Origin of the sequence: Brevibacterium limosum, assembly GCF_011617705.1 — a bacterium.
Lineage (GTDB): Bacteria > Actinomycetota > Actinomycetes > Actinomycetales > Brevibacteriaceae > Brevibacterium > Brevibacterium limosum.
Window position 1 is genome coordinate 2,072,839 of sequence record NZ_CP050154.1, and the last position, 57,671, is coordinate 2,130,509.

Consider the following 57,671-nt stretch of genomic DNA (forward strand, 5'->3'; position numbering starts at 1 on the left):
AGGTGGAGGCCAAGGGTGCCGATATCGTGCAGGAACCGATGGACCAGCCCTATGGTCTGCGCGACTGTGCCCTGCGGGATCCCGCCGGAAACATGATCCGCATCCAGCAGAGAGGCTGAGACCTGTGCACACCGCAGACAGCCATGACCTCATCCGCGTCAGCGGAGCCCGGGAGAACAATCTCAAGAACTTAAGCGTCGAGATCCCCAAACGTCGCCTGACGGTCTTCACCGGCGTTTCCGGTTCCGGCAAGAGTTCGCTGGTCTTCCACACCATCGCCGCCGAGTCCCAGCGGATGATCAATGAGACCTATTCCGCGTTCGTCCAAGGCTTCATGCCTGCGATGGCCCGACCCGAAGTCGATGTCCTCGAAGGACTGACGACGGCCATCCTCGTCGATCAGGAGCGGATCGGAGCGAACCCGCGATCCACCGTGGGTACGGTCTCGGACATCAATGCGAAGCTGCGCACCCTCTTCGCTCGTCTGGCAGAACCGAACCTCGGGTCGACCAACGCCTACTCCTTCAACGTGGCCACGCTGAGCGGGAAAGGCGCGGTGAGTATCGACAAGGGCGAGGGCAAGCAGGTCGAACGCAGGTCCTTCTCCGTCAACGGCGGAATGTGCCCGCAATGCGAGGGAATGGGCACCGCGACGGACATCTCCATCGCCGAGGTGGTCGATGAGTCGAAATCCTTGGCCGAGGGAGCCATCACGGTCCCCGGGTACAAACCCGGCGGTTGGTCCGTGCGCATGTTCTCCGAATCCGGCTACTTCGACCCGGACAAGCCCGTCGCCGACTTCGATGAGAAGGAGCGGCACTACCTGCTCTACGCCGAAGGTGAGAAGGTCAGGATCAACGGCACGAACATCACCTTCGACGGGCTGATTCCTCGTATCCGCCGGTCGTTCCTGTCCAAGGATCGTGACTCGATGCAGAAGCACATCCGCGAGTTCGTCGACCGAGCCGTCGTGTTCACCACCTGTCCCGACTGCGAGGGAACTCGTCTCAATGCGGCCGCGCGGTCCTCCCTGATCGCCGGTCGGTCCATCGCCGATGTGTGTGCCCTGCAGATCTCGGACATCACGAAATGGCTCGATCAGATCACGCCGGGGGCCGCCTCGGCGCTGCTGAAGTCACTGCGTGCGGACGTGCGCGCCTTCAACGACATCGGCCTCGGGTATCTGTCCCTGGACCGATCGGCGGGATCGTTGTCCGGGGGAGAGGCGCAGCGGATCAAACTGGTCCGCCACCTGGGCTCGTCGCTTACGGACGTCACCTATGTCTTCGACGAACCGACGATCGGTCTGCATCCGCACGACATCCGAGCGATGAACGACCTGCTGCTGGCGCTGCGGGACAAGGGCAACACGGTCCTCGTCGTCGAACACAAGCCCGAGACGATACTCATCGCCGACCACATCGTCGACCTCGGTCCCGGCGCGGGCAGCACCGGGGGAGAGGTCACCTTCACCGGCACCGTCGACGGTCTCCGGGAATCGGATACTCTCACCGGTCGCCACCTCGGATACACCGCCGCACTCAAGGACACGGTGCGGGAGTCGGCGGGTGCACTGGAGATCCGGGGTGCCGGATCGCACAATCTGCGCGACGTCGATGTCGATGTGCCCCTCGGCGTGCTCACCGTCGTCACCGGGGTCGCCGGTTCGGGCAAGAGCAGCCTCATCGAGGGGTCCCTGCGGGGTCGCGATGGAGTTGTGATGATCGATCAGGCTCCGATCAAGGGGTCCCGGCGCAGCAACCCTGCCACGTATACGGGGATGCTCGAGCCCATCCGGAAGGCGTTCGCGAAGGCCAACGGGGTCAAACCCGCCCTGTTCAGCGCGAATTCCGAAGGCGCGTGCCCGGTGTGCAACGGCGCCGGGATCATCTATTCGGATATGGCGCTCATGGGCGGCGTGTCGGCACCGTGCGACGAGTGTGAGGGCAAGGGGTTCCAAGCCGAGGTGCTCGAATTCACCTTGGGCGGACTGAATATCCGTGAGGTCCTGGATCTGCCTGTGGTTTCGGCGGTCGACCATTTCGGTGCGGGGGAGTCGCGCATTCCGACGGTCGTGAAGATTCTGAAGATCCTCGCCGAGGTGGGACTCGGCTATGTCAGTCTCGGCCAGCCGCTGACGACGCTGTCCGGGGGAGAGCGTCAGAGACTGAAACTCGCGGTGCACTTGTCGGCGAAGGCCGCCGAGGCGGCGCAGGTGATCATCCTCGATGAACCGACGACCGGACTGCACCTGGCCGATGTCGAGAACCTGCTGGGGCTGCTAGATGGACTCGTCGACTCCGGACGCACCGTCATCGTCATCGAACACCATCAGGCCGTGATGGCTCATGCCGATCACATCATCGACCTCGGACCCGGTGCCGGACACGACGGAGGTTCCATCGTGTTCGAAGGCAGCCCAGCCGACCTGGTCGCAGGAGAGAAGACGAACGGTTCGCTGACTGCCGAGCATCTGGCCACATATGTGAATGCCTGACCGGCCTGACCGGGGGAGCCGCTGCTTTTCACACTTCGCTCAGAGAGCGCGGAGGCGATTCGGATGCTGAATTCACGGTCTCGGGTTCAAATGCGGCAGTTGATTCGTTACGGTGTATAACGGCTTGGTAACGACCGGGTTACAGAGCCGAAATGCAGTCGTACTTTGGAGAAGACACAGTGAACCTCTACAGCACAAGCCTCCGCAAGGCCGCTCTGCTCGTCGGCGCCGGCGCTGTCGCAGCCGCCGGGCTGACCGGAATGAGCGCAGCGCAGCCGGCACAGGCATCTGAGAAGGGCGTCTGGGACAAGGTCGCCGAATGCGAATCCGGCGGTGACTGGCACATCAACACCGGAAACGGATACTACGGCGGACTGCAGTTCTCCAAGCAGACCTGGAATGCCTTCGGCGGTTCGGGCACTGCGGACGAGCACAGCAAGGAGTGGCAGATCCACATCGCTCAGAAGGTGCTCGAGGAACAGGGTCCGGGCGCATGGCCGGTCTGCGGCGAGAAGGCCGGACTGACGAAGTCCAACGGTGCCGCCGATGACGGCGACGGGTCCGGCGACGACGGCGGTTCGAGCGACAGCGGCAAGGTCGGACTCGGCGGAAATGTCATCGTCGGCAGCTGATCCCGCGCAATGATCTGATGATCAACGATCTGCAGGCGCGAACACGTGCGCTGTGATCGTGATCAGAAAATGCCCGTGAGTGACCCACGCGTCGCTCACGGGCATTTTCTGTCGGTGATCCGGCTCTGGGTATAACGCCGATAATATACATTATGTTAAGTACAGACATGGACCCGCTCCCCGGGGTGCCCGGATACAGTTGAATTCGACGGTTCGCGTTGGGATCCGTCAGTCCGACATGAGGAGACGGAATGGCGACGAGGCAGCCGGCGATGCGACCGACGGGTGAAGGCGTTGGCGAGGTTCTCGACCGTGCCCGCGGTCCCAGGCGCGCCGAGGCAGATCGCCTGTGCGAGATCTTCGCAGAGATCTCCGGCGAAGTGCCTGTGGTGTGGGCTTCGGGCATCATCGGGCTCGGTGAGGTCGAGTATCGCTATGAGTCCGGACATGGCGGCACAGTGCCGGTGCTCGCCTACTCCCCTGCTGCGCGCCAGCACACGATCTATCTCACCGCGACTATGAAGAGCGCGGGCCGAATGGGGCGAATGCTAGTCTGTACTGAACAGTAACTCAGCTCACAGCAGAGGTGCACCCATGAACGCAGACACCACAGCCGCGCAGAACACCGACTCGGCACCCACCTTCAAGCTCTGGAAGAAGATGCAGGAGATGCCGCTGGGCGGTCGCGTGGGCTCCTGGCTGTTCTCTCAGGCCATCTCCTTCAAGGCACCCTATTTCCGCACCGTGCGACCGCAGATCAGAGAGCTGCGCCGGGGGCTGTGCCGCGTCACTGCACCGAACCGTCGCGGAATGCACAACCACATCGGCACCTATCACGCGATCGCATCGTGCAATATGGCCGAGGTCGCCGCCGGTGTCATGACCGAAGCGACCGTGCCGCCCACACACCGCTGGATCCCTGCGGGAATGACCGTGGAGTACAACGCCAAGGCCAGCAAGGGAGAGATTACGGCCGTCACCCGCCTTGAGGCGATCCCTGAATTCGGCGACGAGAAGTTCGACCTGGTCGTCCCCGTCGACGTCATCGACGCTGAGGGCACCGCATTCGTCACGGCACGCATCACCATGTACATCTCACCGAAGAAGCGCTGAGCCATCCCGTCTCCATCCGGTGACGGGTTTGAACCGGTCACCAACCCGACAGCAGCAGCACCCGCTGAGCGGCCGAGGCGCCCTTGTCGAGCGGGCGCGGCGGCCTGTATCCGCCCTCGGCACCGAGGGCGATGATGAGATCGCCGAGTTCCTCCGCGATGAACGCGGCCAGGCTCTCGTCGACCGGCCAATCGTGACCGGTGCCGCGTGAGAGATCCGCGGCATGGAGGGCTAGCTCGAGGATGCGCATCTGCACCAGCTGCGCGCCGGGAATGCTCCCGATCCGATGTGCGACCGGCATCTGCAGATCGCACTCCTCAGCGAGCGTTCTGAATGCTGTCTCGTTAGCCCAGAATGATTCGAGCCTGTCATTGCCGCGGTGATCGACTCCCCTGGTGGCTTCGACCTACGCAGTGCTCGCCTGCCCCAGCAGCAGCGTGTAGCGGACTCCCCCGCCGATCAGGTGATTGATGAGCTCGGCATTCGTCCACTCTCCGGCACCGGTCGATCGATTCAGATCGGAAGCACGGACTCGCCGCAGCGTCTCGGACAATGAGATCTTCCGGCCAAACGGTGACCCTGACCGTTCGGTCAGTATATGTTATCCCTACGTCCCGCGTGATGGTATACCAACGTGACCTGCCACTCGGGCCCCTGCTACTCGACAATGAAGTGAGGAGCTGACCATGACAGTGGCCAGCGGTTCGGCCGACTACATCGGCCTCGCAAATGCGCCGATTCTCTGGATACTCGCGTTGGCGGTGATGGCTGTCGTCGTCGTCCAATCGCTCATCTACATGACCGCCGTGAAGAAGAACGCCGAGTCGGCGGGAATGAGCCAACAGGAGGTCAGGTCGGCCTTCCGCGCCGGTGGTGTCGCCGCAATCGGACCGTCACTGTCGGTGGTCCTCGTCGCCATCGCCCTGCTGCCGCTCTTCGGCACTCCCCCGGTCATCGTCCGGGTCGGGCTCATCGGCTCCGCCGCCACCGAGGTGGCCTCTGCGTCGCTGGCTGCAGGCACCATGGGCGCCAACCTCGGTGATGAGACCTTCACCCGCGGGGTCTTCATCGTGGCTCTCATGGCGATGAGCCTCTCGGGAGCCGGCTGGATGATCTCCACTCTCATCCTCACCCCGATCTTCAAGCGCAGCTCCCACAAACTCGAGAAGGTCAATCCGGCACTCATGTCGATCATCCCGGGCGCGGCACTGCTCGCGGCCTTCGCGGCCCTGACCTTCCGTGAGCTGCCGAAATCGCCGGCGCACGTCATCGCCGTCATCGTCTCGGCAGTCGTGATGAGCATCTGCCTGCTGCTGGCCAAGACACTCAAACAGAACTGGCTGAAGGAATGGGGACTGGGATTCTCCCTGCTCATCGGCCTCGTCGCCGCGTATTTCGCCCACTATGCCGGTCTCGGACTGCCCGAAGCCTGAGGAGAGAACATGTCATCGATCATCACATCGCCCTCGCACGCGGCGTTCGAGCGCACCACCAGCCGGTGGGGCTCGATCACGCTGTTCATCGGATTCCTCATCGCCACCTCGGTGCCGTTCTATCTGATCTTCGTCGCAGACGCGAACATCGACTTCGGTGAGATCCTCACGGGGTTCCTCGCCGTGTTCGCCGTCTACGGCGTCTTCTACATCGTCGAACCTCTCACCTACTTCCCGATCCTCGGACCCGCCGGAATGTACCAGGCCTTCATGATCGGCAACGTCTCGAACAAGCTGCTGCCCTCAGCCATCGTCGCTCAGGACGCGATCGGCGCGAAGCCCGGCACCCGCAAGGGCGAATATGCGGCGACGATGGCCATCTGCGGGGCGGCGATCATCCACGTCACGTCGATGGTCATCTTCGTCGGCATCCTCGGCACGTGGCTCGTCACCCTCATCCCCGAGTCGGCCACCCTCGTCGCGAAGCTCTACATCCTCCCGGCCATCCTCGGCGGTGTCACCGTCCAGCTCATCGCGTCCCTCAAGCAGCTCAAGTCGACGCTCATCGCCCTCGGCATGGCGGCTCTGGTCATCCTCGTCCTCGTCCGACTGGTTCCCGTGCTCGCGCCCGGCGACGTCGCGATCGTCGTGTTCCTGACCATCCTCATCACCTGGTTCACCCGCAACAAATCGGTCACGGACAAGAGGCCGGGCGGCGACGGCACCGATACCGTCGGCATCAACTGACGACAGCATGCGCCTGTCGCTCAGTCTCCGAGACTGACCCCCGCATTCGAGAATTCCTGCCAAGATGGCACCACACCACTGCCGAAAGGACATCATGTCGCTCAAGCCCGCTCTCCGCGCGTCGATCAGCGCCGATCTCGACCAGACGATTGCCGACTACAAACACTTCCACCGCACTCCCGAGCTGTCGATGCAGGAGACGAACACCGCCGCCGAGATCGCCTCCCGCCTCCACGCCCTCGGACTGACCACCCGCACCTTCGGCGGAACCGGCGTCGTCGCCGTGATCGACAACGGCGACGGGCCCGTCATCGGCTACCGCGCCGACATCGACGGCCTGCCGATCAGCGAGGACACCGGACTCGACTACGCCTCCACCGCAGAGGGCACTCTGCCCGACGGGGAGACCACGAAGGTCATGCACGGCTGCGGCCACGACACGCACATCACCGTCGGGCTCTACCTCGCCAAGCACCTCGTCACACACAAGGACCTGTGGTCGGGCACGGTCGTCATGATCTTCCAGCCGGGGGAAGAGACCGGCCAAGGTGCGCGGGCCATGCTCGACGACGGACTCTGGGATGAGATCGTGCGCCCCGAAGTCATCTTCGGTCAGCATGTGTGGCCCGGAACGGCCGGCCACATCTACGCCAGCAGCGGCACCGCCATGGCGATGTCCGACTGCCTGCGCGTGACCGTCAAGGGCAAACAGGCGCACGGATCCCAACCGGAGAATGCGATCGACCCTATCGTCCTCGGCGCCTATATGATCACCCGGCTCCAGTCGGTCGTGTCCCGTGAGATCTCCGGCCGCGACATGTCCGTCGTCACCGTCGGCACGTTCCACGGCGGGCTCAAGGAGAACATCATCCCGGACTCCGCCGAGTTCAAACTCAATATCCGCACCTTCACCGAGGAGGTCCGCGCAGTCGTCCTCGACCGGGTCCGCCGCATCATTCTCGCCGAGGCGCAGGCTTCCGGCGCCCCGGAACCGGAGATCGAGGAGATGTATCGGTTCCCGCGCTGCTTCAACGACCCCGACGAAACCGAGTCGTTCCTCACTCACGTCGGAGCCGAGCTCGGTGCCGAGCAGGTCCACCTGACCGAGCCTGCCACCGGCAGCGAGGATGTCGGAGCGTTCGGCGATGACATCGGGGTGCCGTACGTCTACTGGTTCTTCGGCGGCTACTCCCCTGCGAAATTCGAAGGCGGACAGACCCCGGCCGGCAACCACTCCCCGTTCTTCGCTCCTGACGATGTCGAAACCACGCTCGAGACGGGCATCCGAGCCGCGCTGTCAGCAGTGCTGAGCAAGGTTGGAAAGGACCGCGCATGAGTGAGGAGATGCTGTGGTGGTCGACCCGTGAACTGGCCGCCCGGATCGCCGCCAAAGAGGTCTCCGCCCGTGAAGCACTGCAGGTCCACCTCGACCGCATCGACGCAGTCAACCCCGTCCTCAATGCCGTCGTCACCCGTGACGACGAGGCCGCGTTCGCCCAGGCCGAGGCGGCGGACTCAGCGACCGCTCGCGGTGAGAGCTTCGGGCCCCTGCACGGGGTGCCGATGACGCACAAGGACACTCACGACACTGCGGGAATGCGCACGACTTGGGGATCGCCGCTCATGGCCGATCGGGTTCCCGAATCGGATGCGCTCATCATCGCCCGACTCAAAGCCGCCGGGATCACGACGACGGGCAAGACGAATGTCCCCGAGTTCGCCGCCGGTTCGCACACCTTCAACGAGGTGTTCGGCACGACGGTGAACCCCTACGACCGAACGAAATCGGCATCGGGGTCCTCCGGCGGAGTGGGGGCGGTGCTCGCGGCCGGGATCCAAGCCTCCGGGGACGGATCGGACATGGGCGGATCACTGCGTTCGCCCGCATCGTTCAACAACGTCGTCGGGCTGCGACCGAGCAACGGCCGCATCCCGCACACTGCCCCGGGCAACCCCTATGCGTGGCTTGGGCAGAGCGGGTTCATGGCACGCACGGTCTCGGATGTCGCACTGCTGATGTCGGTGGCCTCAGGGCCGCACCCCTCGGCGCCGGCATCGATCCTGGAATCGGGCAGAGTCTTCGACCTCCCGAAATTCGCTCGTACCGCCGACCACTCCCCCGACCTCACCGGTCTTCGGGTCGGATTCAGCCCCGACCTGGACGGACTGCTGCCTGTCGAGGCCGAGGTGAAGGACATCGTCGCCTCCACGGCTCAGGTGTTCGGCGGTCTCGGCGCGCAGGTGGACGCGGAGATTCCGAATCTCACGGACGCCGATGAGGTATTCAATGTGCGCCGTGCCCTCGACTTCGTCGGGTCCTGGGGCGGGCTGTATGAGACGCACCCGGAGCACATCAAGGAATCGGTCAGGTGGAATATCCGCATGGGCCTCGATCTCACCGGCGCCGAGGTGGTTGCGGCCGAATCCGCACGCACCCGCCTCCACGGTGAGATCGACCGATACTTCGCCGGACACGATGTCCTCGTGCTCACTACCTGCCAGGTCCTGCCGTTCGATGCCGACATCGAATATCCGACGCAGATCAACGGTGTGCAGTTGGAGAACTACCTCGATTGGATGCGGGCCCTGTGCCTGATCTCGGCGACCGGGTGCCCTGCGATCTCGGTGCCGGCAGGATTCTCGGCCTCCGGCCTGCCGGTGGGTGTACAGATCGTGGCGAAACCGGGCGCTGACGTCGAACTGCTCCGAGTCGCTCATGCCTTCGAATCGGCGACCGGTCACCACCGTCGGCGGCCGGAGCTCTGAGCGGAACGTCGCGCCGGAATCGGCGCAGCGCGGGACGGACGGGGACAGGTATGGCAAACCTGGGCAGAGTTTGCCGAGCCTTTCCACACTGGAACGGTTCTAGAAAAGGTGTCAGGATATTCTCTAAGCAGGCGGAATGGATCCGCCTCGAACAGCAAAGGAGTAACAGATGCACCTGAGCCCCGCCATGCAGAAGGTCCTCAACGAGCAGGTCACCCTCGAACTCGAAGCCTCGTTGGTCTACCTCCAGCTCTCCATCCAGCTCGACGATCAGGATCTGCCCGGAATGACGCGCTGGATGCGCGCCCAGTCCGAAGAAGAGCAGGTGCACGCCGCGAAGTTCACTCAGCACTGCCTCGACCGCGGATTCGCCCCTCAGATCGGTGATATCGCCGCGCCGAAGGTCTCCGGCTCGCAGCCGATCGACTTCTTCAAGGCCGCTCTGGCGCACGAGGAGAAGGTCTCGGAATCCATCCGCAATCTCTACCGCACCGCCCAGGACGAAGCCGACCTCGACGTGCTGCCGCTGCTCCACTGGTTCATCGACGAGCAGGTCGAGGAGGAGTCGAGCATCTCGGAGATCATCGGTCGCCTCGAGCGTGTCGGCACCGACGGTGCCGGTGTCCTGCGCATCGATTCCGAACTCGGCTCACGCCACCCCGATATCACCGCCGACGGCGAGTGATATCTGCAGACCGACCACTTGAGGCTCAGCGCTCATCTCGAGACGCGTGAGTCGAGGGTGGACTCGAACCGAGTACTCAGCGGCCGATCCCAGTGCGGGGTCGGCCGCTGTGCTGTCGGCCCCTGTGACGTCGGCACCGGACTCCGTACTCAGCCGAGCACCGACTGGCCGATGAGGAGGACGACCGGCAGAGTGACGAGCATGATGACGGTCTGTCCGGCGATGAGTGCGGCCATGAGCTTCGCGTCTCCCCCGAGCTGCCTCGCCATGACGTAGCCCGAGCTCGCCGTCGCAATCGACTGGAAGACCAATCCGACCAGTGCAGGCACCGTCGGGACGCCGAAGAGGGCCAGGGCTGCCAGCGACAGGCCCGGCAGCAGAAGCAGCTTGATCGCCGTGGAGGCGATGATGGCCCGGGTATGGGAGCGCAGCGAGAATGTCTGCAAGCCGGCACCGACGCACAGCAGACCGATGGGCAGCGAGGCCGACGCCAGGGGATCGAGAACCGTGGACGCCACGTCGGGCAGGCCCAGCCCGCTGACGTTGGCAGCAGCTCCGGCGACGCAGCCGAGCACGAGAGGATTCGTCACGATCGCCCTCAGCAGCGCGAACAGCGAGCTCGGCCCGGTGCGGAGGAACTCGAAACCGAGACTCGAGACGACGTTGACCGTGGGGACGAGGATCGCTGCGACGATCGCGGCAACGGCGCTGCCCTCGGAGCCGAACAGGCTGCCCGCCAAGGACAGCCCGATATAGGTGTTGAAGCGGATGCCTCCTTGCAGAACAGAGGTGAAGGCGGGAAGATCACGCGCGATGACCCGACGGGTCAGGATGATGCCCACGGAGACGACCGCGGTGGGAATGACGAGCGCCGCCGCCAACCGCGCGAGCGGGACATGGGCCACATCCACCTCGGCGACGGAGGTGAAGAGCAGCACCGGAAGCAGACAGTAGTACGCGAGCTTCTCCGCGCCCGACCAGAACTCGGGACTCCGAAAACCCGGCAGTCTCTTCAGCACCAGGCCGAAGGCGATGAGCACCGTGACGGGAAGGAGGGCGAGGAGTATGGGAACCAGGCTCACAGACTGAGAATTTCATGAGTTCGGAATCAATTCAAAGTTGAGTGTGTTTGACTCAATGTAGGACCCGAACGAAAGGAAGCACATGGCTACACGTTTCGACCCCATCCGCGACCTCGACCGATTCTTCTCCGAGGTCACCCGCACCCCGAACGCCACCACTCTGCCGATGGACCTCTACCGTGACGGCGAAGTCTTCATCGCCCGCATCGACATGCCCGGAGTCGATCCGAGCAGCATCGATGTCGACGTCGAAGACCGCACGCTCACGGTTCGTGCCCGCCGCGAATCCGAGGTCGCCGACAAGGACGTGAAGTGGCTGACCAGGGAACGCACCAACGGCACCTACGCCCGCCAGCTCACGCTCGGCAACAGGGTGGCCCTGGATCGCATCCGTGCCGACTACAGCGACGGCGTCCTCACACTGACGATCCCCGTCGCCGAGGAGGCCCGTCCGCGGAAGATCTCCGTTTCGCACGCTTCCGGACAGACCGCCCCCGAGGTGGTCGAATCGTCCGCGGCGGACGAACCCCGCTCTCCCGGCGTCGGCAGCTGAATCCGCTGAACGCGGGCCCCACCCGAACGCGGGTGGGGCCCGCTTCGTGCGTTCAGCGGCGCTGAAGCAGGTAGGCCAGACACATGTACGGCAGCTCCACCCTGTCCGGGATCGGATGTTCGACACGGAGATATTCGCGCAGATTCGATTCGACTCTGTCCCTGGTCTTCTCGTCCGAGCGCAGCCAATAGGAGCGTGTGCGAGCGAGGTCGACGATTCCATCGACGGAGACCTCCGTGGCGAATTCGACGAGTCTGTTCTCGGTGAGCGTCAGACCGCGGCCGGGCTGAGGCCGGTACTGAGGTCGGTACACGTCGCCTGCGTGCATGATCCGGCTCAGGCGCAGCACCCAGTCGACACGGACATCGAGCTGGTTGATGAGGATGAGCAGTCGGCCTCCCGGTCGGAGGATGCGGGCCACTTCCGCGGCAGCACTCGCCTCGTCGAACCAATGCCAGGCCTGAGCGACCGTGACGAGGTCGAGGCTCTCGGCTTCCAGACCCGTGTCCTCGGCCGTGCCGACCACGGTGGGCGCAGGATTGCGTTCGAGCGCGGCTGTGTCGGGATCGACGGCGATGAGATCGGCGCCGAGGGCAAGCAGCCGACGGCTGAGGATTCCGGTGCCTGCACCGAGGTCGCAGACCTGCAGATCGGACCAGCTCCGGTCCCAACCGGTCAGCGCCAGGTCCAGAGCCGTCTGAGGATAGCCGGGGCGCACCTCGTCATAGACTCCGGCCTGGGCACCGAAGCGGCGCCCGTGTGCGGCCTGCGCGCGTGGTCGCACCATCTGCCCCTGCCTTTCGCCGAACTTCGGTCGGTCGTCGTGGCGACCGCTGCAGACCACTCTAGCGTCGTTGTCAGCCAGCGAGTCGATAGGATGGAGTCAACGGCCCGTTCCCAGCCATGAGGAGTCAGCATGTCCGCACCGTCCGATCTCCAGTCCCGACTGGATGAGGCTTCCGCCGCCTATGAGGAATTCGCCTCACGCGGCCTCGACCTCGACATCACCCGCGGCAAGCCCGCCCCCGAGCAGCTCGACCTCGCTGCCGATCTGCTCACCGCGGTCAGCGGTGACGACGTGTTCACCCCAGGTGGTGTCGACACTCGCAACTATGGTGGGCTCGACGGACTCATCGAACTGCGTGAGATCTTCGCCCCGCTGCTCAAGGTGCCGGCGAATCAGCTGCTGGCCGGAGGCAATGCGTCGCTGACGTTCATGGCCCAGGCGCTGACCTTCGCGCTCATGCACGGGACAGCAGTCGACGACCGCCCGTGGGGTCGGGGCCCGCACAAACTGCTGTGCCCCGTGCCCGGCTACGACCGTCATTTCACCCTGGCCGAGTCCCTCGGATTCGAGCTTCTGACCATCCCGATGGACGACGAGGGACCCGTCATCTCCGAAGCGCAGCGTCTGGCCGAGGACCCGGCGGTCAAAGGCATGTGGTTGGTGCCGATGTATTCCAATCCGACCGGAATCACCATCACCGAGGCGCGGGCACGGGAGCTCGCGGCCATGCCGACCGCGGCGGACGATTTCGCTCTGCTGTGGGACAACGCCTATGGGGTGCACCATCTGCGTGAGGACCATCCGGACAATGTCGACATCCTCTCTCTGTGCGCCGAGGCAGGCAATCCCGAACGAGCATGGATCTTCGCTTCGACATCGAAGATCACGCATGCCGGTGCCGGTGTGTCGTTCTTCGCAGGCGGCCCGGCCACGGTCGACTGGATGCGAGCGAACCTCGGGAAGGTCGCGATCGGCCCCGACAAGATCAACCAGCTGCGCCATGTCCGGTTCTTCTCCGAACCCGCCGGGGTCGAAGCGCATATGCGCAGGCATGCAGAGATCGTCGCTCCGAAGTTCGATGCCGTCCTTGCGGCGCTGGAAGACGGCCTCGGAGCAGATGAACTGGCCCAGTGGACCTCACCGGACGGGGGTTACTTCATCACCCTGACGACGATGGAGGGCATCGCGGATCGAGTGGTCAAACTCGCCGGGGAGGCGGGTGTGAAGCTGACGCCGGCCGGAGCCACTCACCCGTACGGACTCGACCCGCACAACAACACCATCCGCATCGCCCCGACGATGCCGACACTCGATGAGGTCGAACTCGCGGCTCAGGGTCTCGTGGCATGCGTGCGACTGGCCAGCTATGAGAAGCTGCTGGCCGGCTGAAAGACCTACGCTGCCTGCAGACTTAAAACAGGTCCGCCCCGAACCGAATGGTTCGGGGCGGACCTGTCTGGTCCATGGTAGTCGGTTCAGTAGTCGTAGAAGCCGCGTCCGGACTTCACACCGAGCAGTCCGGCATCGACCATGCGCGACAGCAGGATCGGCGGTTTCGCGGCCGGATCGCCGGTCTCCTCATACATGCTCTGGGCAGCGTAGAGGCAGGTGTCGAGGCCGACGAGGTCGGCGAGCTTGATCGGGCCCATCGGGTGGGCGCAGCCGCCGACCATGCCTGCGTCGATGTCCTCCTTCGTCGCGAACCCGGATTCGAGCATCCTCACCGCGCTGAGCAGGTAAGGGATGAGCAGGGCATTGACGATGAACCCGGGGCGGTCATCAGCCTGGATCGGATTCTTCCCGAGCACCTCGTCGACGAACGAGGTCACGGTGTCACGGACGTCGTCGGCGGTGAGGACCGAGGAGACGATCTCCACCAGCGGCTGCACGGGTGCCGGGTTGAAGAAGTGGACGCCGAGTACGCGTTCGGGACGCGAGGTCGCCTGAGCGAAGCGGATGATCGGCATCGACGAGGTGTTCGAGGCGAGAATGGCCTCCGGGTCGGTGACGACCTGGTCGAGTTCGGCGAAGATCGACTTCTTGATGTCTTCGTTCTCGCTGGCTGCTTCGATGACGAGCTGACGGTCGGCGAGATCACCGATGTCGGTGGTGAACTGCAGTCGGCCAAGGGCCTCGTCGCGGGCAGCGGCATCGAGCTTGCCCTTGTCCACGGCGCGGGCCAGGGACTTCTCGATGCGGGCTCGGCCGGCGGCCGATGCCTCCTCGTTGATCTCACGGACGATGACGTCGAGACCGGACTTCGCCAGCACCTCGGCGATTCCGGCTCCCATGAGTCCGCTGCCGATGACGGCTGTGCGCTGAATGCTCAAGAACTTCTCCTTCTCAGGTCATTGTGGTCGATGGTGTGCGTATCGATGTGCTCAGGACATCCGCGCGAGGAACCAGTCGGCCGAGCGGATGGCCTTCATGGCTTCCCGCCGGCGCTCTCCGGGCAGAGTCTGGATGTAGACCTGCCCGTCGAGGTGACCCACCTCGTGCTGGAGCATCTGGGCGAAGACCTCCGTGCCCTCGATCTCGATCGGCTGATTCTGCGCATCCACCCCGCGCACCCGAGCGAACTCGTAGCGCGGGGTGGGGAAGAACAGTCCGGGCACGGACAGGCAGCCTTCTTCGATGTCACGCAGCTGCCTGCCGAGCTCGACGATCTCCGGGTTGATGACATAGCCGGTGCGACCGTCGAGGTCGTAGCCGAAAGCCCGCAGGCCGACCCCGATCTGCGGGGCGGCCACGGCCGCACGGCCCTCGGGCCGTGCGGTGTCGACGAGGTCGGCGGCCAGGGCTTCGACGTGATCGTCGAAGACGGTCACCGTCTCACACCTGCTGCGCAGCACGGGGTCGCCCCACAGCCGGATCTCGCGTTCAGGCATCGATCACCACGACGAGGTCTCCGCCTTCGAGCTGCTGGACATCAGCGATGGCCACGCGGGAGACGGTTCCGGCCGTCTGCGTGGTGATCGTCGCTTCCATCTTCATGGCTTCGATCGTGGCAACGGTGTCTCCGACAGCGACCGTGTCACCCTCGTGGACCTGCATGGTCACGACGCCGGCGAACGGGCTGCCGACATGACCGCGGTTGTTCGGGTCGGCCTTCTCCGCCGTCTTGACTTCGCTTTCGACGGACCGGTCGCGCACCTGCAGCGGACGCAGCTGTCCGTTGAGGGTGAACATGACCGAACGCATTCCGCGTTCGTCGGTTCCGCCGATGGCCTGGACGCCGATGAGCAGGTTCTTGCCCTTCGCCAGTTCGACGGCGTGTTCTTCGCCGCCGGTGAGGCCGTAGAGGTATTCGGAGGTCTCGACGACGGACAGGTCCCCGTAGTTCGAGCGCATCGTCCGGAATTCCTTCGTCGGTCCGGGGAACAGCAGCTCGTTGAGCTTGTCCTTCCGCTCCCGGCCCGGTGACTGCAGGGCTTGGGCATCCGCGGGTTCGAGGTGTTCGACGAGCGGCTTGGCGGAGCGGCCGGCGAGGGCCTTCGTGCGGAACGGCTCGGGCCATCCGCCCGGAGGGTCACCGAGGTCGCCGCTGAGGAAGCCGATCACCGAATCCGGGATATCGAACTTGTCCGGGTTCTCAGCGAATTCCTCCGGTGAGACGCCGGCACCGACGAGATGGAGCGCCAGATCGCCGACGACCTTCGACGACGGGGTGACCTTGACGAGGTGGCCGAGGATCGAATCGGCGGCCGCGTACATGTGTTCGATGTCTTCGAACCGCTCCCCCAGCCCGAGGGCCACGGCCTGCTGCCGCAGGTTCGACAGCTGACCGCCGGGGATCTCGTGGCGGTAGACGCGACCGGTCGGTCCGGCGAGACCGGATTCGAAGGGTGCGTAGAGTTTGCGCACCGACTCCCAGTAGGGCTCGAGATCGCTGACGGCGTCGAGACTGATGCCTGTGTCGCGGTCGGTGTTCTCGAACGCGGCGACGAGGGCGGAGAGACTCGGCTGGCTGGTCGTTCCGGCCATGGCCGCCGAAGCGGCATCGACGGCATCGGCACCGGCGGCGGCAGCAGCATAGAGGGTGGCCAGCTGGCCGCCGGCGGTGTCGTGGGTGTGGACGTGGACGGGCAGATCGAAGTTCTCCCGCAGAGCCGTCACCAGCTTGGCCGTGGCAGCAGGGCGCAGCAGACCGGCCATGTCCTTGATGGCGAGCACATGGGCTCCGGCCTCGACGATCTGCTCGGCCAGGCGCAGGTAGTAGTCGAGCGTGTAGAGCTCTTCGGTCGGGTCGAGGATGTCCGAGGTGTAGCACAGAGCCACCTCGGCCAGCGCCGAGTTCGTTCCGCGCACGGCTTCGATCGCCGGGCGCATCTGCTCGACGTCGTTGAGCGCATCGAAGATGCGGAAGATGTCGATGCCCGTGCGAGCGGCCTCGTCGACGAAGGCGTCGGTGACCTCGGTCGGGTACGGAGTGTAGCCGACGGTGTTGCGGCCGCGCAGCAGCATCTGCAGATTGATGTTGGGCACCGCGGCGCGCAGAGCCTCGAGGCGTTCCCAGGGATCCTCACCGAGGAAGCGCAGAGCCACATCATAGGTGGCACCGCCCCAGGCCTCGATGCTCAGCAGCTCGGGCGTCATCCGGGACACGTGTCCGGCCACGGCCAGCAGATCGCGGGTGCGCACGCGGGTGGCGAGCAGTGACTGGTGAGCGTCACGGAACGTCGTATCGGTGACGCCCAGCGCGGTCTGCTCGCGCAGGGCACGCGCGAAGCCCTCCGGACCGAGCTCGGCGAGGCGGTCGCGGCTGCCGGGGGCGGGAGCCTGCGAGAGGTCGATGTTCGGGAGCTTGTCGCCCGGGCGGATGCGCAGCCCCGGTTCGCCATGGGGCCGATTGACGGTGACGTCGGCGAGGTAGTCGAGCAGCTTCGACCCGCGGTCGGCGCTCACGCGTGCGTCGAAGAGCTGCGGGCGCTCTTCGATGAAGGACGTGGAGAGGTCGCCGGCGACGAATGCGGGATCGTCGAGAACGGCCTGCAGGAAGCCGATGTTCGACGACACCCCGCGGATGCGGAACTCCGCCAGCGCCCGCTTGGCCCGGCCGACGGCCTGAGCGAAGTCCCGGCCGCGGCAGGAGAGCTTCACGAGCATCGAGTCGAAATGGGGGCTGACGGCGGCACCGGCGTGGACGGTTCCACCGTCGAGGCGCACGCCGGCACCGCCGGCCGAGCGGTAGGCAGTGATCGTTCCGGTGTCGGGACGGAACGAGTTAGCAGGATCCTCGGTGGTGATGCGGCACTGGAGGGCGGCACCCTTGATACGCATCTCGTCCTGTCGCAGGCCGATCTCTTCGAGGCCGGCCCCGGCGGCGATGCGCATCTGAGATGCGACGATGTCGACATCGGTGATCTCTTCGGTCACGGTGTGTTCGACCTGGACGCGCGGGTTCATCTCGATGAACACATGCTTGCCTGCGCGCGGTCCGTCGGTCTCGAGGAGGAACTCCACGGTGCCGGCGTTCTGATAGCCCAGCGCCTTTGCGAACTTCAGGGCATCGGCGTGCAGGGCGGCCGCGATCTCGGGGTCGAGGTTCGGCGCCGGAGCGATCTCGACGACCTTCTGGTGGCGGCGCTGCACGGAGCAGTCGCGTTCGAAGAGGTGGATGGCGTTCGAATCGTTGTCGGCCAGCACCTGGACCTCGATGTGTCGGGGGCGCTGCACGGCCTGCTCGATGAAGACCGTGGGGTCGCCGAAGGCGCCTTCGGCCTCGCGCATGGCGGCCTTCAGCGCATCCTCGAGCTCGGTCGCCTGAGCCACGCGACGCATTCCGCGGCCGCCGCCGCCTGCGACGGCCTTGACGAAGAGCGGGTATTCCATCGATTCGGCATCGGCGAGCAGCTGCGCGATATCGGCCGAGGGTCGTGTCGAGTCGAGCACCGGAATGCCCGCATTGCGTGCGGCCGCCAGCGCCTGGACCTTGTTTCCCGCCAGTTCGAGCACATCGGCCTTGGGCCCGATGAAGGTGATGCCCGCGTCAGCGCAGGCACGTGCCAGATCGGGGTTCTCGGAGAGGAATCCGTACCCGGGGTAGATGGCGTCGGCGCCGCTCTCCTTCGCCACCCGCAGCATCTCTTCGACACTGAGGTACGCGCGGACGGGGTGGCCCTCCTCGCCGATCATGTAGGCTTCGTCGGCCTTCATCCGGTGTTCGGAGTTGCGATCCTCATACGGGAAGACTGCGACGGTGGAGGCTCCGAGCTCATAGGCGGCACGGAAAGCGCGGACGGCGATCTCTCCGCGGTTGGCCACGAGGACTTTGGAGAACATAGGTGTCTCTCACTTCTGTATCGGCCGCACTGGGCGACTGGTCGACAAGCTGTCGGAAACATACTCTACAAGTGACCTGGAACACCCCTGCACTCGGGGGTCGACTTTGGACTGAGACGTGAGTCTCGGCGTGGTCGGCACGGCTCGGCAGCCGCCGATACGTTAACGTAGGAGCGTGCTTGTCCTCAGTATCAGCAGCCTCAAAGGCGGAGTCGGTAAGACATCCGTGACGCTCGGTCTGGCCTCGGCGGCCTACAACAGAGGAATTCCCACTCTGGTCGTCGACATGGACCCGCAGGCGGACTCGTCGACCGGCCTCGATGTGCCGACCTCGACGCGTGTCGACATCGCCGATGTGCTCGCTGCTCCGAAGTCCCAGAAGATCCTGTCCGAGGCGATCATCCCCTCCGGGTGGGTCGGAGACCGGCTCGGCCACCTCGACGTGATCTCCGGTTCTCCGCGCGCTGCGGAATTCGATCGGCCTTCACTGTCCGAGCGCTATCTGCGCCGACTCGAAGACGCCCTGACGCGGATCGCCAAAGGCTACCGGCTCGTCCTCATCGACTGTCCGCCCAGCCTCAACGGCCTGACCCGCACGGCGTGGACGGCGAGCAATCGCGTCGCGGTCGTGACCGAGCCCAGTCTGTTCTCCGTCGCGGCCGCCGATCGAGCCCTGCGTGCGACCGATGAGCTGCGGCAGCGCGGTGCCTCCGACCTGCAGCCTCTCGGACTCGTCGTCAACCGGGTGCGGGCCGGTTCGACCGAACACGACTACCGCATCCAGGAGATGCGTGAGATGTTCGGTCCGCTCGTGCTCAATCCCCCTCTGGCCGAACGCGCGGTCATGCAGCAGGCTCAGGGTTCGGCGCGACCGATCCACTCCTGGCCCGGCAAACCGGCTGAAGAGGTCGCCGGCTCGTTCGACGCTCTTCTGGAGCGTGCGCTGCGCTCGGAGAACATCCGGGGCCGACGCGGTCCGGCCCCGGCCAAGAACGGCGCTCAGCAGACCGAGAAGAAGTGAGCGCTTAAGCCGCTGCTCCCCCAGCAGATCGTCGACTGCCGCCCCGAACCCAGGTTCGCGGCGGCAGTTCTGCAGTTGATGAGAACTCTCAGGTCGCGATCGGAACGACCGCGTTCGGAGCGACCGCGTTCGGAACGACCCAGCCAAGAACCGAGGCGGCCCGCTCGATCTGAGCGGGCCGCCTCGGTGATGGTGCAGAAACTCTGTCGGCTGTCAGCCGGACTTGCGTGCGCGTCGTGCTGCGAGTTCGTCCATGGCTTCGAGCGCCGCATCGTCTTCGGGAATGCGTTCGCTCGGGAATTCGGAGAGCGTTCCCTCGACTTCGTTCCAGACGCGCCCCACGGCGATCCCGAAGACGCCCTGACCACCCTGGAGGAGGTCGACGACCTCATCGGGTGACGTGCATTCGAAGACGCTCGCGCCGTCGGACATGAGAGTGATCTGGGAAAGATCCTCGACGCCGCGGGAGCGCAGGTGCTCAACCGCCGTGCGGATCGACTGCAGCCCGACGCCGGTGTCGAGGAGTCGCTTGACGATCTTGAGGACGAGGATGTCACGGAAGCTGTAGAGCCGCTGGCTGCCGGATCCGGTCGCATTGCGGATCGACGGGGTCACCAGATCGGTGCGCGCCCAGTAATCGAGACGACGATAGCTGATGCCGACGACCTTGCAGACTGTGGGACCGCGGTAGCCGGCCTCTTCATCGAGCACGGGCAGATCATCATCGAACAGCAGGCCCTGGGCCGCTGACGGCATCGGCGTCATGTCGACGCTTTCATGACTTGAGCGGTTCACACCGACTCCTCCTTTAAGTCCCTGGGGGAAGCGAAGGTCGCTTGGAAGGACCGAGAACATAGTCATTCTAGCCCTCTTCCCAGCGAACCTACAGTGGGATTCAACAACTCCAAGGTATTCTGGCGTCCCGGCCAGGACAAACACCCCGAGGTAACAATTTCCGCGTGTCGCTGTTACCGCAGTATTCGAACATGTCACATGGATGTGATTCAGGCGGCTGAGGGTGGGCCGAGGCGAGGAATCAGGGAATCAGGCCGACGGCGACGGCTCGTCGCTGTCGGATCCGGGCGCGCCCCGGCCGGAGGAGCCCTGCGTCTTCGCCTCTCCATTGCCTGTCGCGGCATCGCCGTCCTTGGACGCGCCCGTGGCTGCGTCCTTATCGGATTCCGACTTCTTCGGCTTCGCGCTCGTCAGCAGCTTGGTCTTGACCGTCGACGCATAGGTGTCGACGTATTCCTGCCCGGACAGGCGCATGATCTCGTACATGATCTCGTCGGTGACCGACCGCAGCATGAAACGGTCGACGGGAAGACCCGCATACTTCGAGAAGTCCATCGGTGCGCCGAAGACGACTCCGACACGCCGCAGTTTGGGAACGAGGCGACCGGCAGGCTGCAGCTTGTCCGTGCCGATGATCGCCACTGGAACCACAGGCGCGCCGGACTCGAGGACGAGACGCGCGATGCCGGTGCGTCCGCGATAGAGCTTTCCGTCGGGCGAACGCGTGCCTTCGGGATAGATGCCCAGTGAGTTGCCCTCACGGAGGACCTTCAGACCCGATTCGAGCGAAGCCTGAGATCCCGATCCGCCTCCGCGGTCCATGGGGAGCTGATTGTTGAGCTTGAAGAACCACCGAGTGACCGCACCCTTGATTCCGCGGCCGGTGAAGTAGTCCTTCTTCGCCAGATAGACGACGGGACGCGGAGCGAGCAGCGGAACGAAGATCGAGTCCATGAAGTGGTTGTGATTTCCTGCGATGATCGCCGGGCCCTCGGACGGCAGATTGTCCAGGCCCCGCACCCACGGACGGAAGAGGATCCGCAGGATGGGTCCGGCGAGGACTCGCTTGAGAAACCAGTAGAACACGCGCACCCTTCCGACTACGACTCTTTGTCGTCCTCGGCAATCATATATCGACACGAACGGTGAACAGCGAAGTCCGTCGCGGACTCATCCGTGCCATGCTGGGAGCATGGAGATCGATTTCACACTCGGGGCGGATCCGACGGCCGCCTATCGCAGCCTCGACGGCGGTTCGGCCTCGGCGGTTGTCTTTCTGCACGGACTCACCGGTTCGCCCGTCTCCTGGGTGCCGATCGCCCGCGCGATCGCGGCGGAGGGCATCGACGTCAGCGTCCCCCGACTGCCCGGGCACGGCACCTCTTGGCAGGACATGGACTCCACTGGATGGTCCGATTGGCTCGGCGAGGCGCGCACCGAGCTGGGTCGGCTGCAGGCCGACCACGAGCGTGTCGTCGTCGCCGGGCTGTCGATGGGTGGGGCCCTGGCACTTGCCCTGGCGGCGGCAGAGGGCGCGCCCGACGAGATCGTCGTGGTCAATCCTGCTCTCTACATCGACTCTCCCTTCGCTCCCCTGCTGCCGGTGCTCAGGCACGTCGTGCGCACGATTCCGTCGATCGGCGGCGACATCGCCCACCCGGACCGCGACGAGTACGCCTATGAACGGACGCCTGTGGCTCCCCTGGCGACGTTCCATCGTGCGCTGCGGACACTGCGCGACGATCTGTGGAAAGTCACCTGTCCCGTCACAGCCATGATCTCCGGTGAGGACAATGTCGTGAGTCCGCGGACGCTGCGTGCGCTGCGATCGGACCTTCCGCGCCCGCCGAGGATCGTCGCCCTCCGCCGGTCCCGCCATGTGGCGACCCTTGATTTCGATGCGAACACCATCGCAGAGGCGGTCCTGCAGGCGGTCTCCACCGAAACGACCGTGCCCTGTCAGTCCGAGGCCGGGGAATAGCTGAGGCCATGGAATTGCTGATTGAGGTATGAACGACGAGGGCACCGCTTCGACCCCCGACGACGAGGGCCGGGAGGACTGGCGACGAGACGTTCCCGATCCGGAGAGGATCGGGCACGACCGCTCGCGCATCAGCGACGAGGACTGGGACGACCTCGTCCGGCAGATCGCAGAACCCTCGGCGACGACGGGTGATATGCCCGCCGAGGATGTTCGCGACGCCCTCGAAGACACCGAGCATTGGGAGCGCGAACCGGCGGAGCCGATCGGGTGGCGCACCGCTTCGCCCACCCTGGTGCTGTCCTGGGCCGCGGCTCTCGGCGCGGTCGTTCTCCTGCTCATCGGCATCATCTTCTTCAGGCCGCTGCCCGGGTGGTACCTGCTCATCGGTCTGGCTGTCGGCATCGGCGGCGCGGTCGGTCTGTTCTTCCATCTGCCGAGCCATCGTTCCGCCGACGACGGCGACGGATCCTCGGTGTGAGCGATGCTGACCGCTTCGTGTCAGCGTCACCTGAGAGACTGGGCATCATGACCGTCCCCTTCGACCGCGCACCCAGCGCACTGCACAACACTCAGCTGTCCTTCGACAGCCTCGGAACTCCCCTGTCCGACGTCACCTTCGTCATCGTCGACCTCGAAACGACAGGCACCCGAGCCGGGCAGTCGGAGATCACCGAGATCGGCGCGGTCAAGACTCGCGGCGGCGAGGTCATCGGCGAGTTCCAGTCCCTAATCAAGCCGGAACACTCCGTGATCAGCCCGTTCGTGGCCCGGCTCACCGGCATCACTCATGCGATGGTCGATGACGCACCCCCGATCAGCTCGGTTCTGCCGAGTTTCCTGGAATTCTCCGTCGGTGCGGTGCTGGTGGCACACAATGCGCCCTTCGACATCGGATTCCTCCGCTCGGCCTGCGAACGCCTCGACTACCACTGGCCGGCGCCCACGGTCCTCGATACCGTCACGCTGGCCCGGCGCGTCGTCGGCCGCGACGAAGTGCGCAACCACAAACTCTCGACGCTCGCCGCTCATTTCGGCACCCAGGTCGAGCCCGATCACCGTGCGCTCTCCGATGCTCGTGCCACCGGCGAGCTCCTCCACCACCTGTTCGAACGATTCGGCGGCTACGGTGTGACGACGCTGGAGGAGCTGTCGACCGTCAGACAGTCGGGGTGGGCGAAGCGTCAGGCGAAATCCCATTTGGCCAAGGACGTTCCCCCGGAGCCCGGCGTCTACATGTTCCTCGATGGCACTCGCCGGGTGCTCTACATCGGCAAGTCCGGAAATATGGCCAGGCGGGTGCGCGGGTACTTCAACGCCTCGGAGAACCGTGGCCGCATGGCCGAGATGATCACCGCGGCACAGGAGGTCAGCTGTCTGCCCTGCGCCCACGCGCTGGAAGCCGAAGTCCGCGAGATTCGTCTCATCGGAGAGCTGGCGCCGCCGTACAACCGACGGTCGAAGAACCCGGAACGCAATTCGTGGATCGTGCTGAGCGATGAGCTCTTCCCCCGACTGTCGGTGGTTCGGGCGAACTCGGCGCTCGAACGCTCACCCGCCCCGCCGCTGGGACCGTTCCGGTCACGGAAGTCGGCGCAGGCCGTCAAGGAACTCCTCGACACCCTCTACCCGGTCAAGAGGTGCACGGCAACGATCACGCAGCGCAGCCTCGGCGAACATCGTCCCTGTGTGAGTGCGCAGGTGGGTCAGTGCGGCGGTCCCTGCGCTGGGATCACCGATGTCGATGACTATCGGAGTTCGATCCGCGAACTCTTCGCCCTGCTCGGTGGGGACCTGTCCTCACTCCAGCGCTTGGCCGCTGAGCGGATGCAGCGACTGTCCGGAGAGGCCCGGTTCGAAACGGCCGCCGAGGTCCGTGACGCAATGCGTTCGGCGGTGTCCATCGCGGCACGGGCCGAACAGGTCACAGCCCTGCGGAGAGTTCCCGAACTGATTGCGGCGGCCCCCGGTTTCGACTCCGGCTGGGACCTGGCGATCATCCGCCACGGGAAACTCGCCGGTGCCGGCCATGTGTCGACCAGGCAGGCCATGGGAGATTCCCTGTCGGCGCTGCATTCGACGGCCGAATGGGTCCCTGCCCCCGGAGCGCTGCCGCAGGAGACGGACTCGCTAGCGGAGGAGTCGCGACTGCTGGCCGGCTGGCTGGAGACCGCCGAGCTCGTCTCCGTGACTCCCTCAGACGGTCATGGCTGGTCGCTGCCCCGGCAGGGAGCGACCAGCCACGCTCACAGCTCAGGAGCGGTTCGTCTCAGCGACCCTGTGTGAGACGTCGATGAGCTGCTGGAGCTTGTCCGCACCGCCCCCGTTGTCGATCGTTGCCACCGCAGTCTCGAGTTTCTGAGCCAAACGCTCGGTGAAGGAGCCCACAGCCGAGTCGTCGGCGGCCACGAGAGCCGCCGCGGCGTTGATGGCCACGATGTCGCGCACGGCGGATCGCTCGCCGTCGAGGACTGCGCGAGTGATAGCAGCGTTCTCATTCGGGCCGCCGCCGCGCAGATCCTCTTTCGTCGCCCGCTCGATGCCGAGGTCGAGAGCGTCGAACGATGTGTGTTCGATCTCTCCGTGCCGGACTTCCCAGACATCGTTGACTGCGGTGTTGCTCAACTCGTCGAGACCGTCACGTGACCGGAACACCACCGCTTGGTGCCCGCGCTTGGCCAGGGTGCCGACGACGAGCGGAGCCATCTGGGCATCGGCGACGCCGATGGCCGTGTGCCGAGCCCGTGCCGGGTTCGTCAGGGGGCCGAGGATGTTGAACGCGGTGGGGACGTTGATCTGGCGCCGCACCGCGGCGACGAACTGCATCGACGGGTGGAAGACGTTGGCGAAGCAGAAGGCCAATCCGACCTCTTGGGCGATCTGACCGGTCTGTTCGGGGGTGATGTCGAATCGCACCCCGAGGGCCTCGAGCACATCGGCCGATCCCGACGCCGAGGATGTCGCACGGTTGCCGTGTTTGACGACTCGCTGCCCCGTCGCGGAGATGATCATCGCCGCCGTCGACGAGATGTTCGCCGTCTTCGCTCGGTCGCCGCCGGTGCCGACGATATCGACGGAGTCTTCGAGCCCGGGCAGGGGAACAGCGTGGTCCATCATCGCCGCCACGAGGCCGGCGATCTCTTCGACCGTCTCGCCCTTCGTGTGGTGCGCGGCGAGAAATGCGGCCATTGTCACATCAGGGGTCTTGCCCGACATGATCTGATCCATCGCCCACGCTGCCTGGTCACCTTCGAGGTCCTGTTGATGCATGAGAGCCATGAGCAGATCCGGCCAGTTCTCAGCGGCCGCAGAAACCGTGGTGCGGGCCTCGGAAGCCTGGACTGCCGAGGTGGTCATGGGCTTGGAATCGGTCATCCGTCTGAACTCTCACTAGGTGTTTCCGTCGCCCCGAACCATGGGGCGGACCTTACCTGCGGCATACTATCGCGTCTGCGACACGCGGGCGGAAGCGGTCTCCGAATTGAGATTTCGGCACCAGATCGCGGATTTTGCTACGTCGTGTAGAAATTTCTTTCTCGAAACCTGGGTAAAAGATGAAAACTCACCCCGAGACGGGTAATAATGGGGGTGTGTCAACTGCCACTGCATCTCAAACAGCGCCAGCACATCCGGTTGTCAATCGTCCGAATGTGACCACGGTGGGCTTCATCGTGTTCCTCGCGAGCGACCTGATGTTCTTTGCCGCGCTCTTCGCCATGTACTTCACCCTCCGGTCAGTCGTTCCGGAGCTGTGGGAAGCGAGGACTCCCGTCCTCAACATTCCCTATGCTCTCGGCAACACGTTGATCCTGGTCTCGTCATCGTTCACCTGTCAGATAGGTGTGTTCGCAGCCGAGCGGTTCCGCCCTCGACGAACCGGGTCCCTGTTCAATATCGCCAAATGGGGAATGATCGAGTGGTTCTACCTCACCTTCGCTCTGGGTGCGATCTTCGTCTCGGGCCAGGTCATGGAGTACGCGACCCTTGTCAGCGAAGGCATCTCAATCAGCTCTGACGGTTATGGTTCCGTCTTCTACCTCACCACGGGCTTCCACGGCATTCACGTGACCATCGGACTCATCTGCTTCCTGCTCGTCATCGGACGTGCCTACGGAGCCAAGAAGTTCGGTCAGCATGAAGCCACATTCGCAATCTGCGTGTCCTACTACTGGCACTTCGTTGATGTCGTCTGGATCGGTCTGTTCGGCATCATCTACCTGCTCCAGTAGCCGGCCTGTGATGCCCGGCACTCACGACACCCAACACTTCAAGCAAAGGACGATCAAGTGAAGCTATTAGCAGATCGCCGCAGACACCCTATGGCGCTGGTCGCGCTGCTGCTCGTGGGGCTGCTGCTGACCGGCGGCGCCTATGCACTTTTTACACAGACCTCGAGCGCCAAGGCGGACACAGCCAGTGCCTCTGAGGTTGAAGAAGGCAAGAAGCTCTTCCTGGCGAATTGCGCAACCTGTCATGGACTGAACGCCGAAGGGTCGAAGGCCGGCCCCGGACTCATCGGCGTCGGCGCCGCTGCTGTGGACTTCCAGGTCGGCACCGGACGCATGCCGCTGCAGGCCAACGGACCGCAGGCTCGTGTCAAGGAACCGCAGTTCGACGAAGAGCAGACTGCTCAGCTCGCCGCTTATGTTGCTTCGCTCGGCCCCGGGCCGGCAGTCCCGGAAGACGAGTACCTTGATGCTTCGAAGGGTGACCCCGCTGCCGGCGGCGGTCTGTTCCGCACCAACTGCGCCATGTGCCACAACGTAGTCGGCTCCGGCGGTGCACTGACCCGCGGCAAGTACGCACCGAATCTGTCCGAAGTCTCTGAGAAGTACCTCTACGAAGCGATGCAGACCGGCCCGCAGAACATGCCGATCTTCAACGATGCGAACCTGACTCCTGAAGACAAGCGCGATGTCATCGCTTACGTCCGGGAAGTCTCGGACAACCCCTCCCCCGGCGGATTCAAGCTCGGATCACTGGGTCCAGTCGCAGAGGGCCTGTTCATATGGTTCTTCGGACTTGCTGCCGTCATCGGCCTGACAGTGTGGCTGTCATCCAGAGCCAAGTGAGTCAGGCAGTGTCGTTCACCATCAACTACGAGAATAGACGGGGAATTCAATGACCTCGAAAGAGCACTCCGGCGGCGGCAGCCAGCTCGAGGAGTTGAACGGGTTCACTAACCCTGGGTTGCCCGAGCACAAACCGCGCCTTGCCGACTCGGATCCTCGCGCCGAGAAGATCGCCGAACGACAGGTGGCAGCCTGGTTCATCCTTTCGATGATCGGAACCATCTGGTTCATCGTGGCGTACTTCCTGTTCACCCCCGGCGAATCGATGCAGAGCATCCGCCTCCACAACATGTTCGTCGGTCTAGGTGCCGCTGTCGCGATGTTCTCCATCGGATTCGGTGCCGTGCTCTGGGCCAAGAATCTCATGAGCGATCACGAGGGCATCGACGAACGCCACGACATCGGCGGCAGCGAAGAGGACCAAGCTATTGCGCTCGAGATCCTCCACCAAGCCAAGGAGGAGTCTGGCATCGCCCGTCGTCCCCTGCTGCGCAACACGCTCATCGCCGCACTGGCGATCGCACCGCTGCCCGCGGTCCTCGTCTTCCGAGACTTGGGTCCGCTGCCGGGCGACAAGATGTTCAACACGCTGTGGCAGAAGGGCACACGCCTCATTCGTGATGTCGGCGGAATCCCTTCGGTTGACTCGGAGCGCCCGATCAAGGCAGACGAAGTCACGATCGGTTCGGCCTACCACGTCCTGCCTTCGGGCATCGGCGATGAGGAGGCGGCCGAGCACCCGCTGAACGAGAAGGCCAAAGCCGCTGTGCTGCTCATGCGCATCGATCCCAAGCAGCTCAAAGAAGATCCGGACCGCAAGGACTGGTCGCACGACGGAATCGTCGCCTACTCGAAGATCTGCACGCATGTCGGTTGCCCGGTGGCACTGTACGAGCACCAAACGCACCACCTTCTGTGCCCCTGCCACCAGTCGACGTTTGACGTGACGGAACACTGCAAGGTCATCTTCGGACCGGCCAAACGACCGCTTCCTCAGCTGCCTATCACAGTGGACAGCGAAGGCTACCTGGTTGCCCAGTCGGACTTCCCTGAGCCTGTCGGACCTACGTTCTGGGAGATCAACAACCGATGAGAACTACTCAGCCAACCACCACCATCGGGAAGGCCGCAAGCTTCGCCGAATCCCGCGTCGGGGCATCGGTCCTCGTCCGCGAGTTCGGTCGCAAGATCTTCCCTTCTCACTGGTCATTCATGCTCGGCGAGGTCGCTCTATACAGCTTCATCATCGTCGTATTGTCCGGAACGTTCCTTACGTTCTTCTTTCAGCCCGCCATGGGCGAGCTGCGCTACGAAGGACCTTGGCTTCCGCTACGGGGTGTCGAGATCTCCGAGGCCTACGATTCCACGCTAGCGATCTCATTGGAGATACGCGGTGGTCTGTTCATCCGACAGATGCACCACTGGGGCGCCCTGTTGTTCGTCGCTGCATTGAGCGTTCATATGCTTCGCGTGTTCTTCACTGGAGCATTCCGCCGTCCTCGCGAACTCAACTGGATCGTCGGTGTTCTGCTCGTCATCATGGGTATGGCTGCCGGCTTCACCGGATATTCTCTCCCTGATGATCTCCTATCCGGCAACGGCCTACGAATCATCGACGGCATCCTCAAGTCGCTGCCGCTCGTCGGAACCTACATCTCGTTCTTCCTCTTCGGCGGCGAGTTCCCGGGCATCGACATCGTGGCCCGTCTGTACACCCTGCACATCATGATCGTGCCGGCCCTGCTGATCGCTCTCATCGGCATACACCTGATGTTCGTTGTCGTGCACAAACACACCCAGTACCCGGGAGCGGGAAACACCGAGAAGAATGTGGTCGGAGAACCGGTCCTGCCTACCTTCGCGGCGAAGGGTGGAGGATTCTTCTTCCTCATCTTCGGTCTGCTCTCGCTTATCTCGGCTCTGTTCACGATCAACCCGATCTGGAACTACGGTCCCTACGACCCTTCACCGGTCTCGGCCGGCACCCAACCTGACTGGTACATCGGTTGGGCGGACGGATTCCTTCGTATCGTTCCGGGCTGGTTCGAGTTCTATATCTTCGGATGGCCGATCTCGCTCAACATCAACAGCGCCGTGATCGTCATGGGCGGCGTGTTCGCAGTCATGTTCATCTACCCGTTCTTCGAGGCATGGCTGCAGAAGGATCATCGGGAACACCACATCCTCGATCGTCCCCGTAACAATCCAACTCGTACCGCCATCGGCGTTGCAGGAATCATCTTCTACTGCAACATGTGGGCGGCTGCATCGGGTGACATCATTGCAGTGTTCTTTCAGATGTCGCTCAACGACATGATCTACATCTTCCGATTCCTATTCTTCTTCGGACCGATCATCGGTTACATCATTACCAAACGTATGTGTCTCGCGCTTCAGCGCAAGGACCGTGAGATCGCTCTGCACGGACGGGAGACAGCCCAGATCATTCGTCTGCCCCACGGTGAGTTCCTTGAACGCCACGAGGCTCTTCCTCCGCATAAACTGTGGAAGCTTACGGCGTTCGAATCTCCGAGTTACATCCCTGCGGAGCCGAATGCAGAGGGCAAGATCACTGGAACAGAGAAGCTGCGTGCGCGACTCTCTCGGTTCTTCTTTGAAGACCGTGTGGCTCCGGTGACGAAGCAGGAGCTCGAAGCTCCTCACCACAACAACGCTGCCCTCGAGGGTTCGGACAACAAACAGCTCGGACACTGATCGGTCCTTTGATCAGTGTTTCAGGGGCTCAGCGGTTCAACTGCTGAGCCCCTTTCTCTATTCGTTCCTTCGTTGAACCAGGGCATTCCGTGCTCCGGCTTTACCCCCAGAAGGGCGCTACCCGGCTATTCTGTCTCGCCTGCAGTAGGCCAGTCACAGTCTGTTCGGTACATGATAGGCGCACCAACAGTGCTCGTGCCCAACTCAATTCCCGCTCCGCTCGCTGCATTCCACAATCTGCAACGTTAGGTTCCTCAGACTTGGTGCCTAACGGCTGCCCACCCTGTCAATGCATTCTGAGGAACGCGCAGAGACATGCCATGTGCTCCGCCGCGTCTATGTCCTCGGTTCTTCATAGCCCTCACGATCGGTCCGGCCTCGGAGATCCTGATCTGTCTGGAAGAACTCAACCTATCTTCTGTTCCGATTTCATTATGGTTCAGGAATGGACGAATCTGTGGAAGGTGCCTATTTCGAGATTCGGTCGAGTTCCTCCGCAGAAGACATTCCGAACCTCGCTTCAGAGCTTCGGCAGCTATCTCAGCGCCGCCCAACTCGGTCCGCAACCTACGGTTCTCTGCTCTCAACACGACCGATTCGGGTAAGCTGATGAGTCACCCCGGAGATAATCGAGGCTGGCAGATATCGAAGCCATTGCATGCCGAGGTGACTCTTGGCACCCTGCACACGCGGGTCTGCCAGCGTCGAAGAACCGGCAGCGGCCTGTCCGGACCGGAGCATCGCTCGAATGGCGTGGTCCAATATCGGGTGATTCGAATTACGGGGCCTCGGCCGACTAAGATTCCGTCACGACTGCCGGGTCCAGGGGTGATTCAAACGGTAACGTTTTCGCCGAGATACTGAACTCACTTTACAAAGTCGACCAGATCCGGAGCAGAGTTTCGTGTATTGGCATTGATGCTATCGAGATCGCCAAAGCGTTGTAGATGGACAGTCTCACCTCGTACAGTTCACAAAGAGCACTCGGCGGGGCCAATCCCTATGACTTTCGAGTAGGACTATGTCGTTTCGATGCCACGGGCTTCGCAACGCGAGCGCGGACCGATGTACTTCAGGTGGAAAAGACGCCATCGACCGCGGAGGCTAGGCAATCCGCGCGGACGTAGCGGTCGACGATGACTGCGAGTTACTGCCGATCAGTCAGCTTGCTGCCGAGAGACCGTATCGGCTTGCCGCCGCTGCGTGTGAGCTTCAGAAGTCAACCGATTCAGTGTTGCTTGTGCAATCTGTCATGATCGTTCAGACTCAAGAGATACTCATTGTAAGAATCCATTGCCGCGTCCTCGCTGGACTGTTTGATTTTGTGTGATTTCTGTTCCTGCGCAAACCAGCGAGCCAGGCAGATAATCAGCACAAGGAACAATGGCATTTCGGCGTAAGTCCACAGAAGCGCACCAGCAACTGCTTGGTCGTACACGGGATCGATTCCATTAGTCGCCACTGCATACTGATCGAATATGGGCCGTCCGATTCGCAGGAAGGTCAGTCCGAGTACGGCGTGAATCTGAAGTTCGATTGCAATGTCAATGAATCGAGAGGGGAAGGATTGCACTCGAGGCAGCGGATCAACCGACCAAAGTGGAACAGCGGCGAGGATTCCGCCGAAAAGGAACATCGCCAGAAGAGCGTCCATTCCAGCGCGCGTCGACACGAATGTGCTGACCGCGTCGCTCAGGTACAGAGCGGGAAATGCCAGAAGCGCTATAACGATTGGCACTGCGGGATGGAGCAAACTGCTTGTCCATTTCGAACGTAGGCCGCCGATCCCCACCCGGAGGATGAAACTGCCGAATCTACCGTGTGGCATCGACCGAAGGAGCAGCACACCGGGAGCTCCGGTAAGCAGAAGCGGGGGGACCATAGTCATTAAGGTGATCTGCTGAAACATCAGTGCGGTCAGCGAATGCGGCGCAGCTGCGTTCACTCCCAAAGTCGCTACTAGGAATGCGATAACGCAACCCAAGACAAAGGAAAGCACGCGGGCCGGATTCCAAAATCGACGTTGAGACCACAGCCTGAATGTACCTGCCAGATAGAGCGCACACAGAACCGCGGAAAGAGCAGCGATGATCCATGACGCAGAAGTGAAGTCGAAACGGAGCCAAAGCGGCACCTGTTGCACCAAGTCAGCAGCGTCGTTCACTGTTCCTCGTCTTTCAATTGGCCCTGGTGATGCCAGTATAGGCTCAACCAAGTCGAACTCAGAAATCAGGTACAGAAACATAGCCGACACAGTGAAGCCACGAAAAGGACTTATCTGTCATGCCCCAAAAGAAGTACCCATAAGGCTTCGTAAGAGAGCAGACCGCAGCATGGTCCTTCTCGAAACCGACCCTGTTGCCCGACGCGGCAGCGTCTGCCATATCGACGAACAGCTCTCTACACGATCCCGGAATTGTTCTCCGGTGCCGATCGAACGACTGTCGAGAGACCTCGGACTGCACCGTATAGGGCCGTCCACGGCTTCGAACACCGAGAGGTCAGAGCAGTGTGACCGATTGCATTGATCGGTACTTCGCCACTTTCGCTACTGACCGGTGGTAGGAGCCTGACATCACCTATGTGCACGCATCCGCCGGGTGGGTCTACTTCGCGTTCGTCACCGACATGTTCGATCGCGAGATCGTCGGCTGGCAGGAATCGAGGTCAGTGCACACCGAGTCGGCTCCTGATGCCCTGCAGAAGGGGATCTATCAGAGTCGAGGTCCCAGTGGCGACCTGTGCGGGCTGGTACAGCACTCGGATCGCGGAGGCCAGTATCGGGCAATCCGCCATGACGATGCCCTGACCGAACAACTCGCCGTCGCGTCTGCCGGATCGAGGGGCGATTCAGACGATAGCGTCTTGCGAAGCCTCGAACTCGCTGTATAGGCTGAGTGGATACGGAATAGCAACCCGTGGAAAGGCATTGATCATGTCGGGCTCGCCACGGCGGAGCGGGCGCACTGGTCCACCACCTATTGACCACACGGTGCGCTAGGAGCAGCGACTCCCACAGCGTTCCGAGCTGACCCTCACAGCACGATGCCACGGACCGCGTAACTCGTGTGAGAGTCATGAACTCCAAGTAGAAGACTCTCCATCAAACCTGGGGCTAGACAAACTCGTCGGCGCAGATGTAGCAGTCGCGGGGCGAAATCCTGGCATCCATCGAGGAACTGGTCCAGTCGCATCCGCGTTTCGAGCTCCAAACGTCGATGCCGGCGGACGGCGTCAGGGCTACTGCGAGGATTCTGACCGAGATCGTGGGTAAGGACTTCGAATCAGCCGGACACCTATCATCGTATGCCGGACTGGCACCGACTTCGCAGCGGTCAGGGGCCGCGGCGACCATACGTCCCGCTGGACCAACAAGTTCCCCAAACGAGCCTTGTTCCTGTCCGCGTTCGCGGCACTGAATGACCCGTTGTCGACGGCGTCTACCTCCACACCCCCGAGGCGGTGCCAGCTGCCTGAGCAGTCCTGTCGCGAGGTACCTGATCAATTCGGGAGTAGGACCCCGATCCGATTACCCCTGCCATCGAGTCCGACTCGAAACTTTCGAAGAATCACACCGATGCCTCATGAATCAAGGCATAGGGGCACCTCCACAAAAGCGTGGACCTCGAAGACTGTACAGCCCGCGCGCCTTAGTCTCAACCCCTGAAGAAGCGAGAAGCCTGTCGATTCCGGAGCGAAAGGCACCGTGGCCCGAACTCTATGCAAGTTCGGGCCACGTGGGCGAATCAATTGTCAGTTGTTTCCGTTCACGGCGACAACTTCAGTGAGCGAAGTCACCGCGGTCATGTTCGTAGGTGAGACCGACAAGCGCGACGATGCCGAGCACGACACCGAACGGGAAGATCCACCAGCCCATCGCGATTCCGTAGAACGAGACGGCGGCAGCTCCCGCGCTGACGATCGGCCACCAGCTCCACGGGCTGAAGAACCCGTAGTCGGCGTCGGCCTCGGAGATCTCGGCGTCGTCGTTGTCCTGAGGCTGGCGCCCGACGCGACGGTCCGTCAACCAGAGGTAGACACCGATCATCAGGGCCATCAGACCGACGAGGAGCAGCGCCGGGAATCCGACGAGTTCGGTGAAGTCGGTGAAGACGCCGTAGAAGATCCCGACCGCGATGAAGAACAGACCGCAGATGTTGAAGACGTAGATCGATGACTTCATTTGGCGTTGTCTCCTGTGAGCTGGGGTTCTGCATGACCGTTCCCGCTGTACTCAAGCAACTCGGGGTGATTGAGGTCGAAGGCAGGCCGTTCAGAACGAATTCGGGGCAATGAGGTGAAGTTATGCCGCGGGGGCGGACAAGAGGTGGCCCACTCCAGGGATCCGCCATAGCCCCACGGATCATCGACTGTAACCTTCGGAGCGTTGCGATGGGTGATCCAGACATTCCAGAAGAATGGGACCATAGACAGACCCAACAGCAGCGAACCGACCGTCGATACCTGATTCATCCATGTGAAGCCGTCCTGCGGAAGGTAATCGGCATAGCGACGCGGCATACCGTCGGCGCCCAGCCAGTGCTGCACGAGGAAAGTTGCGTGGAATCCGATGAACAGCATCCAGAAATGAATGTGACCAAGCTTTTCGTTGAGCATTTTGCCCGTCCACTTCGGCCACCAGAAGTAGAAGCCTGCGAACATCGCGAACACGACGGTGCCGAATACGACGTAGTGGAAGTGAGCAACGACGAAATAGGTGTCGGAGACCTGCTGGTCGAGCGCAGGACTCGCCAGAATGACGCCGGTGAGTCCGCCGAAGAGGAAGGTAGCCATGAAGCCGATAGACCACACGATCGGAGTTTCGAATGTGATCGAACCCCGCCACATTGTGCCGATCCAGTTGAAGAACTTCACCCCTGTCGGGATAGCGATAAGCATTGTCATAAAGGCGAAGAACGGCAATGCGACAACACCTGTGACATACATATGGTGAGCCCAGACTGTCACAGAAAGAGCCGCGATGGTGATGGTCGCGAAGACGAGCTCCTTGTACCCGAAGACCGGCTTTCGGCTGAACACCGGGAAGATTTCGGTCACGATACCGAAGAACGGCAACGCGATGATGTATACCTCCGGGTGGCCGAAGAACCAGAACAGGTGCTGCCAAAGTATCGGCCCACCGTTTCCGGGACTGAAGACATTCGATCCCAGAATCCTGTCTGAAGCGAGCACCAGCAACGCGGCTGCCAGGGGCTGGAAAGCCATGAGCACGAGAATCGCGGTGATGAGTACGTTCCAGCAGAAAATCGGCATGCGGAACATCGTCATACCCGGAGCACGCATCGTAATGATAGTGGCGATGAAGTTGACCGATCCGAGGATCGTTCCGAACCCTTGCAACGCAAGTCCGAGAACCCACAAGTTGCCGCCGGCTCCTGGAGTGAAGGTCGTATTGCTCAGGGGCGCATAGGCCGTCCAGCCGAATGATGCCGCACCCTGCGGCGTGAGGAACCCGGAGAGAGCCACGAGGCTGCCGAAGAGGAACATCCAGAATGCGAAGGCATTCAAGCGTGGGAACGCCACATCCGGGGCGCCGATCTGCAACGGCATGATGACGTTGGCGAAGCCGGCGAACAGCGGTGTGGCGAACATCAGAAGCATCAGGGTGCCGTGCATGGTGAACAGCTGGTTGTACTGTTCTTTGGTTTCCACGATCTGCATACCGGGCTCAAAGAGCTCGAGGCGGATGATGAGCGCCATCACCCCGCCGACGCAGAAGAAGAAGAACGAACCGATGAGGTACATGTACCCGATCGTCTTATGGTCAGTCGACGTGATCCAGTCGACGATGATCCGGCCCTTGCTCCGGGGCACAGCCGGAACGTCAAGCGCCGCTTGATTCATCGTGGCAGTCATTTCTCAGCACCTTCTTTCGGGTACCAGTTGCGATCGTACTCCGAACCCAGCTGGCCTGTGTTGCCCTGATCGGCAAGCGACTGTGTGTACTCCTGGTACTCCGCCTTGGATACGACCTTCACATTGAACAGCATCTCCGAGTGGTACTCACCGCACAGTTCGGCACACTTGCCGACGTACTCGCCTTCCTTCTCCGCACGCAAGTGCAGACTCTGGTCGCGCCCGGGAATCATATCGCGCTTCTCGAGGAACGCAGGAACCCAGAAAGAGTGAATGACATCACGAGAATGCAGGCGGATCTCCAGGTCGGTGTCGACGGGAAGATATAGGGTCGGCACCTTTTTTGCTGGCTCCGGAGTGCCATCGAGTTCGACCTGTTTGCTGCCGTAGTAGACGTTCTCGGTCTCGTAGTTGAAATCCCACGCCCACTGCTTGGCAGCGACTTCGATGACCTGCTCACCGGGAGTCCTGTCGTCGACGGTCTTTTCCATAACCTGGACGTTCTGGAAGAAGAATCCGAGCACGAGAATGATCGGAGTCACAGTGAAGAGGATTTCAATCGGCATGCTGTAGCGCAACTGCACTGGCAGTCCACGATCATTCTTGCGGCGGCGATAGGCGACCATCGCCCACAGCATGAGGCCCCACACGATGATTCCGACGATGAGAAGCGCGATCCAACCGCCGTTCCACAGCGCTGTATAGGCGTCCGTGTGGTTCGTAGCGCCTTTCGATTCGACGGGGAAAAATCCCGTGGCGATCTGCTCTTTGGTGCAACCCGATAGCAGTACCGGTATCAATACTGCGCTCAGAATGCCGAGCCGCTTCGCCCAGGACCGCTGCGGTCCTGACTGATTCGGAGAATCCACGTGCAGCCTTTCACAACGTTCTGCGTCTCCAGGTCAGACCGAGAGACGTGTACTTACTCTGTCACCTACAAGACTACCGCTACACGCGGTAGAAATTCACCTGCAGATGTTCATTTGTTGAGAATATCCTGACAGATGCGGCCCCTGAGCGCGGAATCTAGGTGCGCGGAGTATTCGAGGCCGCTGATCTCCGACACGCCGAGCGTGGACAAATGTGATGTCTGCCACTGAGTGTCAATGAGCCAGCCCCCCGGTCCGGTGTCCTCATCCGCCGAGTTCGCCCCGCGATGTCGGCTGTCGACGTCGACGCCGTCGAAGAGTCCGACGAGGTGGGCCAGCGCGGCCTTCGAGGCGTCCCGCTGAGTGTGAAACATCGATTCGCCGGCGAAGAACGAACCGATGGCGACTCCGTAGAGTCCGCCGACGAGCTCATCGTCGTTCCAGACTTCGACCGAATGCGCCCACCCGTCGTCGTGGAGGCCCTGGTAGAGCTCGATCATCTCCTCGGTGATCCAGCTGCCCGTCCGCGCTGGGTCGGCACACGAGCGGATGACGTGCATGAAGGCGCGGTTGGTGGTGAAGGTGAAGTGCTTCATCGATTTGCGCAGGCTCTTCGTCACGCGCAGGTCACCGGGAAACAGAACTCCACGTCGTCGTGGCGCCCACCATCCCATCCGACCGGTGCCCCCGTGGCCGACCCCCATGGGGAAGAGTCCGGCCCGATACGACAAAAGGACCTGGGGCTGCGTTGCCGTATATGACACGGCACGCAGATCCTCCAGGTCCATGAGAAGCGCTCCTCCTCAGCCGAGGCTGATCAGTGGAACGAGTCTCCGCAGGCGCAGGATCCGCCGGCGTTGGGGTTGTCGATGGTGAAGCCCTGCTTCTCGATGGTGTCGGAGAAGTCGATGGTCGAACCGCTGAGGTAGGGAACGCTCATCCGGTCGACGATGACCTCGACGCCGTCGAAGTCGCGGACTGCGTCTCCGTCGAGGAAACGCTCATCGAAATAGAGCTGATAGATCAGTCCGGAACATCCGCCGGGCTGGACAGCCACGCGCAGGCGCAGGTCGTCACGACCTTCCTGTTCCAGCAGGCTGCGGACCTTGTCGGCAGCGGTCGACGACAGCTCCACCTCGTGGGTGGCTTCTGCTTTTTCGGTCACAGTCATGGTTACTCCTTTTCGCGTTCCTGTCCCCAGGCTACACCGGTGACAACGTCGGTGCCCGGCAAGCTATTCCCCGTTCGTGTCATCCTTGGTCGCCGAGGCGCTGCAGCAGCAGTGCTTCGGCGACGATCGCGGCCTTGAAATCGGGCAGGTAGAGCGATTCGTTGGCGCTGTGGGCCCTGGCGTCGGGATCTTCGACGCCCGTGACGAGGATCGATGCGCTGGGAAACACATCGAGCAGATCGGCGATGAAGGGAATCGATCCGCCGATGCCCATCGTCACCGATTCGGTGCCCCATGCGTCGGTGAGCGCCTGGCGGGCGGTCCGGACCACGGGGTCGTTCTCGTCGGCCTGCCAGGGGCTTCCGCCCTCGGTCTCACCGATGCTCAGCTGCGCGCCGAAGGGCAGATTCGCGCGCAAGTGCTCTTCGACGGCCTTGACCGCCGAGGCGGGGGTGTCCCCGGGCGCGAGTCGGATCGAGAGCTTGGCCTTCAGTGAGGACTGCAGGGTATTCGAGGAGACCGCCACATCGGGAATGTCGAGGCCGATGACGGTGATCGACGGCTGGGTCCACAGACGGGAGGCCAAGGTGCCTGCGCCGATGAGCTCGGTCTCCGCGAGCACTCCGGAGTCGGTGCGCAGAGTCGCCTCGTCGTAGTCGATGGACGTCTCCGCGCTCGAGTGCAGGCCGGCGACAGCAACGGAGCCGTTGTCGTCGTGGAGGGTGGCCAGCAGCTTCGTCATCGCGAGCATCGCATCCGGTGCCACTCCCCCGTACATTCCCGAGTGCACGGCGTGGTCGAGCGTGGAGACCTCGAATTCGACGGCGCACATTCCGCGCAGACTCGTCGTCAGGGCCGGAGTGCCCGCGGCCCAGTTGCCCGAATCGGCGACGACGATGACATCGGCACGCAGACGGTCCCGGTAGGTCTCGAGGAAATTGCGGAAGCTCGGGCTGCCAGCTTCTTCCTCGCCTTCGAAGAAGAGCGTCACACCCACACCGAGGCGGTCGGCCAGCAGCCGCAGAGCCGTGAGATGGACCATGATCCCCGCCTTGTCGTCGGCGGCTCCACGGCCGAAGAGACGGTCGCCCTTCCGGGTGGCGACGAAGGGTTCGGTGTCCCAATCCTCGGCGCGTCCGGGCGGCTGCACGTCGTGATGGGCGTAGAGGAGGACGGTCGGGGCGCCTTCGGGCGCCGGCACGGAGGCCACGACGGCCGGGTATCCAGGGGTTCCGTCGGGCTGGTCGGCGCTGAGGATGTCGACGTCGAGGCCGAGGTCGCTGGCCAAGCCGGCGACCGCCTCGGCGCTGGCCGTGACATTCGCGGCGTCGAAGCTCGGCCAGGCGACGGAGGGAATGGCTACGAGATCCGTGAGATTGCCGAGGACCTCCTCGAAGATGGCGTCCAGTTCGGCATGCAATTGTGCACTGTCAAGTGCTGAAGTCGATTCGCTCATTCTCCAAAGGTAGTATTCATCTCGTGTTCGGAAGCAAAAAATCTCGCGCGGAGGACGAAACCTCTGCCTCTCAGCCAGTCCATGACGACCTCTCCGCAGAAGCCGACGCCCGTCGCGATGCGGAAGCGAAGAAGGGACGGCCCACGCCCAAGCGCAGCCAACAGGAGTCTGCGCGCCGTCAGCCCTTGGTGAACAAGGATCGCAAGGTTGCGAACAGACAAGCCAAGGAACAGCAGCGGCAGGAGCGTGATCGCGCGCGCATCGGCATGATGAACGGTGAGGAGAAGTACCTCACCCGCCGTGACAAAGGACCTCAGCGTCGGTACATCCGCGACTACATCGATGCTCGCTTCTCGATCGGCGAGATCTTCATCCCCGCCGCGATCCTCATCCTCGTCATCGCCTTCACCCAGCCGGTGCAGATTCAGCAGTACTTCACCTATGCGGTCTGGGGACTCATCGCGCTGATCGTCCTCGACGGGTTCGTGCTCAACTACATCCTGAAGAACCGACTGCGCAGTAAGTTCGGCGAAGTCGAACGGGGAATCACCTTCTATGCCGTCATGCGAAGCATCCAGCTGCGTCCGCTGCGCATGCCCAAGCCGCAGGTCAAGCGCCGTCAGTACCCCGAGTGAGCAGTCGGCTCGACTCGAGGCCGCGGACGATGCGGCCGGGGAAGAACGGACCGGAGTAGATCATCTCCGAATAGACCTGAACCAGATCGGCGCCCGCGACCACTCGTGCCCGGGCGTCTTTCGCATCCGCGACTCCCCCGACGGAGATGACGGTGAGCTCATCGCCCACATGCTTCTTCACCAGACGCAGCACTTCGAGCGAGCGTTCGGCCACGGGGCGTCCGGAGATTCCACCGGCCTGGCCTTCGGCGAACTTCGCCTCGGCACCGGTCAGCACGGACCGGTCGATCGTCGTGTTGGTCGTGATGAGTCCGTCGACTCCGGTGCGCAGAGCGAGATCGCAGATTTCGACGACATCCTCATCGGCCAGGTCCGGTGCGATCTTGACCAGCAGGGGCACATGTCCCAGCGTCGATCGCGGACTGTCCACCACCTCGGCGGCGGTGTCGCGGACTGCGGTGATGATCGGCTCCAGGCTGCTCGTGGACTGCAGATCCCGCAGACCGGGGGTGTTCGGTGAACTGACATTGATGACGAGATAGTCGGCCAAGGGAGCCAGCGCACGGGTCGAAGAGGCATAGTCGGAAACTGCATCGGCCGCCTCGACGACCTTCGTCTTGCCGATGTTGATGCCCACGATGGGACGCAGCCGCTGCGGGAGGGCGTCGATCTTCGTCCGTTCGGCGGCGATGTTGAACGAAGCCTGCCGGGCTCCGTCATTGTTGAACCCCATCCGGTTGAGAAGGGCGAGGTTCTTCCGCAGACGGAACAGCCGGGGCTGATCATTGCCCGGCTGGGCGTGGGCGGTGATCGTTCCGACCTCGATATGGCCGAAGCCTAGGGAGGACAGTGCGCGGACACCTACTCCGTTCTTATCGAAACCTGCGGCCAGGCCGACCCGATTGGCGAACGGCAGACCCATCACCTCGACCGGTCTGACTGTGCCGCGGGCACAGACGAAGCGGAGCAGTCGTCCGAGCAGAGGCACGGAATCGAGGAACCGCAGAGCGGTGAACGAGAGGTGATGGGCCCGTTCGGCATCCATCGGAACGAAGAGGAGTCTGAAGATCAATGAGTACACGCACTCAAGAATATGTCAGAGTCCCGCAACGCTTCAGCACGTGCTTGCCTCACTCCTTCAGCACGCGGACGTGTTAGGCATTAGGATCGAATCAACGTTCAAAGACGACTGAAAGGGAACTCATGGCTGGTGCAACCACCCTCAGCAGCTACTCCACGACCTCACCGGTGAAGGCCACCGCCTCCGTACTGGTGCTGGCAGCAGCGGACTCGAAGGTCCTCGGGCTCGAAGGCGCAAAGGCGGCGAAGACCGCGCTTGACGCCGCGGCCCAGGCGATCGGGTTCAGCGGAAAGGCCGGATCCACCGCTCGTATTCCCGCTCCGAAGGGTATCGCCGCCGACTCCGTCCTGCTCGTCGGACTCGGCGACTTCGATCCCGATGACTCCGATGTCGCCGCAACCGCTGAATCGCTGCGTCGCGGCGCTGGGGCGGCGCTGCGCGTACTCGACGGTGTCGAGTCGATCGCTCTGGCCCTGCCCGCCACTACTCCGGCCGAAGTCGAAGCGGTCACAGTCGGCGCCGGACTCGGCGCCTACCGGTTCCTCGACTACCGCAGCGAAGACAGGACGCCGGGAGCCATCACCGTCATCGGCTCCAAGGGCAAGACCTTCACCGCCGCCCATGACGCCGGCGAAGTCATCGCCGCAGCGACGAACAGGGCACGCGACCTCGTCAACACTCCCCCGCTCGATCTCTACCCCGAGTCCTACGCAGAGATCGTCAAGGACCAGGCCAAGGACCGCAAGCTCAAGGTCACCGTCCTCGGCGAGAAGGAGCTCAAGGCCGGAAGCTACGGAGGAATCATCGGCGTCGGCCAGGGTTCGACCCGCGGGCCCCGCCTCGTCAAGGTCGAATACGCGCCACGCGGAGCCAAGCGCCATCTCAGCTTCGTCGGCAAGGGCATCACCTTCGACTCCGGCGGCATCTCACTCAAGCCCGCGAAGAGCATGGAGGACATGAAGTCCGATATGGCCGGTTCCGCGGCCGTCGTGCAGGCGCTCTTCGGCATCGCCGACCTCAAGCTCCCGGTGCGGGTCACCGCGTGGCTGCCGATGGCCGAGAACATGCCCGGGTCTTCGGCACAGCGCCCCAGCGATGTACTGAAGATGCGCAGCGGCAAGACCGTCGAGGTCACGAACACCGATGCCGAAGGCCGACTCGTCCTCGCCGATGCGCTCACCGACGCCGGGGAGGAGAACCCGGACCTGCTCATCGACGTAGCCACACTCACCGGCGCTCAGATCGTCGCACTCGGCGAACGCACCTCCGGAGTCATGGGCTCCGAGGCCGCACGGGCAGAGGTCATCGCCTCGGCGTCCGTGGCCGGTGAACAGATGTGGGCGATGCCGATCCCCGAGGAGATGCTCTCCGGATTCGACTCCACCGCCGCCGATCTCACGAACTCAGGACCGCGCCCCGGCGGCATGCTCGCCGCTGCGGCGTTCCTGCGTGAGTTCGTCGGAGAGGATGCGAACTGGGCGCATATCGACATCGCCGGACCGAGCTTCAACGGGTCAGCACCCTTCGGCTACACACCGAAGGCCGCGACCGGAGCCGCGGTGCGCACCCTCATCGAAATCGCGAAGGCGAAGGCCTGAGCCCGGTGGTTCTACACGCTGTCGAGGTGAACGTGATGATGCCCACCTGTGTCCAATCAGACAGCGTTTTTCTTCGCCCCGCGCAAGAAAAGTGGAAAGATAAGACTGAAAGCTGCGTACTGCAGGCTTATTCACAGCTACGAGGAGAAATCCGTGAGTGACGAATTGACCTACGACCTTGTCGTTCTGGGTGGCGGAACCGGTGGCTATGCCGCTGCTCTGCGAGCCGCAGAGCTCGACATGAAGGTCGCTTTGATCGAACGCGACAAGGTGGGAGGCACCTGCCTGCACCGTGGCTGCGTTCCGACGAAGGCTCTTCTGCACGCCGCAGAAGTCGCCGAGACCGCCAAGAACTCCGAGACCTTCGGCATCGAAGCCGAGTTCAAGGGGATCGACATCGCCAAGGTGCTCGAGTACAAGGACGGGGTCATCACCCGCAACTACAAGGGTCTGCAGGGTCTGGTCAAGGCTCGCGGAATCGACACCTACTTCGGCACCGGCAAGCTCGTCGGCAAAGACACTGTCGAGGTCACCGGCGAAGACGGCAACCACACCGTCAAGGGCACGAACGTTCTGCTCTCGACCGGTTCGACATCGAAGACCATCGGACTCGAGGTCACCGACCGCGTGATCACGAGCACCGAGGCTCTCCAGCTCGACAAGGTCCCGAGCTCGGCCATCGTGCTCGGCGGCGGCGTCATCGGCGTCGAGTTCGCCAGCGTCTGGAACTCCTTCGGAGCTGACGTCACGATCGTCGAGGGCCTCAAGCACCTCGTCGCCAACGAGGACGAGACCATCTCGAAGAACCTCGAGCGCGCCTTCAAGAAGCGCAAGATCAAGTTCAAGCTCGGAGTCATGTTCAAGGGCGTCGAAGAGACCGCCGACGGTGTCAAGGTCACCCTCGAAGACGGTTCGACGCTCGAAGCCGAGTACCTCCTCGTGGCCGTCGGCCGCGGTCCGGTCACCGAGGGCTTCGGATTCGAAGAGCAGGGCATCCCGATGGATCGCGGATTCGTCCTGGCCAACGAACGTCTCCACACCGGCGTCGGCAACATCTACGCCTGCGGCGATATCGTCCCCGGACTCCAGCTGGCCCACCGAGCATTCGGTCAGGGCATCTTCATCGCCGAGGAGATCGCCGGCCTCAACCCGGCACCGGTCGTCGAATCCGGCATCCCCCGCGTGACCTACTGCGAACCCGAGATCTTCTCCGTCGGACTCTCCTCGGCACAGGCCGAAGAGAAGTACGGCAAGGATCAGGTCGAAGCACTCGAGTACAACCTCGGCGGCAACGGCAAGTCCGTGATCCTGAACACGACAGGTCTGATCAAGGTCATCCGCGAAAAGGACGGTCCGGTCGTGGGCGTGCACGGAATCGGAGCGCGTCTGTCCGAGCAAGCCGGTGAGGCACAGCTCATCGTCAATTGGGAAGCATTCCCCGAGGAAGTCGCGCAGCTCATCCACGCGCACCCCACGCAGAACGAAGCACTCGGCGAGGCCCACCTGGCCCTGGCCGGAAAACCCCTGCACTTCCACTCATAAGATCCGAGGAGACGAATACTCATGTCGAATTCCGTTCAGATGCCGGCTCTCGGAGAGTCGGTCACCGAGGGCACTGTCACTCGCTGGCTCAAGGAAGTGGGCGAAGAAGTCGAGGTAGACGAGCCATTGCTCGAAGTGTCGACCGACAAGGTCGACACGGAGATCCCCAGCCCGTATGCCGGCACCCTCGAGAAGATCCTCGCCGAAGAAGATGACGTGGTCGAGGTCGGCGGCGACCTCGCCTACATCGGCGACGGCAGCGGTACGTCCTCCGACGAGGAAGCACCGGCCGAGGAACCCGCCGAGGAGCCTGCTGAGGCACCTGCCGAAGAAGCCCCTGCTGAAGAGCCTGCTGAGGCACCTGCCGAAGAAGCCCCTGCTGAAGAGGCTCCCGCTCACGAAGCACCGGCAGCCGATGAGGCACCGACGGAGGAATCCGCTCCTGCCGCTTCTGATTCCGGTTCCTCCGAAGGCACCGAGATCACGATGCCCGCGCTCGGCGAGTCCGTCACCGAAGGCACCGTGACCCGTTGGCTCAAGGACGTCGGCGAAGAGGTCGAGGTCGACGAACCTCTGCTCGAGGTCTCCACCGACAAGGTCGACACCGAGGTCCCCTCCCCCGTCGCCGGAGTCGTTCAGGCTCACCTCGCAGACGAGGACGACACCGTCGAGGTCGGAGCGCCTCTGGCTCGCATCGGTTCCGGTGCCCCGTCCGAATCCGCACCGGCCGAGGAAGCCCCCAAGGAAGAAGCTCCCGCCGAGGCTGCCCCCAAGGAAGAAGCTCCCAAGGAGGACGCTCCTGCCGAAGAGGCACCGAAGCAGGAGGCTCTCAAGGAGGAGGCGCCGAAGCAGGAGTCGGCTCCCAAGCCGGCCGCAGCCGCGTCGGCGCAGTCGGCTTCTGCCGCTCAGGCCGAGGAGCCTGTGGACGCCGCTGCCCAGGCCCCTGCCGCCGCCGACACCGTGGGCGAGAACGCCGCCTACGTCACACCGCTCGTGCGCCGCCTGGCCCGCGAGAAGGGTGTCGACCTCTCGCAGGTCACCGGCACCGGAGTGGGCGGACGCATCCGCAAGCAGGATGTCGAGGCGGCCGCGAAGAGCGCTCCCGCCGCGGCCCCCGCTGCACAGTCCGGCGCACCGGCCGCCGCGTCCAAGGCTCCGTTCAAGGTCGAGATCCCCGAGGAGGTCGCGAAGCTGCGCGGCACCACGGAGAAGGCTTCGCGCATCCGCCAGACCATCGCCAAGCGCATGAGCGAGTCCCTCGATGTCTCTGCTCAGCTCACGCAGGTCATCGAAGTGGATATGTCTCGCGTCGTGAAGCTGCGCAAGGCCAACAAGGAGGCATTCCAGGCCAAGCACGGTTCGAAGCTGACCTATCTGCCGTTCTTCGCGAAGGCCATCGTCGAGGCGCTTCAGGTGCACCCGAAGGTCAACGCGCAGTACGATCTCGAGTCGCAGCAGATCACCTACTTCGATCACGAACACCTGGCCGTCGCGGTCGACACTCCGCGCGGACTGCTCGTTCCCGTGATCAAGGATGCCGGTGATCTCAGCGTGGCGGGCCTGTCCAAGGCCATCGATGATGTCGCTGACCGGACCCGCAACAACAAGATCATGCCGGATGAGCTCTCGGGCGGAACGTTCACGGTGACCAACATCGGTTCCGTCGGCGCGCTGTTCGACACGCCGATCATCAACCAGCCGCAGATGGGCATCATCGGCACGGGTGCGATCGTGCGTCGCCCCATCGCCGTGAAGACGGTCGACGGCGACGAGGCGATCGCCATCCGTGACATGGTGTACCTGCCGTTGACCTACAACCACCAGCTGGTCGACGGTGCGGATGCGGGACGTTTCCTGCAGACGATCAAGGCACGTCTGGAAGAAGGCAACTTCGAGGCCGATCTCGACCTCTGAACCTGACTCTTCCGCACACCTTTCGAGGGGCCGACCACGCATGGTCGGCCCCTCGGGGCATTCATGGCTCGGCGATCTCGCGGACCTCTGCAACGAGCCATCTTCCCTCGACCTTCGCCAGCTCGAACTCGACCGACTGGGCGGCGAACTCCTGCAGAGCGTCACCGCTGCCCGCGCTCGAACGCATGAGCGCCGAGGCGACCACCCGGTCATCGTCGGCGGCAACGATCGTCACGTCCTCGATATCGATCGAATAGTCCGAGTCGGCATATGCCGATGGATCGATGAGCTCATCCGCCGCCGCGGCAGCGGACTCGGGGACCGTCAGCGCCTGCAGAGCTTCGCTATCGCCGTCGCTGAGCGCGGCTGCTCGGGACTCACACAGATCCGTGAGAACACCGGTGACCTCGTCGACGCCGAGTGCGGGCGTCCGTGCAGCCGATGAGGCGGACGCCTGGCCGGAAGACATATCTTCACTGCTCGAGGACTCGGGGGACGACCATGATGACCAGACGACGATTCCGCCGAGAAGCGTCAGGCACACGGCGACGCCGATGAGCAGCGCGCTGCGTCCCAGCACGTGCGGCAGTGCCATGGTTCTCAGGCGTGACCGGAGAGCATCCACGGCACTCAGCATCGGCGCCAGCAGTCTTCTCCGTGCCTCCGGTCGCTTCCGCCTCGAACGCCGCGAGCTCTTCGCCCCAGCACGCAGCGGTGAGACTTCTCCGCCGTGCAGAGGCGAAGCCGGAGTCCCGAGGTTCGACTCGATATCCCCCGTCGTTCCTCGATTCGGTCTGAGTCCGGAGGCCACACGCAGGCGTGCCGTGAGCGCCGATTCGGGTGCCGTTGCACTCTCGGCGGGAACCAGCGGCAGCGCAGCGGGTCGGTCGAGGGTACGCAGCGACTCGGCTGCCTCGGCGAGGGCGGTTTCCAACCCGACATCGGACGCCGCGTCGTCGAGGAGACCGGCGACGAGCGATCGCAGGGCCGACGATGATTCGGCCAGTGCCAGGTCCACCGGCAGCAGAGCCTCGGCCCATGGCCTCCCGAAGACGGCATGGTAGATCATCTCCCCCACGGCCCGCCGCGGCGTCGTCGTTCTCGGCTCGCAGACGCCGGGAATGATCACCGGCCGGCCTTCGGCATCGAGGGCGAAGGACGACAGAGCCAGACGCTCCTCCGGGCGCGTGCAGACCCGCAGTTGTTCGACTATGCCGAGGAACAGCGTGCACAGCTCGGGCTCGGTCAGACCCTGATAGGCGCGGACGACGTCGAGGACGAGCCCACCGGGTGAAGCGGGGACGATGAGAAGGGAACGGGCGCCGTTCGGCAGAGCCACCTCGGTGAGGGCGAGTACACGGGGATCGTCGGCATCGAAGTCATTGTGCACGACGCCCCACGCACTGCGACCGTCGGAATCGCGGACACGATGGATATCGTCCGCGATCGTTGCTTGGAACACCCATGTCATGGTTCCTCATCTCCGTTGATGATGATCAGTTGCGTTTAATGATGTTTAATGATGCTCGCCGATGTCGTTATGTGTCAAGGGCCACAGCCTCGGTGGAGGTCGGCAGATGTGATTGGAAACAAATTGAACACTGGGGTTAAGAGTCATAGTGTGGAGCCATGCCCCTGGCCACAGAAACGCTCGGGTTCGCCCCTGTCCTCTCGGACTATCGGCAGACTTGGGAATTGCAGAAGAAGTACCACGACGACGTGCTCGCAGGTGACCGTCCTTCGACGATCCTGCTCCTCGAGCATTCACCGGTCTACACGGCCGGCAAGCGCACCGAGGACTTCGAGCGGCCCACCGACGGCACCGATGTCATCGACGTCGACCGCGGCGGGAAGATCACCTGGCACGGACCCGGACAGTTGGTCGCCTACTGCATCTACAAGCTCAACGATCCCAAAGAAGTCCGCCTCTTCGTGTCCCAGCTCGAGGACGCGATGATCCGACTGCTCTCCGAATACGGGATCGAAGCGACCACGATCGAGGGACGTGCCGGCGTCTGGCTGCCAGACGACGGTCTCCGACGCGACCGCAAGATCGGCGCCATCGGAATCCGCATCCACGAAGGCGTGACGATGCACGGTCTGGCGCTCAACTGCAGCAACGACCTCGGCGCCTACGAATCCATCATCCCCTGCGGGATCACCGACGCCGACACCACGACCATCAGTGCCGAACTCGGCCGCACGGTCACTCCCGAGGACGTGGCACAGCGACTCGACGAGATCCTGCACGAGACCATCACCGCATAGGAGAACTCAGATGACGATCGCACCAGAGGGCCGCCGCATGCTCCGCGTCGAGGCCCGCAACTCCGAGACTCCCATCGAGGACAAGCCGGCCTGGATCAAGGCGAAGGCCCATATCGGCCCCGAGTACACGGCACTGAAGTCGCTCGTGCGCAAGCAGGAGCTGCACACGGTCTGCGAAGAGGCAGGCTGCCCGAACATCTTCGAATGCTGGGAAGATCGCGAAGCGACCTTCCTCATCGGCGGCGAACAGTGCACCCGACGCTGTGACTTCTGCCAGATCGACACCGGCCGACCGGCCGAATTCGACGCTGACGAGCCGCGCCGCGTGGCCGCCTCGGTGGCGGAGATGGGACTGCGCTACTCGACGATCACCGGTGTGGCCCGTGACGACCTCGAAGACGGCGGCGCCTGGCTCTACGCAGAGACCGTGCGCCAGATCCACGACCTCTCCTACGTTGACGGTCGCGGCACCGGCGTCGAACTGCTCATCCCCGATTTCAATGCCAAACCGGATCAGCTCGCCGAGGTGTTCTCCTCCCGGCCCGAGGTGCTCGCGCACAACGTCGAAACGGTGCCGCGCATCTTCAAGCGGATCCGCCCCGCGTTCCGCTACGAGCGTTCCCTGTCGGTGATCACGCAGGCCCGCGAAGCCGGTCTGGTCACTAAATCGAACCTCATCCTCGGGATGGGTGAGACGAACGACGAGATCATCTCCGCACTCCAGGACCTCCACGATGCCGGCTGCGACCTCATCACCATCACGCAGTATCTGCGTCCCTCTCCCCGGCACCATCCCGTCACCCGGTGGGTCAAGCCCGCCGACTTCGTGATGCTGCGCGATGCGGCCGAGGAGATCGGCTTCCTCGGTGTGATGTCGGGTCCGCTCGTGCGTTCTTCTTACCGAGCCGGTCGGCTGTGGGCCACCGCCATGCGTCGCCGCGGCGAAGAGATCCCGTCGCATCTGGCGCACCTGGACAAGCACACGCCCGCCAAACAGGAGGCGCAGGCGGTTGTGGATACCTTCGGCCCCGGCGAAGAGGTAGACTTGACTGCTGAGCAATGAGCGTCGGCCTCCCCCTGATTTCGGGAGGCGACGCCGCAACGCCCCTCAAGAGCAAGTGAGAGAATGAGCGAAGAACCGCGTAAGGGACTCTTCCGGCGCAAGCCCAAAGATCCGAACAAGAAGCCCGGCCGTCTGGCGCAGATGCGTCAGGTCTATGAGCTGTCCGCCAAACACAACAAAGCGACACCGTGGCTGTTGGCTGCGGCGATCCTCGGGTGCACGCTCATCGGTCTCATGATCGGTCTGCTCATCGGCGGCACCACCGCGATCTTCACGACGATCCTCGGCTTCATGGTCGGTCTGCTGTTGGGCATGTTCATGCTCGGGCGCTTCGCCGAGACCGCCGCATTCGCTCAGATGGACGGACAGCCGGGAGCCTTCGGGGCCGTCCTCAACACCGCTCGTCGCGGCTACCTCATGGACGAGAAGCCCATCGCTGTCGACCCGAAGAGCCGCGATCTCGTGTTCCGCTCGACCGGCCGTGCCGGCGTCGTGCTGCTGAGCGAAGGGCCGAAGGGTCGCAGTGCGAAGCTGCTGGCCAAGGAGAAGAAGCGTCACGAGCGCATCCTCCCCAACGTCCCGGTTCACACCTTCCAGGGTGGAAAGGAAGACGGCCAGCTGACGATGAAGCAGGTCGTTCCGGCCGTGCAGAAGCTGCCGCGCAAACTCAACCGCGCCGAGGTGCTGGCCGTGCGCAACCGTCTTGCCGCACTCGGCACTCAGGGTTCGCGCCCGCCGATCCCGAAGGGAATCGACCCGAATAAGGCCCGCCCGAACCACAAGGCCATGCGCGGACGCTGATCCTCACACATCCAGCGAAGATCCGCGAAGGCGGCGTCGACTCACTCCGAGTCTGCGCCGCTTCCGTCTCTCCTCCATCCCCTCCCCTAATTGCTACCTGACGGCGGCCCAGATACTTCGCGCGAGGTTGCTGGGCCGCCGTCAGGTAGCAATTAGGGGAGGGTTCAGCGGCGGAGGATGACTGTGCCGGCCGCCAGGTCGTGGAGTCCGCGGTTGTCGCGATTGAAGATGAGAGCGGGAATGACGAGCACGACGAGCACTGCGCGGATGAGCGACTTGAGCAGACCCGGGACATGGCCGTCGAGACGACGCACCTCGACGCCGAAGATGCGATGCCCCACCGAATAGCCGAGCGTGCCCACGAGCACGAAGTTCTCTACAGCGAAGATCGCTGGCGCTAGGATCGGATTCGCCGGATCGATGAGATTGGCGATCGCCAGACACATCAGCCAGTCGACGAGCAGGGCGAGGATTCGCTTCCACGCCGGGGCCAGAGAATGCGAGCCGTTGACAGGCAGACCCAGCCGCTTTCCGGGCCAGTCGTCTTCTTCCCTGTCGAACCGGGGCCCTTCGAGCCAGGAACCAAGGTCGTCACGATTGATCACTCCCCCAGCCTACGGAATCCGGCCTGAGTGGATCCTCAGGAAACATGCCCGAAACATGGGCGACATCACGACTTCATTCTTCGGCGACTAAGATTGACCGTGGTCAGGACAAACGGCCACCGTACACGAACTAGGAGACCTAAGTGTTCTCGTCTGCTGAAGAACTCGTCAACTATATATCGGACAACGACGTGAAGTTCGTCGATGTCCGGTTCTGCGACCTGCCCGGTGTGGTCCAGCACTTCAACCTCCCCGCCGCTTCCTACGGCACCGAGGAGATCACCGAAGGTCTGCTCTTCGACGGGTCCTCCATCACAGGCTTCCAGGGCATCCACGAATCGGATATGAAGCTGCTGGCCGATGTCACCTCCGCGTACATCGACCCCTTCCGCGAGGCCAAGACGCTGGTCGTCACCCACTCGATCGTCGATCCGTTCACCGATGAACCCTATTCGCGCGACCCCCGACAGGTCGCGGCCAAGGCCGAGGCCTATCTCGAATCCACCGGAATCGCCGACACCGTCTTCTTCGGTGCCGAGGCCGAGTTCTACCTCTTCGATTCCATCCGCTACGAGAACACCCCGGGCAGCAGCTTCTACAAGATCGGCTCGCAGGAGGCCGCCTGGGACATGGGCACGGACGAGCCCGGCGGAAACCAGGGCTACAAGACTCCGTTCAAGGGCGGCTACTTCCCCGTCTCTCCGCAGGACCAGTACGCCGATATCCGCGACCAGATGTCCCTGACGCTCGAGCAGATCGGCTTCGAGATGGAGCGGGCGCACCACGAGGTCGGCACTGCCGGTCAGCAGGAGATCAACTACAAGTTCAAGGCCCTCCAGCATGCCGGTGATCAGCTGCTCGACTTCAAGTACGTGATCAAGAACACCGCCTTCGAGCTCGGCAAGTCCGCGACCTTCATGCCCAAGCCGCTCTTCGATGACAACGGCTCGGGCATGCACTGCCACCAGTCGCTGTGGAAGAACGGCGAGCCCCTCTTCTACGACGAGAACGGCTACGGCGGGCTCTCCGACCTGGCCCGCTGGTACATCGGCGGCCTGATCGAACACGCCGGTGCGGTGCTGGCGTTCACGAACCCGACGATCAACTCCTACCGTCGTCTCGTGCCCGGTTATGAAGCTCCGGTCAACCTCGTCTACTCCGCGCGCAACCGTTCGGCCGCGATCCGCATTCCTGTGACCGGAACCTCGCCGAAGGCCAAGCGCCTCGAATTCCGCGTTCCGGACCCCTCGTCGAACCCCTACCTCGCCTTCTCCGCGCAGCTCATGGCCGGGCTCGACGGCATCCGCAACCGCATCGAACCGCCGGAGCCCATCGACAAGGATCTCTACGAGCTCCCGCCGGAGGAGGCCAAGGACATCAAGCTCGTTCCCGGCACCCTCGACGAGGCGCTCAACGAGCTGGAGAAGGACCACGACTTCCTCACCGCCGGAGATGTCTTCACTCCCGACCTCATCGAAACGTGGATCCGCATCAAACGTGAGAACGAACTCGATGTCGCTCGCCTGCGTCCGACGCCGACGGAGTTCGAGCTCTACTACGCACTCTGATCTCAGGCCGGGCCGGATTCCAGTCGGACCGAGAACCGGCATCTGCAGCCGAGTGGAATAGAGTGAGGGCGTCACGGGTTGTCTCCCGTGGCGCCCTTTCGGCTCTGCGGCCGCTGACACGGCCGGTCGGATCACGCACCATCGGAGGGATGGACTTTGACGCACTATGACCTGCTGCTCATCGGCACCGGTTCGGGAAATATGTTCCTCGACAAGCGATTCGCGGGCCTGAAGACCGCCATCGCCGAGGAATGGCACTTCGGCGGAACCTGCCTCAACGTCGGCTGCATCCCGACGAAGATGTTCGTCTACCCCGCCACCGTTGCTGAGCAGTCGCGCCAGGCTGACCGTTACAACCTGACCCCGACCCACCCCGAAGTCGATTGGGCAGGGCTCCAGAAGCGCATCTTCTCCCGCGTCGACGCGATCGAGTCCGGAGGTCGCGAGTACCGCAGCAGCGACCGCCAGCCCAATGTCACCGTCGTGCCCGAACACGTTCACTTCACCGGAGAGAAGACCGTACGCACCGCCTCCGGTGAGCAGATCACCGCCGATCGCATCGTCATCGCCGCCGGCGCCCACCCGATGATCCCCGACATCGCCGGGCTCGACACGACCCGCGTCGACACCGGCGACTACCCGGTGTTCACCTCGGACACTGTGATGCGCCGTCCCGATCAGCCAGGGCGCCTGGTCATCATCGGCTCCGGGATCGTCGCGATGGAATTCGCCCATGTCTTCGCCGCCCTAGGCACCGAGGTGACCGTCCTGGCTCGTGGGCCCCGCCTCCTGGGCGATATCGATGCGGAAGCCGCCGACGAATTCACCCGGATCTTCGGCTGTTCCCACACTGTCGTCCACGGGGCCCAGGCCAAGCAGATCGACATCGCCGATGGCGAGGTCACGCTGACCGTCGAACCCAGCGGGCGCCTCGCCGAGGTGGCCCTGCCGGAGACGATCACGGCAGACGGTGTGCTCGTGGCCACCGGGCGCGTCCCCAACACCGCCGAGCTCGACGTCGCGGCCGCCGGTTTCGACCTCACCGACGGCAATCGGCTGTCCGTCGATGAGCACCAACGAGTGCTCTCCGCCGGTCAGCCCGTTCCAGGCGTGTTCGCTCTCGGAGACATCTCCTCACCGCACCAGCTCAAACATGTCGCCAACCACGAAGCGACGATCGTCGGACGCAATCTGGCTGCCGACGTCGCAGCGGGAGGGCCGGGAAGTGCTCCGGTCGACGACCTCGCCGTGGTCAATCACCACGCCGTCCCCGGTGCCGTGTTCACCTCCCCTCAGGTCGCCTATGTGGGAATGACCGAGGCGCAGGCCACGGATGCCGGACACGATGTCACGGTCAAGGTGCAGCAGTTCTCCGATGTCGCCTACGGCTGGGCGATGGCCGATGATCCGGGGATCGTGAAGGTCATCGCCGATCGCGGCACCCGGCTCATCCTCGGCGCGCATATCGTCGGGCATGAAGCATCGATGCTCATCCAACCGCTCATTCAGGCCATGGCCTTCGGTCAGACGGCCGACGAGGTGGCCACCGGACAGTACTGGATCCACCCGGCACTGCCCGAGGTCGTCGAAAACGCCCTGCTCGGACTCGAATTCGAGGACTGAGCGTTCGACCGACGTCTGATTCGGCGCCGGGGTGAATTCGCCAGACGGCGAAGTGCCGCGCTCGCTGAGTCAGAAGTCGTAGAAGCGGTGTTCCATCACGGAACGTGCGTGCCTGGTGGTCCGCAGATAGTCGTCTTCGAGGTCATGGCCCGCACCGGCAGGATAGCCGAGGAGGCAGGCCGTGGCCTCGAGCTCTGTGTGATCGACGGGCAGCGATTCGGCAGTGCGACCGCGGAAGAGCATCACGGCTGAACGCACATCGGTCACCAGCTGCCACGCCGCGGCCAGCTGCTCGGCATCCTCGGCCGGCAGCAGACCCTCGTCCGTGGCCGCAGCGAGAGCCGACAGCGTCGAGGTCGTGCGCAGGCCTTCGACGCGATGCCCGTGTCGGAGCTGCAGCAGCTGAACGGTCCATTCGACATCGGAGAGACTGCCTCGGCCGAGCTTGAGATGCCGACGCTTGTCGGCATTGCGGGGCAGACGTTCGTCCTCCATCCGCGCCTTGAGCGTGCGCACCTGTGTCAATGCCTTCTGCGGCATCTCCACCGGATACCGCAGCGGATCGATCAGCGAGAGGAAATCGGCGATGAGACCGTCCTCGCCGGCGACCGGACGTGCCCGCAACAGCGCCTGAGCCTCCCACGGCTGGGACCATTTCGCATAGTAGGCCTGGTAGGACGAGAGGCTGCGGACCAACGGTCCGTTCTTGCCTTCGGGACGCAGATCCGCGTCCAGATCCACTCCCTGAGCTCCTTCGCTGGCTTTGAGACGGGAGGACAGTTGGAGTGCCACCTTCGACACGTGCTTGCTCAGCTTCCCACGGGCCTCGGCGTCGAGATCATCGCTGATGGGCCGGTAGACGAACATCACATCGGCATCGGAGAAGTAGCCGATCTCGCGGCCGCCCCACCGGCCCATGGCGATGATCCCGAACTCGTAGTCCGGTGTCTCGGGGTCGTCGAGGTCTGTTCGGACAGCCTGCAGGGCACCACGTACGGCCAGGTCCATGAGGTCGGAGAGATCGGCGGGTATTTCGGCCCGATCGCCGACGCCGAGGACATCGCGCAGAGCGATGCGCAGCAGCTCCCGGCTGTAGGTCTCCCGGATCGGTGTCACCGCATCGGCACCGTGGCGTCGGAGCAGTCCATCGACCTCGGCGTTGAGGATCTCCAGATCACGGGCCTCGAGGTTCTCAGGACGATCCAGCCAAGCCACGGCAGCGGGCTGGCGCAGCAGAAGTTCGGTCGCATACCCGGACAGGGAGAGCACTTCGGCCACCGATTTGGCAGCCAGCCCGGAGTCACGGAGCATCTTGAGGAACCACCCGGACGATGACAGCGATTCGCTCAGGCGGCGGAAGGCCAGCAGTGCTCGGTCGGGTTCGACCCCGTCGGAGAACCAGTCGAGCAGTGCCGGAAGCACCTGCTTGATGACCATTGCGGTGCGCGACATCCCTGTGGTCAGCGCCTTGATATGGCCCAATGCTCCCTGCGGGTCGACATAGCCGAATGCCTGGAGACGATCGGCGGCCGCCTGCAGGCTCGATCCCCGTTTCTGAGCATCCACAACGGCCCCGTGGATGCCGACAGCCGCCTCGAGGATGGGCCGATAGAAGATCTGTTCGTGGAGGCGGGTGACCTGTTTCGCATAGTCCCGGCGGGCCTCTTCGAGGCGGTCTCCGGTTCGCGATCCGGAACGGAAGACGGATCGGGCCAGCACCCGCAGCTTGGCTTCGTCGTCGGGGATGAGCGCATTGCGCATCATCCGCGGGATCTGCACTCGGTGTTCGACGACGCGCATGAACCGGTACGCGGTCGAGAACACGGAGGCGTCCTGCTGGCCGATGTACCCGTGCTCTCCCAGTTCGCCGAGTGCGATGAGCGTGTTCGGGGTGCGGATGTCCTCATCATTGCGCCCGTGGACGAGCTGGAGCATCTGTGCGGAGAACTCGACGTCACGCAGCCCGCCGCGCCCCAGCTTGATCTGGCGTGGGGCTTCGACGGCCGGAATGAGATCGACAACGCGACGACGCATCGCTCGGATCCCATCGATGAAGCCGACACGGCTGGCCGCCTGCCAGACCAGGGGCAGAAGCGATTCCGAGAACGCCTCTCCGACCTCGACGTCGCCGGCGACGGGCCGGGCCTTAAGCAGGGCCTGGAACTCCCAGTTCTCGGCGATCTCGTCGTAATAGTGTTCGAACTCCGACAGAGTCCGGACGAGCGCCCCGGCTTTGCCTTCGGGACGCAGCGCCGTATCGACCTCCCAGAGCGCGGGTTCGCCGCCGGCGTCGGAGAGGATGCTGCGCATACGCTGAGCGAGATCGGTGGCCGAACTTCTGGCTCCCTCGGTCTCTGCGGAGTCGAGGACGAAGACGACATCGACGTCGGAGACGTAGTTGAGTTCTCGGGCTCCGGTCTTGCCCAGGGCGATGACCGCCAGACGGATGTCGGCCGCCTCGTCGAGTTCGGCACGCGCGATGGCCAGAGCCGTATCCAGCGCGGCCGCGGCCAGATCGGACAGGACGGCCATGACATGATCGACGATCTCTTCCGGGGACTCTGCCGACAGGTCGTCAGCGACGAGGCGCAGAACCGCGTCACGGTAATTGCGCCGCAGAGCCTTGACGCCTTCATCACCGGTCACCGTGGCGCGCGGGGCCGGATCGTCCGGATCCGCGCCGAGGGCCGAGAGCATCTCAGCGCGCAGGGACGACGCCGAGGCGGCCGGGGTGGAGATCAGCAGGAACGGGTCCGGGGCAAGCAGCAGAGGAAGCGAGTCGGGATGACGGACCAGGTGGTCGACCATCGCCTCCGAGGTTCCGAGGACTGCGAGCAGGCGGGCCAGGAGCGGACGGTTGAGTTCGTCCTCGGCCAGATCGCTCTTCGTTCCCGACCTCACGGCGTCCAGCAGCGCCGCGGACTCCTCCCCCGCGGCTTCGACCACCCGCAGCAGTCCCAGCGCCGCCCCGTGCGGGTCGGGCACGGCCATGAGCAGATCGACGAACCGCGAGTCCGTGGCCAGAGGCTGGCCGAGGAGCTCATCGAGCTCATGGAGGAAGCGGGCGGTCGCATCCGGGATGCTGATGGTCCGTGAGGTGATTGCGGCCATCACATCGAGGTGAAGTGCTTGGCGAGTTCGTACGGAGTCACCTGCGCGCGGTAGTCGGTCCATTCCTGCCGCTTGTTGCGCAGGAAGAAGTCGAACACCTCTTCGCCCAGGGTCTCGGCGACGAGGTCCGAGCCTTCCATCAGCTCCAGAGCATGGGACAGGCTGCGCGGCAGCGCTTCGATGCCCATCGCTCGACGTTCGGTGGACGAGAGCAGCCAGACGTTGTCCTCGGCTTCGTCGGGCAGCTCGTAGCCCTCTTCGATCCCCTTGAGCCCTGCGGCGAGCATGAGCGCATAGGACAGGTACGGGTTCGCCGAGGAGTCCAATG

Annotated in this window: 52 protein-coding genes and 1 pseudogene (2 of these 53 only partly in view); 31 read left to right on the forward strand and 22 right to left on the reverse strand. The window is 63.5% G+C overall.

The annotated features are described in order from the left end of the window. The 5 genes from GUY37_RS09225 to GUY37_RS09245 all read left to right on the forward strand — a co-directional run. Positions 1-119 carry the 3' portion of a VOC family protein gene (locus GUY37_RS09225; protein WP_101593512.1) on the forward strand. It extends 292 nt beyond the left edge of the window, so 119 of the gene's 411 nt are visible here — the last part of the coding sequence; its start codon lies beyond the left edge, outside the window; it ends in the stop codon at positions 117-119. 5 nt (positions 120-124) lie between these two features. Further along, positions 125-2,497: an ATP-binding cassette domain-containing protein gene (locus GUY37_RS09230; protein WP_228278453.1), complete on the forward strand. Its 2,373-nt coding sequence runs from the start codon at positions 125-127 to the stop codon at positions 2,495-2,497. Positions 2,498-2,676: 179 nt separating this feature from the next. Further along, a complete protein-coding gene (locus tag GUY37_RS09235) occupies positions 2,677-3,129 on the forward strand; it encodes a transglycosylase family protein (protein WP_269320682.1) in 453 nt (150 codons plus the stop codon). Between the two features lie 251 nt (positions 3,130-3,380). After that, positions 3,381-3,698 (forward strand): hypothetical protein, encoded by a 318-nt coding sequence (locus GUY37_RS09240; RefSeq protein ID WP_166824809.1) that lies wholly within the window; start codon positions 3,381-3,383, stop codon positions 3,696-3,698. Between the two features lie 25 nt (positions 3,699-3,723). Continuing rightward, complete coding sequence (locus GUY37_RS09245; RefSeq protein ID WP_166824812.1) at positions 3,724-4,242, forward strand: hotdog fold domain-containing protein; 519 nt, start codon at positions 3,724-3,726, stop codon at positions 4,240-4,242. 37 nt (positions 4,243-4,279) lie between these two features. Here the strand turns inward: GUY37_RS09245 and GUY37_RS09250 are convergent, their stop codons facing one another. Both GUY37_RS09250 and GUY37_RS09255 read right to left on the reverse strand, forming a co-directional pair. Then, positions 4,280-4,543, reverse strand: coding sequence for a hypothetical protein (locus tag GUY37_RS09250; protein ID WP_166824815.1), 264 nt, complete (start codon positions 4,541-4,543; stop codon positions 4,280-4,282). Positions 4,544-4,648: 105 nt separating this feature from the next. Then, positions 4,649-4,795 carry a hypothetical protein gene (locus GUY37_RS09255; protein ID WP_166824818.1) on the reverse strand — a complete coding sequence of 49 codons (147 nt, stop codon included), beginning with the start codon at positions 4,793-4,795 and terminating at the stop codon, positions 4,649-4,651. A 133-nt stretch (positions 4,796-4,928) separates the two neighbouring features. On the opposite strand from GUY37_RS09255, the gene GUY37_RS09260 reads away from it, so the two are divergent. The 5 genes from GUY37_RS09260 (at position 4,929) to GUY37_RS09280 (ending at position 9,873) form a co-directional block, all read left to right on the forward strand. Further along, positions 4,929-5,675, forward strand: coding sequence for a DUF5058 family protein (locus GUY37_RS09260; RefSeq protein ID WP_025778344.1), 747 nt, complete (start codon positions 4,929-4,931; stop codon positions 5,673-5,675). A gap of 9 nt (positions 5,676-5,684) precedes the next feature. Beyond that, positions 5,685-6,422, forward strand: a complete 738-nt coding sequence (locus tag GUY37_RS09265; RefSeq protein ID WP_166824821.1) for a hypothetical protein — start codon at positions 5,685-5,687, stop codon at positions 6,420-6,422. Between the two features lie 94 nt (positions 6,423-6,516). After that, on the forward strand, positions 6,517-7,758 hold the full coding sequence (locus GUY37_RS09270) for an amidohydrolase (RefSeq protein WP_166824824.1): 1,242 nt from the start codon (positions 6,517-6,519) through the stop codon (positions 7,756-7,758). Then, positions 7,755-9,188: an amidase gene (locus tag GUY37_RS09275; RefSeq protein WP_166824827.1), complete on the forward strand. Its 1,434-nt coding sequence runs from the start codon at positions 7,755-7,757 to the stop codon at positions 9,186-9,188. Before GUY37_RS09270 ends, GUY37_RS09275 begins: the two co-directional genes overlap by 4 nt. Before the next feature lie 169 nt (positions 9,189-9,357). Then, positions 9,358-9,873 (forward strand): ferritin, encoded by a 516-nt coding sequence (locus GUY37_RS09280; RefSeq protein WP_025778340.1) that lies wholly within the window; start codon positions 9,358-9,360, stop codon positions 9,871-9,873. Positions 9,874-10,022: 149 nt separating this feature from the next. Here the strand turns inward: GUY37_RS09280 and GUY37_RS09285 are convergent, their stop codons facing one another. After that, positions 10,023-10,955, reverse strand: coding sequence for an AEC family transporter (locus GUY37_RS09285; protein WP_166824830.1), 933 nt, complete (start codon positions 10,953-10,955; stop codon positions 10,023-10,025). Positions 10,956-11,037: 82 nt separating this feature from the next. Between GUY37_RS09285 and GUY37_RS09290 the strand changes: the two genes are divergently transcribed. After that, complete coding sequence (locus tag GUY37_RS09290; protein WP_166824833.1) at positions 11,038-11,508, forward strand: Hsp20/alpha crystallin family protein; 471 nt, start codon at positions 11,038-11,040, stop codon at positions 11,506-11,508. Between the two features lie 52 nt (positions 11,509-11,560). On the opposite strand, the gene GUY37_RS09295 is transcribed toward GUY37_RS09290, so the two are convergent. Then, the gene (locus GUY37_RS09295) at positions 11,561-12,295 is read right to left on the reverse strand and encodes a class I SAM-dependent methyltransferase (protein ID WP_166824836.1); all 735 of its coding nucleotides are present in this window, start codon (positions 12,293-12,295) and stop codon (positions 11,561-11,563) included. A gap of 129 nt (positions 12,296-12,424) precedes the next feature. On the opposite strand from GUY37_RS09295, the gene GUY37_RS09300 reads away from it, so the two are divergent. Next, complete coding sequence (locus GUY37_RS09300) at positions 12,425-13,684, forward strand: aminotransferase class I/II-fold pyridoxal phosphate-dependent enzyme (RefSeq protein ID WP_166824839.1); 1,260 nt, start codon at positions 12,425-12,427, stop codon at positions 13,682-13,684. 86 nt (positions 13,685-13,770) lie between these two features. On the opposite strand, the gene GUY37_RS09305 is transcribed toward GUY37_RS09300, so the two are convergent. Genes GUY37_RS09305 through GUY37_RS09315 form a run of 3 tightly spaced genes read right to left on the reverse strand, consistent with a single transcriptional unit; the run spans position 13,771 to position 18,577 of the window. Next, positions 13,771-14,625, reverse strand: a complete 855-nt coding sequence (locus GUY37_RS09305) for a 3-hydroxybutyryl-CoA dehydrogenase (RefSeq protein WP_166824842.1) — start codon at positions 14,623-14,625, stop codon at positions 13,771-13,773. 51 nt (positions 14,626-14,676) lie between these two features. Continuing rightward, entirely contained in the window at positions 14,677-15,183 is a 507-nt protein-coding gene (locus GUY37_RS09310) for a peptide deformylase (protein WP_166824845.1), read from the reverse strand. Next, positions 15,176-18,577 carry a pyruvate carboxylase gene (locus GUY37_RS09315; protein ID WP_166824848.1) on the reverse strand — a complete coding sequence of 1,134 codons (3,402 nt, stop codon included), beginning with the start codon at positions 18,575-18,577 and terminating at the stop codon, positions 15,176-15,178. Before GUY37_RS09315 ends, GUY37_RS09310 begins: the two co-directional genes overlap by 8 nt. Before the next feature lie 175 nt (positions 18,578-18,752). Between GUY37_RS09315 and GUY37_RS09320 the strand changes: the two genes are divergently transcribed. Next, positions 18,753-19,598 carry a ParA family protein gene (locus GUY37_RS09320; protein WP_166824851.1) on the forward strand — a complete coding sequence of 282 codons (846 nt, stop codon included), beginning with the start codon at positions 18,753-18,755 and terminating at the stop codon, positions 19,596-19,598. A gap of 213 nt (positions 19,599-19,811) precedes the next feature. Here GUY37_RS09320 and GUY37_RS09325 read toward each other — a convergent pair whose 3' ends face one another. Together GUY37_RS09325 and GUY37_RS09330 are read right to left on the reverse strand one after the other, a co-directional pair. Continuing rightward, entirely contained in the window at positions 19,812-20,393 is a 582-nt protein-coding gene (locus GUY37_RS09325; RefSeq protein ID WP_025778331.1) for a MerR family transcriptional regulator, read from the reverse strand. A 249-nt stretch (positions 20,394-20,642) separates the two neighbouring features. After that, the gene (locus GUY37_RS09330; RefSeq protein ID WP_228278454.1) at positions 20,643-21,479 is read right to left on the reverse strand and encodes a lysophospholipid acyltransferase family protein; all 837 of its coding nucleotides are present in this window, start codon (positions 21,477-21,479) and stop codon (positions 20,643-20,645) included. Between the two features lie 106 nt (positions 21,480-21,585). Here GUY37_RS09330 and GUY37_RS09335 point away from each other — a divergent pair, with 106 nt between their 5' ends. From GUY37_RS09335 to GUY37_RS09345, 3 genes are read left to right on the forward strand one after another with little or no spacing between them, the layout of a single operon-like run. Continuing rightward, positions 21,586-22,374 (forward strand): alpha/beta hydrolase, encoded by a 789-nt coding sequence (locus GUY37_RS09335; protein ID WP_166824854.1) that lies wholly within the window; start codon positions 21,586-21,588, stop codon positions 22,372-22,374. A 28-nt stretch (positions 22,375-22,402) separates the two neighbouring features. Continuing rightward, positions 22,403-22,855 (forward strand): hypothetical protein, encoded by a 453-nt coding sequence (locus GUY37_RS09340; RefSeq protein WP_025778328.1) that lies wholly within the window; start codon positions 22,403-22,405, stop codon positions 22,853-22,855. A 47-nt stretch (positions 22,856-22,902) separates the two neighbouring features. Next, positions 22,903-24,660: a DEDD exonuclease domain-containing protein gene (locus GUY37_RS09345; RefSeq protein ID WP_025778327.1), complete on the forward strand. Its 1,758-nt coding sequence runs from the start codon at positions 22,903-22,905 to the stop codon at positions 24,658-24,660. Here the strand turns inward: GUY37_RS09345 and trpD are convergent. Continuing rightward, positions 24,628-25,749 (reverse strand): anthranilate phosphoribosyltransferase, encoded by a 1,122-nt coding sequence (trpD, locus tag GUY37_RS09350; protein ID WP_025778326.1) that lies wholly within the window; start codon positions 25,747-25,749, stop codon positions 24,628-24,630. The genes GUY37_RS09345 and trpD overlap by 33 nt on opposite strands. A 179-nt stretch (positions 25,750-25,928) precedes the next feature. Here trpD and ctaE point away from each other — a divergent pair, with 179 nt between their 5' ends. From ctaE to qcrB, 4 genes are read left to right on the forward strand one after another with little or no spacing between them, the layout of a single operon-like run. Beyond that, positions 25,929-26,603 (forward strand): aa3-type cytochrome oxidase subunit III, encoded by a 675-nt coding sequence (gene ctaE / locus GUY37_RS09355; RefSeq protein WP_173152165.1) that lies wholly within the window; start codon positions 25,929-25,931, stop codon positions 26,601-26,603. 57 nt (positions 26,604-26,660) lie between these two features. Continuing rightward, positions 26,661-27,446: a cytochrome bc1 complex diheme cytochrome c subunit gene (gene qcrC / locus GUY37_RS09360; protein ID WP_062861642.1), complete on the forward strand. Its 786-nt coding sequence runs from the start codon at positions 26,661-26,663 to the stop codon at positions 27,444-27,446. Positions 27,447-27,495: 49 nt separating this feature from the next. Continuing rightward, positions 27,496-28,539, forward strand: a complete 1,044-nt coding sequence (gene qcrA / locus GUY37_RS09365; protein WP_062861641.1) for a cytochrome bc1 complex Rieske iron-sulfur subunit — start codon at positions 27,496-27,498, stop codon at positions 28,537-28,539. Next, complete coding sequence (gene qcrB / locus GUY37_RS09370) at positions 28,536-30,161, forward strand: cytochrome bc1 complex cytochrome b subunit (protein ID WP_062861640.1); 1,626 nt, start codon at positions 28,536-28,538, stop codon at positions 30,159-30,161. Before qcrA ends, qcrB begins: the two co-directional genes overlap by 4 nt. A gap of 1,228 nt (positions 30,162-31,389) precedes the next feature. Here qcrB and GUY37_RS09375 read toward each other — a convergent pair. Further along, positions 31,390-32,325, reverse strand: a complete 936-nt coding sequence (locus tag GUY37_RS09375; protein ID WP_025778321.1) for a cytochrome c oxidase assembly protein — start codon at positions 32,323-32,325, stop codon at positions 31,390-31,392. Positions 32,326-32,744: 419 nt separating this feature from the next. On the opposite strand from GUY37_RS09375, the gene GUY37_RS19490 reads away from it, so the two are divergent. Further along, positions 32,745-33,053, forward strand: coding sequence for a DDE-type integrase/transposase/recombinase (locus GUY37_RS19490; RefSeq protein WP_051505182.1), 309 nt, complete (start codon positions 32,745-32,747; stop codon positions 33,051-33,053). Between the two features lie 281 nt (positions 33,054-33,334). Then, positions 33,335-33,600: pseudogene (locus GUY37_RS19495) on the forward strand (transposase); the annotation flags it as partial. Positions 33,601-33,942: 342 nt separating this feature from the next. Here the strand turns inward: GUY37_RS19495 and GUY37_RS09385 are convergent. The 6 genes from GUY37_RS09385 to GUY37_RS09410 all read right to left on the reverse strand — a co-directional run bounded on the left by GUY37_RS09385 (position 33,943) and on the right by GUY37_RS09410 (position 39,534). Then, complete coding sequence (locus GUY37_RS09385; RefSeq protein ID WP_166824857.1) at positions 33,943-34,344, reverse strand: cytochrome c oxidase subunit 4; 402 nt, start codon at positions 34,342-34,344, stop codon at positions 33,943-33,945. Next, entirely contained in the window at positions 34,341-36,038 is a 1,698-nt protein-coding gene (ctaD, locus tag GUY37_RS09390) for an aa3-type cytochrome oxidase subunit I (protein WP_062861637.1), read from the reverse strand. The genes GUY37_RS09385 and ctaD overlap by 4 nt, the downstream gene beginning before the upstream one ends. Next, the gene (gene ctaC / locus GUY37_RS09395) at positions 36,035-36,907 is read right to left on the reverse strand and encodes an aa3-type cytochrome oxidase subunit II (protein WP_082819349.1); all 873 of its coding nucleotides are present in this window, start codon (positions 36,905-36,907) and stop codon (positions 36,035-36,037) included. Before ctaC ends, ctaD begins: the two co-directional genes overlap by 4 nt. Positions 36,908-37,017: 110 nt before the next feature. Beyond that, positions 37,018-37,695: a leucyl/phenylalanyl-tRNA--protein transferase gene (gene aat / locus GUY37_RS09400; protein ID WP_062861636.1), complete on the reverse strand. Its 678-nt coding sequence runs from the start codon at positions 37,693-37,695 to the stop codon at positions 37,018-37,020. Between the two features lie 29 nt (positions 37,696-37,724). Next, positions 37,725-38,078, reverse strand: a complete 354-nt coding sequence (locus GUY37_RS09405) for a HesB/IscA family protein (RefSeq protein WP_025778316.1) — start codon at positions 38,076-38,078, stop codon at positions 37,725-37,727. Between the two features lie 79 nt (positions 38,079-38,157). Beyond that, complete coding sequence (locus GUY37_RS09410; RefSeq protein ID WP_166824860.1) at positions 38,158-39,534, reverse strand: dipeptidase; 1,377 nt, start codon at positions 39,532-39,534, stop codon at positions 38,158-38,160. 23 nt (positions 39,535-39,557) lie between these two features. Here GUY37_RS09410 and GUY37_RS09415 point away from each other — a divergent pair, with 23 nt between their 5' ends. After that, complete coding sequence (locus GUY37_RS09415; protein ID WP_166824864.1) at positions 39,558-40,169, forward strand: DUF3043 domain-containing protein; 612 nt, start codon at positions 39,558-39,560, stop codon at positions 40,167-40,169. Here GUY37_RS09415 and GUY37_RS09420 read toward each other — a convergent pair. Further along, complete coding sequence (locus GUY37_RS09420) at positions 40,144-41,250, reverse strand: quinone-dependent dihydroorotate dehydrogenase (RefSeq protein ID WP_166824867.1); 1,107 nt, start codon at positions 41,248-41,250, stop codon at positions 40,144-40,146. The two genes, GUY37_RS09415 and GUY37_RS09420, sit on opposite strands and share 26 nt — an antisense overlap. Positions 41,251-41,372: 122 nt before the next feature. On the opposite strand from GUY37_RS09420, the gene GUY37_RS09425 reads away from it, so the two are divergent. The 3 genes from GUY37_RS09425 to sucB all read left to right on the forward strand — a co-directional run bounded on the left by GUY37_RS09425 (position 41,373) and on the right by sucB (position 46,304). Then, complete coding sequence (locus GUY37_RS09425; protein WP_166824870.1) at positions 41,373-42,848, forward strand: leucyl aminopeptidase; 1,476 nt, start codon at positions 41,373-41,375, stop codon at positions 42,846-42,848. Between the two features lie 153 nt (positions 42,849-43,001). Then, entirely contained in the window at positions 43,002-44,390 is a 1,389-nt protein-coding gene (lpdA, locus tag GUY37_RS09430) for a dihydrolipoyl dehydrogenase (protein WP_166824873.1), read from the forward strand. Positions 44,391-44,411: 21 nt separating this feature from the next. After that, entirely contained in the window at positions 44,412-46,304 is a 1,893-nt protein-coding gene (gene sucB, locus GUY37_RS09435; RefSeq protein ID WP_166824876.1) for a 2-oxoglutarate dehydrogenase, E2 component, dihydrolipoamide succinyltransferase, read from the forward strand. 61 nt (positions 46,305-46,365) lie between these two features. On the opposite strand, the gene GUY37_RS09440 is transcribed toward sucB, so the two are convergent. Beyond that, positions 46,366-47,775, reverse strand: coding sequence for a hypothetical protein (locus GUY37_RS09440; protein ID WP_166824879.1), 1,410 nt, complete (start codon positions 47,773-47,775; stop codon positions 46,366-46,368). A gap of 158 nt (positions 47,776-47,933) precedes the next feature. Here GUY37_RS09440 and lipB point away from each other — a divergent pair, with 158 nt between their 5' ends. The 3 genes from lipB (at position 47,934) to GUY37_RS09455 (ending at position 50,436) form a co-directional block, all read left to right on the forward strand. After that, positions 47,934-48,572: a lipoyl(octanoyl) transferase LipB gene (gene lipB / locus GUY37_RS09445; protein WP_166824882.1), complete on the forward strand. Its 639-nt coding sequence runs from the start codon at positions 47,934-47,936 to the stop codon at positions 48,570-48,572. Positions 48,573-48,582: 10 nt separating this feature from the next. Continuing rightward, positions 48,583-49,635, forward strand: coding sequence for a lipoyl synthase (gene lipA, locus GUY37_RS09450; RefSeq protein WP_092013963.1), 1,053 nt, complete (start codon positions 48,583-48,585; stop codon positions 49,633-49,635). Between the two features lie 63 nt (positions 49,636-49,698). Next, positions 49,699-50,436, forward strand: a complete 738-nt coding sequence (locus GUY37_RS09455; RefSeq protein WP_025778306.1) for a DUF4191 domain-containing protein — start codon at positions 49,699-49,701, stop codon at positions 50,434-50,436. 164 nt (positions 50,437-50,600) lie between these two features. Here GUY37_RS09455 and GUY37_RS09460 read toward each other — a convergent pair whose 3' ends face one another. Then, complete coding sequence (locus GUY37_RS09460) at positions 50,601-51,041, reverse strand: RDD family protein (RefSeq protein WP_166824885.1); 441 nt, start codon at positions 51,039-51,041, stop codon at positions 50,601-50,603. 143 nt (positions 51,042-51,184) lie between these two features. Between GUY37_RS09460 and glnA (GUY37_RS09465) the strand changes: the two genes are divergently transcribed. Beyond that, complete coding sequence (gene glnA, locus GUY37_RS09465) at positions 51,185-52,609, forward strand: type I glutamate--ammonia ligase (RefSeq protein ID WP_166824888.1); 1,425 nt, start codon at positions 51,185-51,187, stop codon at positions 52,607-52,609. A 156-nt stretch (positions 52,610-52,765) separates the two neighbouring features. Further along, positions 52,766-54,232 (forward strand): mycothione reductase, encoded by a 1,467-nt coding sequence (locus GUY37_RS09470; protein WP_166824891.1) that lies wholly within the window; start codon positions 52,766-52,768, stop codon positions 54,230-54,232. Between the two features lie 69 nt (positions 54,233-54,301). Here the strand turns inward: GUY37_RS09470 and GUY37_RS09475 are convergent, their stop codons facing one another. Continuing rightward, entirely contained in the window at positions 54,302-57,343 is a 3,042-nt protein-coding gene (locus tag GUY37_RS09475) for a bifunctional [glutamine synthetase] adenylyltransferase/[glutamine synthetase]-adenylyl-L-tyrosine phosphorylase (RefSeq protein WP_166824894.1), read from the reverse strand. Beyond that, on the reverse strand, positions 57,343-57,671 hold the 3' portion of the coding sequence (gene glnA / locus GUY37_RS09480) for a type I glutamate--ammonia ligase (RefSeq protein WP_166824897.1). 1,030 nt of this gene lie beyond the right edge of the window; 329 of the gene's 1,359 nt are visible here — the last part of the coding sequence; the start codon falls outside the window, past its right edge; it ends in the stop codon at positions 57,343-57,345. The genes GUY37_RS09475 and glnA (GUY37_RS09480) overlap by 1 nt, the downstream gene beginning before the upstream one ends.

What these genes read in the sequence shown, in the direction of transcription:
- GUY37_RS09240 (WP_166824809.1), top strand. Translation starts at nt 3,381, where the DNA reads ATGGCGACGAGGCAGCCGGCGATGCGACCGACGGGTGAAGGCGTTGGC.
- GUY37_RS09245 (WP_166824812.1), top strand. Translation starts at nt 3,724, where the DNA reads ATGAACGCAGACACCACAGCCGCGCAGAACACCGACTCGGCACCCACC.
- GUY37_RS09250 (WP_166824815.1), bottom strand. Translation starts at nt 4,543, where the DNA reads ATGCCGGTCGCACATCGGATCGGGAGCATTCCCGGCGCGCAGCTGGTG.
- GUY37_RS09260 (WP_025778344.1), top strand. Translation starts at nt 4,929, where the DNA reads ATGACAGTGGCCAGCGGTTCGGCCGACTACATCGGCCTCGCAAATGCG.
- GUY37_RS09265 (WP_166824821.1), top strand. Translation starts at nt 5,685, where the DNA reads ATGTCATCGATCATCACATCGCCCTCGCACGCGGCGTTCGAGCGCACC.
- GUY37_RS09270 (WP_166824824.1), top strand. Translation starts at nt 6,517, where the DNA reads ATGTCGCTCAAGCCCGCTCTCCGCGCGTCGATCAGCGCCGATCTCGAC.
- GUY37_RS09275 (WP_166824827.1), top strand. Translation starts at nt 7,755, where the DNA reads ATGAGTGAGGAGATGCTGTGGTGGTCGACCCGTGAACTGGCCGCCCGG.
- GUY37_RS09280 (WP_025778340.1), top strand. Translation starts at nt 9,358, where the DNA reads ATGCACCTGAGCCCCGCCATGCAGAAGGTCCTCAACGAGCAGGTCACC.
- GUY37_RS09290 (WP_166824833.1), top strand. Translation starts at nt 11,038, where the DNA reads ATGGCTACACGTTTCGACCCCATCCGCGACCTCGACCGATTCTTCTCC.
- GUY37_RS09295 (WP_166824836.1), bottom strand. Translation starts at nt 12,295, where the DNA reads ATGGTGCGACCACGCGCGCAGGCCGCACACGGGCGCCGCTTCGGTGCC.
- GUY37_RS09300 (WP_166824839.1), top strand. Translation starts at nt 12,425, where the DNA reads ATGTCCGCACCGTCCGATCTCCAGTCCCGACTGGATGAGGCTTCCGCC.
- GUY37_RS09310 (WP_166824845.1), bottom strand. Translation starts at nt 15,183, where the DNA reads ATGCCTGAACGCGAGATCCGGCTGTGGGGCGACCCCGTGCTGCGCAGC.
- GUY37_RS09315 (WP_166824848.1), bottom strand. Translation starts at nt 18,577, where the DNA reads ATGTTCTCCAAAGTCCTCGTGGCCAACCGCGGAGAGATCGCCGTCCGC.
- GUY37_RS09335 (WP_166824854.1), top strand. Translation starts at nt 21,586, where the DNA reads ATGGAGATCGATTTCACACTCGGGGCGGATCCGACGGCCGCCTATCGC.
- GUY37_RS09340 (WP_025778328.1), top strand. Translation starts at nt 22,403, where the DNA reads ATGAACGACGAGGGCACCGCTTCGACCCCCGACGACGAGGGCCGGGAG.
- GUY37_RS09345 (WP_025778327.1), top strand. Translation starts at nt 22,903, where the DNA reads ATGACCGTCCCCTTCGACCGCGCACCCAGCGCACTGCACAACACTCAG.
- trpD (WP_025778326.1), bottom strand. Translation starts at nt 25,749, where the DNA reads ATGACCGATTCCAAGCCCATGACCACCTCGGCAGTCCAGGCTTCCGAG.
- ctaE (WP_173152165.1), top strand. Translation starts at nt 25,929, where the DNA reads ATGAAAACTCACCCCGAGACGGGTAATAATGGGGGTGTGTCAACTGCC.
- qcrA (WP_062861641.1), top strand. Translation starts at nt 27,496, where the DNA reads ATGACCTCGAAAGAGCACTCCGGCGGCGGCAGCCAGCTCGAGGAGTTG.
- qcrB (WP_062861640.1), top strand. Translation starts at nt 28,536, where the DNA reads ATGAGAACTACTCAGCCAACCACCACCATCGGGAAGGCCGCAAGCTTC.
- GUY37_RS09385 (WP_166824857.1), bottom strand. Translation starts at nt 34,344, where the DNA reads ATGAAGTCATCGATCTACGTCTTCAACATCTGCGGTCTGTTCTTCATC.
- ctaD (WP_062861637.1), bottom strand. Translation starts at nt 36,038, where the DNA reads ATGACTGCCACGATGAATCAAGCGGCGCTTGACGTTCCGGCTGTGCCC.
- aat (WP_062861636.1), bottom strand. Translation starts at nt 37,695, where the DNA reads ATGGACCTGGAGGATCTGCGTGCCGTGTCATATACGGCAACGCAGCCC.
- GUY37_RS09405 (WP_025778316.1), bottom strand. Translation starts at nt 38,078, where the DNA reads ATGACTGTGACCGAAAAAGCAGAAGCCACCCACGAGGTGGAGCTGTCG.
- GUY37_RS09410 (WP_166824860.1), bottom strand. Translation starts at nt 39,534, where the DNA reads ATGAGCGAATCGACTTCAGCACTTGACAGTGCACAATTGCATGCCGAA.
- GUY37_RS09425 (WP_166824870.1), top strand. Translation starts at nt 41,373, where the DNA reads ATGGCTGGTGCAACCACCCTCAGCAGCTACTCCACGACCTCACCGGTG.
- sucB (WP_166824876.1), top strand. Translation starts at nt 44,412, where the DNA reads ATGTCGAATTCCGTTCAGATGCCGGCTCTCGGAGAGTCGGTCACCGAG.
- GUY37_RS09440 (WP_166824879.1), bottom strand. Translation starts at nt 47,775, where the DNA reads ATGACATGGGTGTTCCAAGCAACGATCGCGGACGATATCCATCGTGTC.
- lipB (WP_166824882.1), top strand. Translation starts at nt 47,934, where the DNA reads ATGCCCCTGGCCACAGAAACGCTCGGGTTCGCCCCTGTCCTCTCGGAC.
- lipA (WP_092013963.1), top strand. Translation starts at nt 48,583, where the DNA reads ATGACGATCGCACCAGAGGGCCGCCGCATGCTCCGCGTCGAGGCCCGC.
- GUY37_RS09455 (WP_025778306.1), top strand. Translation starts at nt 49,699, where the DNA reads ATGAGCGAAGAACCGCGTAAGGGACTCTTCCGGCGCAAGCCCAAAGAT.
- GUY37_RS09475 (WP_166824894.1), bottom strand. Translation starts at nt 57,343, where the DNA reads ATGGCCGCAATCACCTCACGGACCATCAGCATCCCGGATGCGACCGCC.